Here is a 57,671-nt window from a genome sequence, read left to right as displayed (position 1 = left end):
ACAGCGCCGAAGGCGAAAGCCAGCGCGATGCCCTGAAGAAATACACGCTAGACCTGACCGAGCGCGCCCGCATGGGCAAGCTCGACCCCGTGATTGGCCGTGACGACGAAATTCGCCGCGCCATTCAGGTGCTGCAGCGCCGCAGCAAGAACAACCCCGTGCTCATCGGTGAACCCGGTGTGGGCAAGACCGCCATCGTGGAAGGTCTGGCACAGCGCATTGTGGAAGGCGAAGTGCCTGAAACCCTCAAGGACAAGCGCGTGCTGGTGCTGGACATGGCAGGCCTGCTGGCCGGTGCCAAGTACCGCGGTGAGTTTGAAGAGCGCCTCAAAGCCGTGCTCAATGACGTGGCCAAGGAAGAGGGCCGCATCATCTTGTTCATCGACGAAATCCACACCATGGTCGGCGCAGGCAAGGCCGAAGGTGCCATGGACGCGGGCAATATGCTCAAGCCTGCGCTGGCACGTGGCGAGCTGCACTGCATTGGCGCCACCACCCTGGACGAATACCGCAAGTACATCGAAAAAGACGCCGCACTGGAGCGCCGTTTCCAGAAGGTGCTGGTGGAAGAGCCTTCGGTGGAAGACACCATTGCCATTTTGCGCGGCCTGCAGGTGCGCTACGAAGCCCACCACGGCGTGGACATTACCGACCCTGCCATCGTGGCTGCGGCCGAACTCTCGCACCGCTACATCACCGACCGCTTCCTGCCTGACAAGGCCATTGACCTGATCGACGAGGCGGCGGCCAAGATCAAGATCGAGATCGACTCCAAGCCCGAGGAGATGGACAAGCTTGAGCGCCGCATGATTCAGCTCAAGATCGAGCGTGAGGCCATGAAGAAGGAAAAGGACGAGGCTTCGCAAAAGCGCCTGCAGCTCATCGAGGAAGAGCTCGAAAGCCTGGAGCGTGAGTACGCCGATCTGGAAGAAATCTGGAAGGCCGAAAAGGCCAGCGCCCTGGGCTCTGAGCAGATCCGCAAGGAAGTGGACGCCATACGCACGCAGATCGAAGATCTGAAGCGCAAGGGCGACTTCAACAAGGTGGCCGAGCTGCAGTACGGCAAGTTGCCTGCGCTGGAAAAACAGCTCAAGGAAGCGCAGGCCAATGAGGCCGATGGCGAGGCCCCCAAGCACCGCCTGCTGCGCACCCAGGTGGGCGCGGAAGAAATTGCCGAAGTGGTCAGCCGCGCGACCGGTATTCCGGTGGCCAAGATGATGCAGGGCGAAAAAGACAAGCTGCTGCACATGGAAGACAAGCTGCACGAGCGTGTGGTGGGGCAGGATGAAGCCATTTCCGCGGTCTCCAACGCCATCCGCCGTTCGCGCTCGGGTCTGGCAGATCCCAACAAGCCGCTGGGCAGCTTCCTGTTCCTGGGCCCCACTGGCGTCGGCAAGACCGAGCTGTGCAAGGCGCTGGCAGGTTTCCTGTTCGACAGCGAAGAGCATCTGGTGCGCATCGACATGTCGGAATTCATGGAAAAGCATAGCGTGGCACGCCTGATTGGTGCGCCTCCCGGCTATGTGGGCTATGAAGAAGGCGGCTATCTGACCGAAGCCGTGCGCCGCAAGCCCTACAGCGTGCTGCTGCTCGACGAGGTGGAAAAAGCCCACCCTGACGTCTTCAACGTGCTGCTGCAGGTGCTGGACGATGGCCGCCTGACCGATGGCCAGGGCCGCACCGTGGACTTCAAGAACACGGTGATCGTGATGACCAGCAACATTGGCTCGCAGCTCATCCAGGCGATGGTGGGTCAGGACAATGAGGAGATCAAGGAAGCAGTCTGGGGGGAACTAAAACTGAATTTCCGCCCCGAATTCCTGAACCGTATCGACGAAACCGTGGTCTTCCATGGGCTGGATGCCGCCAACATTGCGTCCATCGCCAAGATCCAGTTGCGCTTGTTGCAACAGCGTCTGGAAAAAATGGATCTGGAAATGGTTGTCACCGACGCTGCCTTGGCGGAATTGGCTAAAGTAGGGTTTGATCCGGTCTTTGGCGCACGTCCGCTCAAGCGGGCGATTCAGCAGCGCATCGAGAACCCGCTCTCGCGCCTGCTGCTGGAAGGCAAGTTCCCGCCCAAGAGCCGCATCGAGGTGTCCGTGGATCCTGTGCTGGAGCCCGGCGTCTTCAAATTTGGCTTGGCCAGCGCTGACAGCGCCAGCTAAGCTCACGGCATCCGGTGCTCCGGCACCGGGTGTGCATAGAAAGGCATAGCTTTGAACGACTTTTTGAATGCTGTAACCCGCTGGACCGTACGCCTTGTGCTGCTCGCGGTTGGTGTGGTGTTCTTCCTGAGTCTCTTGACCGTGGCTTGCATCTTGGCCGCCGTCTGGGCATTGCGTGCGCTGTGGGCCAAGCTCACAGGGCAGCCGGTGACTCCGTGGGTCATGCCCATGCGTGGCGCAGCCAGTTGGGCCAGCATGGCGCAGCGCGCTGGCGGATTTGGTGGCATGCGTGGTGCAGCTGCGGACAGCAGCGAAGAAGCCGGTGACGCAGCCCCCTTCACCCCCGCAGCAGGCAGCAAGCGCGGTGGCATCCTGCCCAAGATGGCCAACGATGTCAGCGATGTACAGCCACGCGAAGTTCGCTAAGCCTTGAGTTCCAGAGCAGGCCCTGTGCCTGCTTTTTTGTCGCTGTGTGCGCCTGAGCAGCTCGTGTGTGAACACATGGTGCGCCTGTCACGTGTTGTGCAACCATGGGTGGGAACCTATCGTGCTTCCCGCAGTCCCCCTCTACCATGCAAGTTATGAATCACACCGATCTCCGCGCCTTGTTTGATCAGCAGCACCAGGCCAGCCGCCGTCAGGTGGAAGTGCCTCTGGTGGTGCGTCGCGAGCGTTTGCTGCGCATCCAGAAGCTGCTTGAGGAGCATGGTGTGACGCTGGCCGCTGCCGTGCAGGCTGACTTTGGCGTGCGCTCACCCCAGCTCACGGAAATGGCCGATCTGATGGTGCTACGCACCATGCTGACCCATACCTTGCGACACTTGGCACGCTGGATGAAGCCGCGCCGGGTCTGGACACCACTGCACCTGCTGCCTGCCTCGGCGCGCATCGAGCGCCAGCCGCTGGGGGTGGTAGGCATCATCTCGCCCTGGAACTATCCGCTGCAGCTGGCTCTGGGCCCCGCCATTGCCGCCATGGCCGCTGGCAACCGCGTGATGCTCAAGCCCAGTGAGCTCACGCCGCACACTTCGGCCCAGCTGGCACATGTGATTGGCCAGTTTTTTGCACCCGATGAGTTTGCTGTGGTGCAGGGCGATGCACAGGTGGCCAGCCAGTTTTCTGGTCTGCCGTTTGACCATCTGGTGTTCACAGGCTCCACGGCGGTGGGGCGTAAAGTTGCCATCGCTGCGGCGCAGCAGCTCACCCCCACCACGCTGGAGCTGGGGGGAAAATCGCCCTGCATCGTTGCCAGTGATGCGGATCTGGAGCAGGCAGCGCTGCGCATTGCGCACGGCAAGCTGCTCAATGCGGGGCAGACCTGTATTGCTCCGGACTATCTGCTGCTGCCCAAGGGGCAGGAGCAGGCCTTTGGCGATGCCTATGCCAAGGCCGTGGCGCAGCTGTTCCCGTCTTTCATGGGCAACCCGGATTACGCCGCCATCATCAACCACAAGCACTACGCACGGCTGCGGGTGCTGGTGCAGCAGGCGGAAGCGCAGGGTGCCTATGTGCAGTGGCTCGATGATGGGCAGGGTGCACAGTTGGCCAGTGCTGCCACAGCGCCCAGCTGGGGTAAGGAAGCCGCACAGCGCCAGATGCCGCCTGCACTGGTGTGGAATGTGCACTCGGGCATGGACATCATGCGTGAAGAGATCTTTGGGCCGCTGCTGCCTGTGATCAGCTACGAGCATCTCGATGACGTGATTCATGCCATCAACGCCGGAGAGCGGCCGCTGGCGCTGTACTGGTTTGGCAATGACGAGAAGCTGCGAGACAGCGTGCTGCGCCGCACAGTCTCAGGCGGTGTGACGGTGAATGACACCCTCATGCATGTAGCACATGACAACCTGCCTTTTGGTGGTGTTGGTGCCAGCGGATGGGGGGCATATCACGGTGAGCATGGCTTTTTACGCTTTTCTCACCAAAAGTCGGTCTTTTTACAAGCAAAATGGAGCCCTGCATCCTGGCTCTATCCCCCTTACGGGGCGAAGTTTGAGCGCATCATGGCGCTCCTGCGACGCTTTTCCTAGACATGGAAACCGTCGATGGCTTCACTGCTGGCAATCAGCGGTGTGCGCCCCCTTTTGCTGAAAAAAGGGCTCTAGCACATCCTTTTTCTACGGGCAAGAGCCCGTAGACAGCCGTACTTTCCTAAATGGCTACAGCGACTAGGCATAAGCGAAATTCACGTTTTCACTGACAATTGCCGACTTTCGTTTCCAACACCTAGTTTTCGTTTCGGTTTTTCCATGTCTAACTACCAGGTTCGTCCTGCAACGCTTCGCGATGCGAAGGCGATTGCGCAAATCCACACTGCTTCTGCCTTGGAAGCCTACCGTGGCATCGTGCCTGACGACCAATTGAAAGCCATGTCTTCTGTCGAGAAGCGCCAAGCTTACTGGCGTGAGGCGATTGAATATTGTGAACCTCAAGTACAGGTCGCCATGGACGGTGACAAGATCGTCGGCTTCGTTGGCTTTGACCGTTCCCGCGACGAAAAATCCCGCCAGACCACCGGTGAGATCTGGGCTATCTACGCTGCCCCTTCGCACTGGAACAAGGGCGTGGGTGTGACGCTGTGGGATGCTGCCCGTGAGGGGCTGCTGGAAGAAGGCTGCACCAACGTGACCGTCTGGGTGCCTCTGCGCAATGAGCGCGCTCTGCGCTTCCATGAGCTGGCAGGCTTCAAACGTGAAATGTCAACGGCGAAGACCACGCCTGTGGGTAGTATCAAGATCGAGGAAATTCGCTTAAAGCGTTCCTTGAGCTAAACCGCTGCCTGCAACGGCCCACGCAAGTGGGCCGCTTTTTTTTGTGCGCAGCACAGGCATGAAGCACATGCTGAAAACCTGCTGCGCAGATGCCGCGATACTCGGCATTTACACCCACCGACTCTGAGAGGAATTTCTGCATGCTGCAATGGCAACACCAGGGCATCGATTACCAGGCTGCATGGCGCAGTGAAAACGGCCAGCAGGCCCCCAGGCGTGTGGAGGTGGTGGACGATACGGTGTCTGCCGACGCGGCCTATCGCATGGCATGTGAAGGCACAGGGCTGCTGTGGGTGGGAGACTTCCACAACGCGCGCCATCTGATGGAAGCGCTCAAGCGCCGTCTGGACAAGCCCGCGCGCAGCCACTCTGCCAAGGCACGCAAAGCCAAGGCGGCGGCCGCTGCACCAGTGACACCGGCACAGGCGTTTCACCTGCACCGCCAGGTCCAGGGCCAGCGTGCCCGTGTGCTCAGCAGTATTTTGATTGCCCTGCAGCCTGATTACGCCATCGCCCTGCGCCGTGCGCCGGACTGGCGCCAGGCCTGCGTGGAGGCCTGGGGTGAGCCTGCGGCGGATGCTGGTCTGCAGGTGGTGTCGCTGCGCGAGCTGCTGGGCGTGGTGGGTGCACATGAGTGGCGCAAGAAGGGCGTAGCCATGCCTGTGCTGGGCAAGGAAGCGCGCATTTATCCGCACTATGGGGTGTTTTCGCCCGTGCGTGGTGAGTATGTGCAGATGGTCAAAGATGCGCCTTTGCCTCAAGCAGGCAAGACGCTGGCCTTTGACATTGGCGTGGGCACTGGCGTGCTGTCTGCCGTGCTGGTCAAGCGCGGTGTGCAGCAAGTGATTGCCACCGACATGTCGCCACGTGCACTGGCCTGTGCGAAAGACAATCTGCAGCGCCTGGGCCTGCAGGAGCAGGTGCAGCTGCAGCAGACCGATCTGTTTCCAGAGGGGCAGGCCGGGCTGATTGTCTGCAACCCACCCTGGGTGCCTGCGCGTGCCGTGACCACGCTGGAGCAGGCGGTTTATGACGACAACAGTGCCATGCTGCGCGGTTTTCTGAATGGCTTGCGCGCGCATCTGCTGCCCGGAGGTGAAGGCTGGCTGATTCTGTCGGACCTGGCCGAGCACCTGGGACTGCGCAGCCGTGCAGAACTGGAAGCCTGGATTGCGGATGCAGGCCTGTATGTGGTCTATCGCATGGACACCCAACCTGTGCATGGCAAGGCGCAGGACGCGAGCGACCCCTTGCACGCTGCGCGTGCGGCGGAAGTGACTTCGCTGTGGCGACTGGCGGCAGCGCAATAGCGCGGTAGCGCCGTCATTCAGGCATTGTCCAGGCTGCGCTCGGGCAGCATGTCTGCCAGTTGCCTGCGCAGCGCTTCGGCGCGCTCTACACCGGCATACAGCTGCACCGCACGCAGCAAATGTTCACGAGCCTGCAGCATGCTGTCGACATCGCGCGCCTCACGCAGCATGTGCCGCAGCTGCTCTGCCGTGTCATGCAGCCGATTGGCAAACATGCGCTCGCACAGATCAAACAGGTGCATGCGCACGCCTGCCAGGCTCATGGGGGCGGGGCTGGTTCTGGAAGGGGCAGAGGATGCGCCATCCATCGTCTGCAGATACCCATTGGCGAGCAGCTGCTCCACAAGAAGCCTGGCCTGGCCGTGATACATCTGCTCCAGCACCTGGCGTGGTGTTCCTTCGGCAAGCAGCAGCAGGGAGCGCTCGCGCAGGCTGAGCTGGCGCTGACCGGGCGTCAGTTCCAGCAGGGCTTTGGAAGTGCGTTGCAAGAACATGCACTGATTGCACCCCATTGCTGTGACAGGAAGATGAACACCCCCGGCAGGAAAGCTGCGTGCTTGCGACAATACGCGGCTGCCTGCGAGGTAGATGGGCACTTTTTTGATAGCTGCCAGCGCTTGCTGCATCTGCCCTGGAACCATTTTTTCTTATAAATGTGCACTGCTGATAGCGGTGCAGACACCATCCCATGCGACTGTTTCTGGCCCCGATGGAGGGCTTGCTTGATTTTGTGCTGCGTGACGTGCTCACCCGTGTGGGGGGCGCGGACCGCTGCGTTTCGGAGTTCATTCGTGTCAGCGGCTCCATCCTGCCAGACCGCGTGTTTCTGAGCTTCATGCCCGAGCTGCTCAATGGCAGCAAGACTTTGGCCGGTGTGCCCGTGCGAGCACAGCTGCTGGGGTCTGATCCTGACTACATGGCCGTCAATGCCGCCAATCTGGCACGCCTGAATCCTGAAGGCATTGATCTGAATTTTGGTTGTCCGGCCAAGACGGTGAACCGCCACGGCGGTGGCGCCTCCATGCTGCAAGACCCTGAGTCGATCGCCAGGCTGGTGGCGGCGGTGCGCAAGGCTGTGCCTGCGCACCTGCCCGTGTCGGCCAAGATGCGCATGGGTTTTAATGACAAAAGTCTGATGCGTGAATGTGCGCTGGCCATGGTGGAAAACGGGGCCTGTGAACTGGTGGTGCATGCACGCACCAAGGTCGAGGGCTACCGTCCACCCGCGTACTGGGAGCTGATTCCGGAAATCAGGGCCGTGGTGAACGTGCCCGTGATTGCCAATGGCGAAATATGGACGGTGCAGGATGCGCTGCGCTGTCGGGAGCAGTCGGGCTGCAGTGATCTGATGCTGGGTCGTGGCAGTGTGGCAGACCCCGGGCTGGCGCTGGCCGTGCGTGCGGCTGTGGCGGACGGTGTTCCCCACTCAGAGGCCGTGCCTGCCGAATTGCCCCCCGCAGTGAGCTGGGCCCAGCTGCTGCCGCACCTGCAGCGCTTCTGGTTGATGGTGTGCCGAGACCTGACACCCAACCAGCGTGGAGGGCGCCTGAAGCAATGGCTGAACCTGATGCGCCGTCGTTACCCCGAAGCGGAAAACGCCTTTCAGAGCGTGCGTGTGCTGACCAAGCAGCATCTGGTGGCAGAGTGGCTGGAACAGGAGTGCGAGCGCTATGGTGTGGAGTTCGTGCTTCAGAAACAGGAGCTTGCAGCGTACGAAAATCGGGCACCTGAAGCTGCTTTGATTCTGGATTCGGCGCTGGCTGGGCGCTACTAGCTCTCTCAATTGGAGCGCTAGAGCAGGTGGTCAGGGGCCAGCGGCCCGATGATGCGAATCATCATGCGCAGCGGCAGGCTGGCATCAGGCTCACGGGTCTGATCGCCCCAGTCGCTGTCTTCTGGCGCACGCCAGACCAGGCCCTCGGGTGTGTCTTCCAGCAGCCAGGCTGCTTCGCGCAGGCTGGCTTCGATGTTTTCCGTTGCCTCACCAGCCAGCTGGCGCGAGGCAACGAGCAGTGCAATTTCCGTGTTCTGCAGCTGTGAGCGCTGGTCCAGATTCATGGAGCCAATGACGGTGAGCTTGTGGTCCAGCACCAGCATCTTGGAGTGCAGCATGGCTCGCGAATGGCCTTGCGAGCCGGTGATTTTGCGTGTGGCCGTGCGCAGGGTGTCCACACCGATCTTGCCGCCTTGCACGCTGCGCAGTTCATACAGTTGCACGCCCATCTGCAGCAGATCGCGCCGGTGGCGCGCGTAGCCTGCATGGGCCAGCGGCGCGTCGTTGGAAGCCAGTGAATTGGTCAGAATGCGCAGCCGCACGCCCCGCTCCAGCGCGCGCGCAAAGGCAGCTTTCATGTCTTTGCCCGGCACAAAGTAGGGCGAGACGATCAGCACATCGTGCTGTGCCTGGTCAATCAGAGCCAGCAGGCCGTTGATGACATTGTCCTGCTGCACCACAGGCTGCAGCACATTGCGCAGCGCCTGGCGGTTGGGGGAGCTGCTGTGCGTGCTCAGACTGTCTGGCAGGTGGGGAATCAACGCCTGCGTTGCTGTATCTGTGGTCTGTGCTTCGGCAGTGTCTTCAGGCGGTGCGGGAATCTTGCTGGGTGCATCGGCCAGCACCAGCGCAGGCGCCCAGATCCAGTCTATGGCTTGCAGATTCAGTGGCGGCAGGCTGGCAATACGGCGCTCGGCGGCGCTGGTGCCAGGCGTGCTAGCTTCCTGCAGGCTCTGGAGGTGCAGCAGCTCTTTTTCTGTAATCAGGGCACTGACCGGGTAGGCGCGCGCATCATTCCAGTAGCGGTCAAAGCTGGCAGACAGCTGGCGCACGACCAAGCCTGCAGCCATGATGTCCAGATCAATGAAGTTGTCGCTGTCCAGCGCATCAAAGTAGGCATCACCCAGATTGCGTCCGCCCGCAATGCCAATGCTGTTGTCTGCAATAAACAGCTTGTTGTGCATGCGCTGCTGGGCACGCTGAAAGTCGGTGAGCGTGGTCAGCGTGCGGATGACGGTGGAGCCACGCGGCCCCGTCAGCGGGTTGAACATGCGCATCTCAATGCCGGGCACAAAGGCCATGCGCATGATCTGTGCGTTCTTGCCTGCGCTGTGAAAGTCATCCAGCAGTATGCGCACCCGTACCCCGCGCTGGGCCGCCTGCACAATGGCGTGCAGCAGGCGTGCCGTGCTGGGGTCGGCATGGATGGCGTAGTACTGCAGGTCCAGCGTCTGCGTGGCCGCTTCCACCAGGGCCAGGCGGCTGGCAAATGCAGCATCGGCCCCGCCCAGCAGCACAAAGCCGGAGCCGTAGGGCGTGTCTGCTGCTGTGCGCTGTGCCTGCACCATCTGGCCCAAAGGTGTGCTCTGCGGCTGGGGTAGCGCATGGCTGGCTGTGCGCGCAGGCATGGAGGGCAGACTGCCACAGGCGGACAGCAGCAACGCCAGCATGCACAGCAGGGCGCGCACGGCAGTACGCAGTCCAGCAGGGTAGGGGGTGGGTGCTGTGGATGGCATGGCAGAGGCAGGCAACAGATGGGCTGGGCGAAGTCGTCCTAAAACTGATCGCGCCCGGCAACCCGGGCCACGATGCGGACATCATCGCCAATGCGCTGCACATCATGCCATTGCAGCGGCAAGGCCTGCGTCAGCGCATCCAGCGGCCCGAAGTTGGCCATGCCCATGCCGCCTGTGCCGAGCAGTTTAGGGGCCATATACAGCAGCAGTTCATCGACCAGGCCTTCGCGGATCAGGGAGCCGTTGAGCTTAAAGCCTGCTTCTACATGCAGCTCATTCGTGCCGCGCGCTGCCAGATCGCGCAGCATGGCGGCCAGATCCACTTTGCCTGCTGCATTGGGCATTACAACAACTGTAGCGCCTAGCGCTTGCAAAGCATGGGTTTTCGGTGCATTTGTGCTTGAAGTGTAGATAGTACAAGCGCCAGGTGCTTTTAAAACATGAGCATCCAGCGGCATGTCCAGCTTGCTGTCCACCACCACAATCCTGGGCTGGCGTGGTGTCTGCACCTCACGCACATTCAGGCGGGGGTTGTCTTGTAGCACGGTGCCAATCCCCGTCAGAATCGCGCAGGCCCGGGCACGCCAGGCATGACCATCCGCACGGGCTGCGGGCCCGGTGATCCACTGGCTCTGGCCATTGTGCAAAGCAGTCACCCCGTCCAGCGAGGTAGCGGCCTTCATGCGCACCCAGGGCGTGCCGCGCACCATGCGGCTGAAGAAGCCAATGTTCAGCTCGCGGCAGGCTTGGCCTGCTGCGTCATCCATTTCCACGTGCACGCCTGCTGCGCGCAGCTTGGCAAAGCCATTGCCTGCCACCTGCGGGTTGGGGTCTGTAATGGCGCAGACCACCTTGGCAATGCCCGCTTCGATCAGCGCATGGCAGCAAGGGCCGGTGCGCCCGGTGTGGGAGCAGGGCTCCAGCGTCACATAGGCCGTTGCCCCCCGGGTGGTATTGCCACGGGTCGCAGCATCACGCAGCGCCATGACCTCGGCATGCGGACCGCCGGCCTGCTGGGTAAAGCCCTGGCCGATGACCTGCCCTTGCGCAGACACCAGCACGCAGCCCACGCGCGGATTGGGGTTGGATAGAAAAAGCGCTTGACGGGCCAGGTCAAGCGCTTGTTGCATATAGATGGAGCTTTGCGTTACTTCAGTCATGGCGGCTGGATGGTAACGCAGGCGGCTCTATTTGGGACAGCTTAGCGGTTCCAGCAGTCAGCGGCGGTCATGGTGCTGCCTGAGGGCTGGTCTTTTATGTCTCGTTGTCCCGTGTGAGTAAGAGTGAGCGTGCCACATTTGTCCTTGGTTTGAGGGCTGTTTGGCTTGGGCGTTGCCGTCAGCGTAAATGCGGCATTGGTGTTGCCGTTGGCAAAACTAATGACGTAGCGCTTGCTGCTGTCGTTCGCCCAGGTGAGCGAAGCTGGCAGGGTGGTGGGATAAAGCCCGGTTGCTGTTGCTGCACGCTCCAGCCATTGCTGTGCTTGCAGCAGCCCCATACGGGCATCTGTACGATGGCTGCGCATGACATATTCGGTATAGCTGGGATAGGCAATAGCGCCAAGGATGCCGATGACTGCGACAACAATCATGAGTTCTATCAGCGTAAAGCCTCTGGATGAGTGGTGTAGTTTGCTTTTCATCGTAGAACCATCTTATTGCAGCTGACGCCAGCTGGGACGCATGGATTGTTCAGGCATGCGTGCCAATTCAAGCGTCCCACCATTGGTAGTCCCACCATTGCCAATATCGGTAACTTTATTTTTTCCGGTGACTTGAATATGTCCTCCCTTTGCTACTTGTGCGCGAGATACATAGTTGTCTAAGGCTAAATCGTAAGATCCATCGCCATTTTGATCGAGAAGCTGAACGCTTGGGCGCTCTCCATCCATGATATTAATAAGGGTCAAATATTGACGCTCTTCATCAACAGCAGTCTGCTCGCAGCTCTCGGCATCACTTTTCGTGCGTGATCCTTTGGCAGGAACTTGTGAATAAATTGCCAAAATATTGCTGCCATCGTAGGGGGTGATGTTTTTGAGCAAACGTTCACCTGTTTGAGGAAGGTCCATATACCATCCTTTTTGAGTCGACCAATCAACTTTTGTTGTGTCAGCCATTTTCCAGAAAACAAAGTCTTTGCTTGAGCTTTCGCCTTTATATTCGGTTGAATTGATTTGTTTTTTCGCAAGTTTGCTGACGCCAATTCCTGCTGGTTCTGGAGCTGGAATGGATAAGGCGCTATTACCATTATGGCTGACTACATAATTTGTTTTGGTGCTTGCATCATATTTGATGACATATCTTGTGTTGTCGAGCACTGAGTATATAGTCTGTACATTCGTATTCTCTGGGTCTACGGTGGTGATATTTTCCCCTGTTCCAAATGCGATCATCATGCCTCCCACCATCTTTGTGGTAGCTGAGGATCCACTCCCTACGATATAACTGCGATCGTTGGCCTTTACGCTGGGTGCTGCAGTAATCGGTTGACGGATTGTGCGAGTATCAGGAGATCCAGGAGTACCTCCTAAAGCGGTATAAAGAGGTTTTCCGTCAAAGGCAACCCTCCATTTGCTTGCATCTTTTTCACCTATTTCGAATTTCCAGATATTTCCTTTGAGGTCACCTGCATATACGAAATCAGGTTTGCCATCGCCATTAATGTCTACCAGTCGTGGTGCTGAAAGTCCATTTTCTGTGACGTTATGGCATGGATTTTCATGATTTTTCGCCTTTTCCTCTGCGGTACATGCGGTGAGAGTGGTATCAGTGGCAGGGATACGCAGAAGTTTCTTATCGCCGTCAAGATATTGAATTAATAAGACTGGGCGTTCATTTTTGCTATTGTATCCATTGCCCATAATTGCGGCCCATCTGCCATTATTCAAAAGGCTGATTTGTGTGGCTCGCAACGGGTTGGTGTCATCTAGAGTGGGTGTGGAAAAAATATGACCAATATCCGCTTCGTCAATATCCAGGCATGCTTTCCCTTGGCAGTTTATAGGCTCGTCTGCATGCATGGATTTATCCATGACAACAATATTTTTAGAATTATTTTCCTTAAAGGAACTGGGATCTGTAACATCTAAAACGAAATACCCTTTCCCGCCTGCACCAAGTGTACCAAGCAGCATGGTACGCCAGTTGGGTGTAGATGTTCCGATATCGATATCCCCCGTCATGGGGGAGCCATCAACGAAATATCGATGGTTATCGTCAAAGCTTGGCCATGTTAATCTGGCTAGATTGGGGTAAACAGCCCTTGGGACGTATGCAATTTTTTCCGTGCCATCATTTGCTGCGAAGCCGTGAAGCATGCCATCATTGCCTCCTACATAAATCATTGGAGGTCTTTTATCTACCGTATTTTCTCGCACAAATTTGGTGTATCCAGGCAGCGAGTAGTTGCTGACCGGTGTTCCCACATACCAGACATTGGAGTTAATGATGTCGCCCTGTCGGCTGGTTCGATTGCGGAAGCCGATAGTGCTGTTCTTGGATGCTTCGTTGGAGCGATCACCTCGGATATAAAGTAGCCTATTGCGTCCTTGGGTATCTGTAGATTCGTTAGATTTTTTATTAAGGTTTGCTTGTTGTGAGCTTCCTATATTGCCCCATTGGAATGCACTGCCTTTTTTCGTGCCATCATTCCAAGTCAATATATTTCGGCTTTCATGCGATGCAAGCGCATCTAGAAAATCTGCTGTAGTTTTTCCACCCCAAGCATCTTCATATGTATTGTCCTTTGTTAATTTTGAGCTCTTGATATAGCCTTTCCACATTTCTTTGGGATCGTAGAAAGTGCTGTAGGTGTTGACATCTTTGTCATAATTGGAGAAGCCATTGGCTGCTAATGAACCTACGCTGGATTCATTTTCTGCATTGATGGCACCAATAATATCAACAAAAGCTTTTTCAAGATCTTCTGCCTTTTCTACCGCATAAAAACGACCACGACCATTTAAAGCTGAGTGCCATAAATCTAGTGGATTTTTGGTCGATTCTGTATATGTGTGTAACTGTGGCCAGTAAATCTTTCCATTAATGAAGTCTGGCAAACTACCATTGTGGCCTGCATCATAACTAAATGGAACAATATGTGTATTTGGTGGTCTTTGAATGCTGGATGCACCGCGCCATGTGGTTGCAGCCTTGCTGAAACCAATCGTGTAAGTTGATAAATGCGGCCAATTTGCTGGGTCGTAACGAGGATTCCAGTATTTTTTCAAAATGGCATCTTTGCCATCTTTATCTTTGCCAAAGTTTTCTTCTGGAGGTGCTTTTCGATATTCGCTGGTCAGAGAAATTTGTTTTGTTTTGTCATCTTTGTTATATAAGCTTGGCTGAAGATTGGTTGCCCAGCTCTTAAATGCCCAGTCAGCAACCATGTCGTTATAGCTGTCAGCATATGGTTTGACCTTGTAGTAGGGGGTGCCATCTGGTAAGGTAAAAGAGGCACCGCCATCTACATTTCCTGGCTTTTGATTCTGTGTTGGATTGGTTTGCCAGCCACCATCAGACATTAAAATATGATAACTTCTGCGGCATCCTAAAAATGGCTCCGCTTGTTCTCCTGGTTTATATGCCCAAGGGCTGTATTTTTTATCGTTAAAACTTTCCGCACTTTTGCTCATGTAATGGTGAGCTTGTGCCATAACTTTATGCGTTGGTGTTCCACTATTAGCATATAATTTATCAATAAAGTCTAAAAAATTTTTTCTATGTGCTTCATCTAAGTATCGCATCGAATTTTTTTTAAAATCGGTACGATCTACAGTATCGGCCCCATCAGATCTCCCATTATTATGCATTGCTTGCCATGCAAAACGAATTGATCTGCCCTCACCATGGTTGGGTAGTAAAGTTTTATTGCTAAATACCTTGTTTACAGTATATTTCAGTACATTAATACGTTTTGCGGTTGATTCCCATGTTCCATCGGGTTTTGGTTCTGTATATCCTGGGCCGGTTCTAGGGCTGCCGTACTGAGCATTCCCATTTGCTCTCAATGCTATGGCATAATCCATGCTTCCGGAGTCATCAATAGTGATAATGACGTTGGGTGCAACATAGGGGTTTAATTTACCTGGTGGAGATTGGGCAAGATCAAGTGCTAATGCGCCGGTAGAGGTGAGCGCAGCGACGGCGGCTAAAGCGATGGAATGCTTGTGGAAAAGAGAGTGGGTGCTGTGCATAACAAGCTCCTTATACTAAATTATTGAATTCAGTAATAAAATAATGCAAGTAAATAGATCTAATCTTTAAGTCGATTTCGTGCGTAGGTCTGTTGCAGAACTACCTGTGTATTGGGTTTTATGCCATGTGCGACAGCTGTAATACGATAAACGATATTGATATCAAGCTGCAATGGAAGGTATTGGGTCGAAGACATTCCAGTTTCTGTGGCAATTAAATTGGATGAGCTTGCAGTCTGTGAGTCGTAACGCATGATCTCGATCCAGTACCAGCCTCCTCGTAAAGGGTCATCTCCACGATATGCCAATATGGGGTTGCTGGTGGCGCCGATAGTAGCTCCTGTGTATTGGCCATAACGAGCTCCAATCGGCGGCTTTGAAGCATCACTAGGAACACCGGCGTTTTCCATTTGCGCTAACGTAATGCCCTTGCTTTTATCTGTATTGTTCCAAAAATCCTGTTTTCCAACACGTTTTGCACAGACGGCATGACGGCATTGAGGGCCACTGCTAATGCTTTCCAAATTTGCGAGTAGGAGCGTAACATCTTGTTCCTCGCTGGGCATACCATATGGTGCAATTCCTTTTCTACATAAGTAAGGATTGCTGCCATCGGAGATGCAAATCGATCCATTGGAATTTTCACGACGAATATCTAGTTCTGCATCCTGCAATAATGCTTGTGCTGCTTCAAAGGCGCGTTGATAGTCAGCATCATTGCCTACTATCATTTCTCCAAATATAGATGTACGCGAAGCCCAAAGTGCCAGAAGCATCGATAGCATCACCAATACAATCACCACATACAATGTGGCCCCATGTTGCTTGGGGAGGGTGGGTTGACTTGAGTGGTGTTTAAGCATATTTATGAAAAATGGCTTTATAGGGTGCCAATTAATCCTTGGCTACGCAGTTGAAATACATTTCGAAAAACTTTATGCATCCTGCGTGCGCGATTGCCTGTCAATGTACTCATATCTACGTTTTTTCCCTGGCAGTTTGTGTAATTGCTGTCTTTGGGAAGGTTGATTATTTCATTGCCATATAAGACTATGCAAACTTCGACGGCATACACATTGTGCCAATGGCCTGTGCCAACACTATTAGCAGTGATGTATTGAAGCTGTGGTGAACCGGCTGCTGCAGATGATTGAATCAGATAGAGTACTTCAAATTCAGCAACATTGTTTGCAATGGGTTGAGGGGCGTTGTTGTTAACGCCAGCGCATACAAGATTGCTGTCTCTCAAGGTGAAATGATTTCTGATGACTGTATCTGTGCCATTTTCACCGAGGCAATCACGTTGTAAAGACTCTTTGTTATTGGAGCTGTAAATCAGCTCTCTGTAGTTGCTATAGGCGGTGGTTAATTTGAATTGATTGTCTTTAGGCTTTTCTATTCCACTGATAGTATCTGTTTTGGGGTTGAAGTCGGCGGTGGCTATTTCAAAAGCCACGGGATCATTGATGTCAGCATCGTCCTCATTTCCTTGTGTAGAAAGGCTGAGTTTGAGGGAGCCGGCTTGCCTTAATTGCTTTCCCATTACGCGAAAAATGTGCGAGGCTTGCTGTTGTAGTTGGCCGCTGTCATCAACGCTGCCAGTAATGCTGCGTGAGGCAACAATGGCGCCCAAAGCGACGGCAATGATTAATAAACTAATCGCTATGCCAACGAGAAGTTCAATAAGGGATAAGCCTCTTTGATTCTGTGGCGCAGGGTAGTTTTTTGATGTCTGATAAGTCATGAGCCTGGGCAAAAAACTTTAGTGGTATTGGATGCGTAATATGGAGCACATCTTGCAAGAAGAGGTATGTACTGCAAATGGCAGGTGTGATTATCTGGGCAGCTGACTGTGTTGCCACTATCAGTGGCGGCATTCAGTGGTTCAAGGTATTCTTGGCTATTATTGTTTTCATTCATTCGCCATGCGATCATTACGCCAAGTTGTCTTTTGTTGTCTGCTACGCTGGCCTCGTCATCAGAGATAAAAGTTCTGGCATCTCCAAGTGGTAGGGAGTTTTTAACACTATTTCTCCATTGGAGTAAATCATATTTTGCGAGATTTTCATTGCTACATTTTTCGGTTTTGCAGTTTTGTGAGAATTCTTGGTTATTACCCCAGTTTGTAGTTATATATTCTTTTATATTTAATAATGCATTGGGGTTTGCTGCAATTCTTTCGCTTAAGTCGTCAATGAGTCTGATGGCTTGGGTTCGATACAAGCTATTTTGGGTGTTGTTCAGTGTACGCATTTGTATTCCTAAAATCCCAAGAACTCCTAATGCGATGACAATTATGGCAATAAGTGACTCTAGCAGAGTGATGCCTTGCTGATATAAATTGCGAATTTTCATTTTTTGCAATCACTATAGTCTTTAATGATTCGAATTCTTCCCCCAGAACTCATGCAGAGAGTTTGTGCGTAGGAAGACTGAGTTCCTGTGCGCTCTGGGAGAAATTTAAATCCTTTGGCATTCAAACCGCTGGCCTTGCCATAGCGGTCAAATTTGATATTGACTCCGCCTGAGTTGTGCATTACGTTGACTGAGCCTGTCAGTCGCAACTCATGCAATATGCGGTCTTGGGTTTTATTCCATGACCCATTGCCATTTACATCTTCATAGATAAACCAGCCACACCCCCACTCTTGATTGGTGCCGGCGTTTTGACAGCCACCAGGTTCGTTACCGAACTTGCGCATGCCAATGCCGCCGCCACGTCTGATGGCTTCGGAGCGTGCGAGCATCAGTGAAGACTCCATGGCACGTACGGCTTGCGTGACCTGCCAGCGCTCATGGAGTTCGCGGAACTGGGGGAGGGCGATGGCCGCCAAGATGGAGAGAATGGCCAGGGCAGTGAGTGCTTCAACCAAAGTCAAGCCGCCCTGCTGGTGTGTGTAAGCAGTTGTCATGACTAAGAAAAGTTGCATGTCCAAGCCTCTTCTATAGCAAATGTGGTTACCGTTTTGTTCCGGAAATGGACTGGCGGTGGCGATCAGCAGCTTGAGGAGCCTTTGGTCTGTTGCAAACGGCCACCGGGGTAGATGCACAGCGTGCTGCCCTGGCTGATGTTCTTGCCTTTGGGCATGACCTGCAGGCTAAAGTTGGTGGATGTGTTGTTCAGTCTCAGAGCACCCCAGCGGTCCACTGCAATAAATCCTGCATTTCCGGAAGCTGTAGCTGTGGTGCTTCGCAGTGCTTCTACGATTTGGAGTGGCGCAGTGTTGGCGTCAGCGGTTCCGTCGGCATTGCTGTCCAGACTGACAGTCCAGCCACATTGCCATGCGTTGCTGGCCTGGCCGCCACAATCTTGCGTAGTGCTTCGAATGATGGAGATGCCTCCTCCGCGGCGAATGGCTTCCGAGCGTGCAAAAGCCAGGGTCGACTCAAAGGCTGAGATGGCCTGGCTGGTACGCCAGCGCTCAAACAGTGATGTAAAGCTGGGTGCTGCAATAGCGGCGAGCACAGCCAGTATGGCGAGGGTGGTCATGAGCTCAACCAAAGTCAGGCCTGTCTGGCGCAGGCGGTTCGTTTTCTTGATGGTTGGTAGGCAATGAGGCATGTAGGAGAAGTTAGCAAAGAGCAGTAGGTCTTTGTTGGTATGTCTGACCAGCGTGACCTTTGTAGGGGATGAGTGGCAAGCATGGCATGGTCATCTGGTGCGGGTATTGACCTTGCTCTAGGGCGTGTTCACATCAACATTGGGTTCGCTGCCCCTGATGATGGAGATCACAAATGGGGTTGAAGGCTTGGGGCGGTCTGCGTTGTTGCGGCGGCTTGCAAGGCGCTCGGCATTGCTGCGCCACCGCGCCTAGCATCCCATCCCCAAGCCTTCAACGCGAATTCCCAAGCTTTACGTGAACACGCCCTAGCCATCTGCAGACAGGGATGCGCCACAGTTTTCTGGTCAATAGGCGCATCAGGTACAATAGTCAGGTTTTGCATGGTGCAAGACGCACGCTGCGAGCCCTTCCAGCCCGTGGCGCAAGTAACCAAGGCTGGCTTGAAGAAGCCGGCTGCTAATGAAGGAAATCAAAATGATCGCTGCCGATAAGAAGGCTGAAGTTGTCAAGGCCAATGCTCGTTCCGAAAACGACACTGGTAGCCCAGAAGTGCAAGTGGCTCTGCTGACTGCTCGCATCAACGAACTGACTCCCCACTTCAAGCAACACGCCAAGGACCACCACGGTCGTCGTGGCCTGCTGCGTATGGTGAGCCGTCGTCGCAAGCTGCTGGACTACCTGAAGGCTAAGGACGCAGAGCGTTACACAGCGCTGATCGCCAAGCTGGGCCTGCGTAAGTAAGCACAGTGCAAGATCGGAACGCCTGAGTTAGATTGCCTAGCTCAGGCGTTTTTTACTTTGGAACAGGCAAACAGAGCGAAGCTGTGTCATTCCAATAACGTGTTGGCTCTTGTTTTGATAGCTGCTAGCGCGCTTCTGGAATGGCATCGTGTTCTGTTTTGCCTCCAAATCAAGGCTGGATGAGCGTATCCAGCTATATAAACAGGAGTAAATACATGACGATGTTCAACAAGGTCACCAAGACTTTCAAGTGGGGTCAGCACACGGTCACCATGGAAACGGGCGAAATTGCACGCCAGGCTTCCGGTGCTGTGCTGGTGAATATGGACGACACCGTGGTACTGGCTACCGTGGTGGGCTCCAAGCAGGCCAAGGCTGGTCAGGATTTCTTCCCTCTGACCGTGGACTACATCGAGAAGACCTACGCAGCCGGCAAGATCCCTGGCAGCTTCTTCAAGCGTGAAGCCAAGCCCTCGGAGCTGGAAACGCTGACTTCGCGTCTGATCGACCGTCCTATCCGTCCTCTGTTCCCCGAAGGTTTCTACAACGATGTGCACGTGGTGATCCACACCATCTCGTTGAACCCTGAAGTGGATGCCGACATCGCCGCCATGATTGCCACTTCCGCAGCGCTGGCTGTGTCTGGCATTCCTTTCAATGGTCCTATTGGTGCTGCCCGCGTGGGTTACATCAATGGCGAATACGTGCTGAACCCCGGTCAGACGCAGCGCAAGGATTCGCTGATGGATCTGGTGGTGGCAGGTACTGAAACCGCTGTGCTGATGGTGGAATCCGAAGCGCAGCAACTGCCTGAAGAAGTGATGCTGGGTGCTGTGGTCTATGGCCACGAGCAAGGCAAGATTGCAATTGACGCCATCCATGATCTGGTGCGTGAAGGTGGCAAGCCCGCTTGGGACTGGACGCCTCCAGCCAAGGATGAGGCGCTGATCGCCAAGGTGACCGAGCTGGGTGAAGAGCTGCTGCGCGCAGCCTATCAGCAGCGTAACAAGCAAGTGCGTACGCAAGCCTGCCGCGAGGCCTATGCCAAGGTCAAGGATGCGCTGGCCGCGCAAGGCGTGGAGTTCGATGCTGTCAAGGTCGAAGGCATGCTGTTTGACATCGAAGCACGCATCGTGCGCTCGCAGATTCTGGCAGGTGAGCCCCGTATCGACGGCCGTGACACACGTACTGTGCGCCCCATCGAAATCCGTACTTCCGTGCTGCCTCGCACCCACGGTTCGGCCCTGTTCACACGCGGCGAAACCCAGGCGCTGGTTGTGACCACGCTGGGTACAGAGCGTGATGCACAGAAGATCGACGCGTTGGCGGGTGAGTTTGATGATTCCTTCATCTTCCACTACAACATGCCTCCTTTTGCAACCGGTGAAGTCGGTCGCATGGGTTCGACCAAGCGCCGCGAAATCGGTCACGGTCGTCTGGCCAAGCGCGCACTGGTGGCTTGTCTGCCTTCCAAGGACGAATTCCCTTACACCGTTCGCGTGGTGTCGGAAATCACGGAATCCAACGGTTCTTCGTCCATGGCTTCGGTGTGCGGCGGCTGCCTGTCGCTGATGGATGCTGGTGTACCCATGAAGGCGCACGTGGCGGGTATCGCCATGGGCCTGATCAAGGAAGACAACCGCTTTGCCGTGCTGACCGACATTCTGGGTGACGAGGATCACCTGGGCGACATGGACTTCAAGGTGGCCGGTACGACCAACGGTATTACCGCCCTGCAGATGGACATCAAGATCCAGGGTATCACCAAGGAAATCATGCAAGTGGCACTGGCTCAGGCCAAGGAAGCGCGCATGCACATCCTGGGCAAGATGCAGGAAGCCATGGGTGAAGCCAAGGCGGAAATCTCTTCCTTCGCGCCCAAGCTGTTCACGATGAAGATCAACCCCGAGAAGATCCGTGATGTGATCGGCAAGGGTGGCGCCACTATCCGTGCGCTGACCGAAGAAACCGGTACCCAGATCAATATCGAGGAAGACGGCACCATCACCATCGCTGCAACCGACGGCGACAAGGCGGAGGCTGCCAAGAAGCGCATCGAAGAGATCACGGCTGAAGTGGAGATCGGCAAGATCTATGAAGGCCCCATCGTCAAGATTCTGGACTTCGGCGCACTGGTGAACCTGCTGCCCGGCAAGGATGGTCTGCTGCACATCAGCCAGATCGCCCACGAGCGCGTAGAGAAGGTGACTGACTACCTGAAGGAGGGTCAGGTTGTGAAGGTCAAGGTGCTGGAAACTGACGACAAGGGTCGCGTGAAGCTGTCCATGAAGGCGCTGCTGGAGCGTCCTGCACCTGCAGAGCGTGCAGAGCGTGCCGAGCGTCAGCCTCGTGGTGAACACCGCGCAGCACCTGAGGCTGGCGAGCAGCCTCAGCAGCAATAAAGCGTAAGCTTTGTGGCGGCATCACTGAATAGTGGTGCTGCTATCGAGATGTGAGCTTTTATCGCTTGCGACACAAGGGTTTAAGCCATATTTGGCTTAAATCCTTTTTGCGTAACCAGATAAGCCTGCTGCATCACGGTATGAGATCCATCTGTCTTGATGATGTTGTGACCCCATGAAGAAAAAACTGATTGTTGGCAACTGGAAGATGAATGGCAGCCTGCAAGCCAATGCAGAGTTGCTGTCTGCGCTGGTGCAGGGTATGCCTGCTGCGCTGACCTGCGGTGTCGGAGTAGCTGTTCCTTCACTGTATCTGTCGCAGGTGCAGGCGCTGGTGCAGGGTTCGTCCATTGCGCTGGCTGCACAGGATGTGTCGCAGCATGAAAAGGGTGCATACACCGGTGAAGTGTCTGCAGACATGCTCAAAGAGTTTGGTGTGCGTTACACCTTGGTCGGGCACTCCGAGCGACGTCAGTACCATGGTGAAACAGACGCTGTGGTGGCGGCCAAGGCGCAGGCTGCATTGGCCAAGGGCATCACTCCCATTGTTTGTGTGGGTGAGACTCTGGAAGAGCGAGAAGCTGGCAAGACTGAAGAAGTCGTCAAGCGCCAGCTGGCAGCTGTGATTCAGCAGCTGGGCCATTGCATCAGCGAAGTCGTTGTGGCCTATGAGCCTGTGTGGGCCATTGGTACCGGCAAGACGGCAACGCCTGAGCAGGCACAGGCTGTGCATGCAGTACTGCGTGCTCAGCTGGCAGCTGCAACAGAGCATGCGGCGCGCGTGCCGTTGCTCTATGGCGGCAGCATGAATGCGGCGAATGCTGCACAGCTGCTGGCGCAGCCTGATATCGATGGCGGTCTGGTGGGTGGCGCTTCGCTGAAGGCGGCAGACTTTTTGCAGATCATTGCAGCGGCCAACTGATGGCTGTTGCCTGAGTTTTAACGAAGGAGTAGGAATGAGCGCGTTTGCGACATTGATTTTGGCGGTGCAGATCCTGTCGGCACTGGCCATGATTGGTCTGATCTTGATGCAGCACGGTAAAGGTGCGGACATGGGTGCTGCGTTTGGCAGTGGCGCTTCGGGCAGCCTGTTTGGCGCCAGTGGCAGTGCCAACTTTTTGTCCCGCAGTACAGCGGTTTTGGCAACGGTATTTCTGGTGTCGACACTGGCGCTGGCATATCTGGGCAATCAGCGTCCAGCCAGCACGGGTAGTGTGCTCGAAAGCGTGCCAGTGACTGTGCCTGCAGCACCTGCTGCTGAGCCAGCGGTGGTGGATGACTCTGTGCCTGCAGCGCCTGTCAAGGGTGCGGATGCGATTCTCTCGAAATAATTGAATCAAACGCCTGAAAATTACTTTTGTACGGTGATTTTCAGGCTAGAATTCAGGGATTGCTCGGAGAGCTATAGCCCAGTTAGAGGGGGCGCCTCATGCGATCTGAGCATTTTGAGACTTCAAGCCGTCGTGGTGGAATTGGTAGACACGCTATCTTGAGGGGGTAGTGGCGAAAGCTGTGCGAGTTCGAGTCTCGCCGACGGCACCATCATAAATACAGCCTGCCCATGATCAGGCAGTGGTCGGGGCAAGGTCAACAAGCGGAAGACGCGACCTCACATGAACCTCGAGCAATATCTCCCGGTCCTGCTTTTCATCTTGGTGGGCATCGCTGTGGGAGTAGTTCCCCTCGTACTTGGCTATATCTTGGGTCCCAATCGCCCAGACGCTGCCAAGAATTCCCCTTACGAATGTGGCTTTGAAGCTTTCGAAGACGCTCGAATGAAGTTCGACGTTCGCTTCTATCTGATCGCCATTCTCTTCATCCTGTTTGACTTGGAAATCGCTTTCCTGCTGCCTTGGGCCGTTGCGCTGCAAGACGTAGGCATGACCGGTTTCGTCGCTGTTCTCATCTTTCTGACCGTCCTTGTCGTTGGCTTTGTCTACGAATGGAAAAAGGGCGCTCTGAACTGGGAATAAGTACACGCACTCCTCAAAAAAGGACACACGATGATTGAAGGCGTGATGAAGGAAGGCTTCGTCACTACGAGCTATGACGCCGTAGTGAACTGGGCCAAGACCGGCTCTATCTGGCCAATGACATTCGGTTTGGCGTGCTGCGCTGTGGAGATGATGCACGCTGCTGCTGCTCGCTATGACTTGGCGCGTTTCGGAGCGGAAGTGTTTCGTCCCTCGCCCCGTCAGTCAGACCTGATGATTGTGGCGGGTACGCTGTGCAACAAGATGGCGCCCGCTTTGCGCAAGGTGTATGACCAGATGTCAGAGCCTCGCTGGGTGCTCTCGATGGGCTCGTGCGCCAATGGTGGTGGCTACTACCACTACAGCTACTCGGTCGTGCGTGGCTGCGACCGTATTGTTCCAGTGGATGTTTATGTGCCGGGCTGCCCGCCCACAGCCGAAGCGCTGATCTACGGCATCATCCAGCTGCAGCAAAAAATTCGCCGCACGAACACCATCGCCCGCGTTTAAGGAGCCGAGAGGATGTCCGCTTTTGCTATTCAGCCCGAAGCACTTCGGGATCTGGTGGCTGCTGCATTGGGCGACCAAGTCCGCAGCGTTACCATTAAGCTCGGGGAAGTAACTGTCGAAGTTGCTTCCTCAAATTACCTTGAAGTCATGCGCAAGCTGCGCGACACACCAGGCTGTCAGTTTGAACAACTGATTGATCTGTGTGGTGTGGACTATTCGACTTACAAAGACATGGGAACCGAGGGTTCTCGCTTTGCAGTTGTGGTACACCTGCTGTCCGTCAGCTTGAATCAGCGTATCCGCGTGCGCACTTACTGCGCTGATGATGACTTCCCCATGGTTCCATCCGTGATGAACTTGTGGAGCAGCGCCAACTGGTTTGAGCGAGAAGCGTTTGACCTGTTTGGCATCGTGTTCGAAGGGCATACGGACCTGCGCCGCATCCTGACCGATTACGGCTTTATCGGTCATCCTTTCCGCAAGGACTTCCCGCTGTCTGGTCACGTCGAAATGGCGTACGACACTGAACAGCGTCGCGTGGTCTATCAACCTGTCACGATTGAGCCGCGCGAAAACACGCCACGCATCATCCGTGAAGAGAACTACGGAGGCCTGCACTGACAGGCACTTGAGCCTGCTGGTTGACGATCATGGCTGAAATCAAAAATTACTCTATCAACTTTGGTCCTCAGCACCCGGCAGCGCACGGTGTGCTGCGTCTGGTGCTGGAACTGGACGGTGAAGTGGTGCAGCGCGCTGACCCCCACGTGGGACTGCTGCACCGTGCTACAGAAAAGCTTGCTGAGCACAAGACCTATATCCAGTCGCTGCCCTATATGGACCGCCTGGACTATGTGTCCATGATGTGCAATGAGCACGCTTACTGTCTGGCGATCGAAAAGCTGCTGGGCATTGAGGTGCCCAAGCGTGCGCAGTACATCCGTGTGATGTACAGCGAAATCACACGCCTGCTCAATCACCTGATGTGGCTGGGCTCCAACGGCATGGACTGTGGCGCATCGACCGTGCTGATGTACACCTTCCGTGAGCGTGAAGACCTGTTTGACATGTACGAAGCCGTTTCTGGCGCGCGCATGCACGCAGCTTACTTCCGTCCCGGTGGCGTCTATCGTGATCTGCCTGACACCATGCCCCAGTTCAAGGCCAGCAAGGTGCGCAATGCCAAGGGTATTGAAAAGCTCAATGCCAACCGTCAGGGCTCGCTGCTGGACTTCATCGAAGACTTCACCAACCGCTTCCCCAAGTGTGTGGACGAGTATGAACATCTGCTGACGGACAACCGTATCTGGAAGCAGCGTATGGTGGGTATTGGCGTGGTGACGCCTGAGCGTGCACTGAACATGGGTTTTACCGGCCCCATGCTGCGTGGCTCTGGCATTGCGTGGGACTTGCGCAAGAAGCAGCCCTATGAAGTCTACGACGAGCTGGATTTCGACATCCCCGTAGGCAAGACGGGCGACTGCTATGACCGCTACCTGGTGCGTGTGGCTGAAATGCGCCAGTCCAATGAACTCATCAAGCAGTGCGTGAAATGGTTGCGTGCCAACCCCGGCCCCGTCATCACGGAAAACCACAAGGTGGCGCCACCTTCCCGCGAGGACATGAAGTCCAACATGGAGTCGCTGATCCACCACTTCAAGCTGTTTACCGAAGGCTTCCGTGTACCGGAAGGCGAGGCTTATGCAGCGGTGGAGCACCCCAAGGGCGAGTTTGGTATCTACATGGTGAGTGATGGCGCCAACAAGCCATATCGCCTGAAGATTCGTGCACCAGGTTTTGCGCACTTGGCAATGATGGACGAAGTGGTCAGCGGCCACATGTTGTCCGACGTGGTGGCAGTGATCGGCACCATGGATATCGTGTTCGGAGAGATTGACCGATGATTACTGAAGCGACCAAAGCGCGTTTTGCGCGCGAAGTGGCCAAGTACCCGGAAGACCAGAAGCAATCTGCAGTGATGGCATGTCTGTCCATCGTGCAGCAGGAGCTGGGCTGGGTAAGTCCTGAGAGCGAGGCAGTCATCGCTGAAGTGCTGGGCATGCCTGAGATTGCTGTCCACGAAGTCACGACGTTCTACAACATGTACAACCAGAAGCCCGTGGGCAAGTACAAGTTGAACGTCTGCACCAACCTGCCTTGCAAGCTGCGCAATGGCTACGACGCACTGCACCATCTGGAAGCAAAGCTGGGCATCAAGATGGGGGAAACCACGCCTGATGGACTGTTTACACTGCAGCAGTCTGAGTGCCTGGGTGCTTGTGCGGATGCCCCAGTGATGCTGGTGAACGATCGCTGCATGTGCAGCTTCATGAGCAACGAAAAGCTGGACGCGCTCGTCGATGGCCTCAAGGCTGCGGAGGGTAAGGCATGAGCACGATTTTGAACAATCCTGCTGCCAATGCTGTGCTGGCTAAGTTCGTTGCTTCGGGCAACGAGACCTGCTTTCACGGTCGCCACATCAACCCTCAGATCTACGAAGGTCTGGATGGCAGCAACTGGTCCATTAAGGACTACGAAGCGCGTGGTGGTTATCAGGCTCTGAAGAAGCTGCTGGGCAAGGACGGCGGCAATGGCATGACGCAGGATGAAGTCATTGCCACCGTGAAGGAATCTGGCCTGCGTGGCCGTGGTGGTGCGGGCTTCCCCACTGGCCTGAAGTGGAGCTTCATGCCACGTCAGTTCCCCGGTCAGAAGTATCTGGTTTGCAACTCTGACGAGGGTGAACCAGGCACTTGCAAGGACCGCGAGATCCTGATGCACAACCCCCACATCGTGATCGAAGGCATGATCATTGCCGCGTACGCGATGGGTATCTCCGTGGGCTATAACTACATCCACGGCGAAATCTTCCAGGCCTACGAACGCTTTGAAGCTGCGCTGGAAGAGGCGCGTGCCGCAGGTTATCTGGGCAACAACATTCTGGGCTCTGACTTCAGCTTCCAGCTGCATGCCCACCATGGTTTTGGCGCCTACATCTGCGGTGAAGAAACCGCATTGCTGGAATCGCTGGAAGGCAAGAAGGGACAGCCCCGCTTCAAGCCGCCATTCCCCGCCAGCTTTGGTCTGTATGGCAAGCCCACGACCATCAACAACACCGAGACTTTCGCGGCAGTGCCATGGATCATCCGCAACGGTGGTCAGGCCTATCTGGAGTGCGGCAAGCCCAACAACGGCGGCACCAAGATTTTCTCTGTCAGCGGTGATGTGAACCTGCCCGGTAACTATGAAGTGCCACTGGGTACGCCTTTCAGCAAGCTGCTGGAGCTGGCTGGTGGTGTACGCACGGGTCGCAAGCTCAAGGCTGTGATTCCTGGTGGTTCGTCTTCCCCAGTGCTGCCTGCCGACATCATCATGGAATGCACGATGGACTATGACTCCATCTCCAAGGCAGGTTCCATGCTGGGTTCTGGCGCTGTGATTGTGATGGACGACTCGCGTGACATGGTGGAAAGCCTGCTGCGCCTGTCCTACTTCTATTCGCACGAGTCCTGTGGCCAGTGCACACCATGCCGTGAAGGTACAGGCTGGTTGTGGCGTGTGGTCAAGCGCATCCACGAAGGTGAGGGCCGTCCGGAAGATATCGAGTTGCTGGACTCCGTGTCCGTCAACATCATGGGGCGCACCATTTGTGCGCTGGGCGATGCAGCGGCCATGCCGGTGCGCGCCATGATCAAGCATTTCCGCCACGAATTTGAAGCCAAGATTGCCGCGGCTGCCAAGTCTGGCTCCACTGCTGCCTGATCGCGAGAGGCGAGAGACATATGGTTGAAATTGAACTAGACGGCAAGAAGGTGGAGGTCGCTCCCGGCAGCATGGTCATGCATGCTGCTGAGAAGGCTGGCACCTACATTCCGCACTTTTGCTACCACAAGAAGCTGTCCATTGCTGCCAACTGCCGCATGTGCCTGGTTGATGTGGAAAAGGCGCCCAAGCCTTTGCCTGCATGCGCCACGCCTGTGACGCAAGGCATGATCGTTCGTACCAAGAGCGAGAAAGCCATCAAGGCGCAGCAATCGGTGATGGAGTTCCTGCTGATTAACCACCCCCTGGATTGCCCCATCTGCGATCAGGGCGGTGAGTGCCAGCTGCAAGACCTGGCCGTCGGTTACGGCGGTACAGGTTCGCGCTACGAAGAAGAAAAGCGTGTGGTGCCCCACAAGGACGTCGGTCCGCTGATCTCCATGGAAGAGATGAGCCGCTGCATCCATTGCACCCGCTGCGTGCGCTTCGGCCAGGAAATCGCTGGCGTCATGGAGCTGGGCATGGTAAACCGTGGTGAGCACTCTGAGATCACTACTGTGGCTGGCGATACCGTGGATTCGGAACTGTCCGGCAACATGATTGACCTGTGCCCCGTGGGTGCACTGACCAGCAAGCCTTTCCGTTACAGCGCCCGTACCTGGGAGCTGTCGCGTCGCAAGTCGGTATCACCCCATGACTCCACAGGTGCCAACCTGATCGTGCAGGTGAAGAACCACAAGGTGATGCGTGTCGTTCCTTTCGAGAACGAAGCTGTCAATGAATGCTGGATTGCCGACCGTGACCGTTTCTCTTATGAAGCGCTCAACGGCGAAGACCGTCTGACACAGCCCATGATCAAGCAGGGTGGCGAGTGGAAGGCTGTGGACTGGCAGACAGCGCTCGAATATGTAGCCAATGGTCTGAAACAGATCAAGGACCAGCACGGTGCCCAAAGCATTGGTGCGCTGGTCAGCCCGCACAGCACGCTGGAGGAGTTGTTCCTGACCGGCCAGCTGCTGCGTGGTATTGGCAGTGACAACATCGACTGGCGTCTGCGCCATGCTCAGTTCAATGCAGCCGAAGGCGTGCGCTGGCTAGGCACTTCGATCGCTGCACTGTCGGATCTGCAAGCGGCGCTGGTGGTAGGCTCTAACCTGCGCAAGGACCATCCGCTGTTCGCACAGCGCATTCGCCAGGCCACCAAGAAGGGTTGCCAGGTGTTTGCACTAAATGCCAAGGTCTATGACTGGGCCATGCCTGTGACAGCCTCGGTGGTTGCTGCACAGGACTGGGCGCAGGCACTGGCCGATGTGGCTGCTGCTGTGGCACAGGCCAAGGGCGTGCAGGCACCCGTGGCGGGTCAGGCCAATGTTGAAGCTGATGCGATTGCACAGGCGCTGATCGCTGGTGAGCGCAAGGCGATCTTGCTGGGCAATGCAGCCGCTCACCACGCCCATGCAGCTGAGCTGCTGGCACTGGCTAACTGGATTGGCGAGCAGACAGGCGCTACCGTGGGTTATCTGACGGAAGCTGCCAACACGGTGGGTGCACAGTGGGTCAAGGCGCAGCCTCAGGCCAATGGCTTGCATGCGGCGCAGATGATCGCAGGGGGTCTGAAGGCCACCATCTTGCTGAACAATGAACCAGCGCTGGATAGCGCTGCGGGTCAGCAGGCACTGCAGGGGCTGAACAAGTCCGAAATGGTGGTGACGCTCAGCCCATTCAAGACCAATCTGGACATCAGCGACGTGCTGCTGCCCATTGCTCCTTTCACGGAAACCTCTGGCAGCTTTGTGAATGCCGAAGGTCGCGTGCAGAGCTTTCACGCTGTGGTTAAGCCTCTGGGCGAAACCCGTCCTGCATGGAAGGTGCTACGTGTGCTGGCCAACCTGCTGGGTGTCCAGGGTGTGGACTATGAATCGTCGCAGGACGTGCTGCGTACCGCCATCGGTGCAGACACTACACAAGTGCCCGCACAGGTTCTGAGCAATGCCACAAAAACCGTCATTCAGGTGCCAGCAGGCCCAGTGGCTGAGCCCGTGGTTGCAAGCATCTATCAACTGGACAGCATTGTCCGTCGTGCGCCATCGCTGCAACTGACAGCGGATGCACGCCAGGCACAAGTGGGAGGTGCCGCATGATTGACGAACTCAAGATTGCAGGCGCCGGCCTGGTGGATGCCACCTGGTGGACTGACGCAGCCTGGCCAGTTATCTGGATTTTGCTCGGCATTGTGGCGGTCATTGTTCCGCTGATGCTGGCCATTGCCTATCTGACACTGTGGGAGCGCAAGTTCCTGGGCTGGATGCAGGTGCGTCCCGGCCCTAACCGTGTGGGTCCCTGGGGTCTGCTGCAGCCTATCGCTGACGGCTTGAAGCTGCTGACCAAAGAACTGATCATGCCCACCGTGGCCTCCAAGGGCCTGTTCTATGTAGGCCCTGTGATGTCCATCATGCCTGCGCTGGCTGCCTGGGCAGTGATTCCCTTTGGCCCAGACGTCGCGCTGGCCAATGTGAATGCAGGCCTGCTGCTGGTGATGGCCATTACCTCCATCGAGGTGTATGGTGTGATCATTGCGGGCTGGGCATCGAACTCCAAGTACGCCTTTCTGGGTGCGCTGCGTGCTTCGGCACAGATGGTGAGCTATGAAATCGCCATGGGCTTCTGTTTCCTGATCGTGATCATGGTGACAGGCAGCATGAACCTGTCGCAGATCGTGATGAGCCAAGGGCAGGGTACTTTTGCCGACATGGGCCTGAGCTTCCTGTCCTGGAACTGGCTGCCCCTGCTGCCAATCTTCTTCGTCTACATGATTTCCGGTGTGGCTGAAACCAACCGTCACCCCTTTGACGTGGTGGAAGGCGAGTCTGAAATTGTGGCTGGTCACATGGTCGAGTACTCGGGCATGGGCTTTGCGATCTTCTTCCTGGCGGAATATGCCTGCATGTGGCTGGTCTCCATCCTGACGGTGATCATGTTCCTGGGCGGCTGGCTGCCTCCTGTAGAAGCGTTGTCCTTCATCCCCGGCTGGATCTGGCTGGCGCTGAAGACGGCAATTGTGGTGAGTCTGTTTATCTGGATCCGCGCCACATTCCCTCGCTTCCGTTATGACCAGATCATGCGTCTGGGCTGGAAGATCTTTATCCCTGTCACGCTGGTGTGGCTGGTCATCGTGGGTGCATGGCTGCACTCGCCTTGGAATATTTGGAATTAAGCGGGGACACCAATGGCTGCTGTTGCTGCTACACCTTTCTCCATCAAGGATTTCTTCAAGAGCTTCATGCTCTGGGAACTGTTCAAGGGCATGGCTCTGACGGGCCGCAAGGCTTTGTCACCCCGTGTGACCATCCAGTTCCCTGAAGAGAAGACACCTCTGTCGCCACGCTTCCGTGGTCTGCACGCACTGCGTCGTTATGAAAACGGTGAAGAGCGCTGCATTGCCTGCAAGCTGTGCGAAGCCGTGTGCCCTGCCATGGCGATCACGATTGAGTCTGCGGTGCGTGACGACGGTTCGCGTCGCACCACGCGTTACGACATCGACCTGACCAAGTGCATCTTCTGCGGTTTCTGCGAAGAGAGCTGCCCGGTCGACTCGATCGTGGAAACGCAGATCTTTGAATACCACGGCGAAAAACGTGGCGACCTGTACTTCACCAAGGACATGTTGCTGGCTGTGGGTGACCGTTATGAAGCCGACATCGCTGCTGCCAAGGCAGCCGATGCCAAGTACCGCTAAAGCGGCTCCTGATCCAGAAAGATTCGAATCATGGACGCCAAAACTGGTTTCTTCTATCTCTTCTCGGCGGTGATGCTGTTTGCTGCCTTCCGAGTCATCACGGCGCGCAATCCTGTGCATGCCGTGCTGAATCTGATTCTTGCGTTCTCGCAGGCGGCAGGCATCTGGTTGTTGCTCAAGGCTGAATTCCTGGGCATTGCCCTGGTAGTGGTCTATCTGGGCGCGGTGATGGTGCTGTTTATGTTCGTGGTGATGATGCTGGACATCCGCATCGACCGCGTGCGTCAGGGCTTCTGGAAGCATTTCCCTGTGGCCGCCTTCATCGGCGCACTGGTTGCGCTGGAAATGGCACTGGTGCTGATGGCTGGCTTTGGCACCGTGGACGAGGCCAAGCCTGTTGCAGCACTGCTCAACAGCCAGGGTGATGTTCTGCCTTACTCCAACACACAGGCTCTGGGTCGTCTGCTGTACACCGAGTACCTGTACCCCGTCGAAATCGCAGCAGTCCTGCTGCTGGTTGCGATGATCACAGCCATTGCGCTGACGCTGCGCAAGCGCAACGACATCAATAAAGCCATCAACGCAGCCGTTCAGGTACGTGTGCGTGCAGAGGATCGTCTGACCATCGTGAAGATGGAAGCGACCAAGCCCGCGCCAGTTGCTGAGTCTGCGCCAGAGGCCGTGGAGGAGAAAAAATGACGCTCACACTTGGGCATTTTCTGACGCTGGGAGCGATGTTGTTCGCCATCTCGGTGATCGGGATCTTTCTGAACCGGAAGAACCTGATCGTCCTGCTGATGTGTATCGAACTCATGCTGCTGGCAGTCAACACCAACTTTGTGGCCTTCTCGCACTATCTGGGCGATATGCATGGCCAAGTGTTTGTGTTCTTCATCCTGACGGTTGCGGCTGCGGAATCGGCGATTGGCCTGGCCATCCTGGTGCTGCTGTTCCGTAACAAGTCCAGTATCAATGCGGAAGATCTCGACACCCTCAAGGGTTGAGTGGCCGGTATTAGCAAGGTTTTGAAGAATGAGTCAAACACTTTCTGCATCCATGCTCTTGGCAGTACCGCTGGCCCCGCTGGCGGGCTCTGTACTGGCAGGTATATTCGGTACCGCCTTTGGCGGTAACAAGTTCGGTCGTGGCGTCAGCCACTCGCTCACCATTTTGGGTGTGCTGCTTTCCTTCATCCTCTCGGCTCTGGTGTTCAAGGCTGTGGTGTTTGAAGGTGCCAGCTTCAACGCCACCATCTATGAGTGGATGACCGTGGGCGATCTGAAGATGGAAGTCGGTTTCATGATCGACTCCCTCACAGCCATGATGATGTGTGTGGTGACCTTTGTGTCGCTGATGGTGCACATCTACACCATGGGCTACATGGCTGAGGATGACGGCTACAACCGTTTCTTCTCCTACATCTCGCTCTTCACCTTCTCCATGCTGATGCTGGTGATGAGCAATAACCTGCTGCAGCTGTTCTTCGGCTGGGAAGCAGTGGGTCTGGTGTCCTACCTGCTGATCGGCTTCTACTACAAGAAGCCTACGGCGATTTTTGCCAACATGAAGGCCTTCCTGGTCAACCGTGTGGGTGACTTTGGCTTCATTCTGGGTATTGGCCTGATCGCGGCATACACCGGCAGCCTGAACTACAACGAGATCTTCGCCAAGCTGCCTGAGTTCTCGCTGCTGGCCATGCCTGGTACCGAGTGGTCGCTGGTGACCGTGACGGCGATCTGCCTGTTCATCGGTGCCATGGGCAAGTCGGCGCAGTTCCCGCTGCATGCCTGGCTGCCAGACTCCATGGAAGGTCCTACCCCCATCTCGGCGCTGATTCACGCTGCGACCATGGTGACGGCTGGTATCTTCATGGTCTCGCGCATGTCGCCGCTGTATGAGCTGTCGGATGTGGCACTGAACTTCATCCTGGTGATCGGTGCCATCACAGCCCTGTTCATGGGTATCCTGGGCATCATCCAGAACGACATCAAGCGCGTGATTGCGTACTCCACGCTGTCTCAGCTGGGCTACATGACTGTGGCGCTGGGCGCTTCTGCTTACTCCGTGGCTGTGTTCCACCTGATGACCCACGCCTTCTTCAAGGCACTGCTGTTCCTCGGGGCTGGTTCCGTGATCATGGGCATGCACCATAACCAGGACATCCGCTGGATGGGTGGCGTGCGCAAGTACATGCCAATCACCTGGATCACCTTCCTGCTGGGTAATCTGGCACTGATCGGTACACCGTTCTTCTCTGGCTTCTACTCCAAGGACGCCATCATTGAAGCGGTGCATGCCTCCAACCTGCCTGCCTCCGGCTTTGCAACCTTTGCCGTGCTGACTGGCGTGTTCATCACCGCGTTCTACTCCTTCCGTCTGTACTGGCTGGTATTCCACGGCAAGGAGCGCTATGACCAGAACCCCGATGCGCACCACGACGACCATCACGCGCACGATGACCACGGCCATGGCCACGATGCCAAGCCCCATGAGTCTCCATGGGTGGTGACAGGTCCTCTGCTGCTGCTGGCGATCCCTTCGGTGGTGATCGGTGCGATGGCGCTGATGCCTATGCTGTTCGGTGACTTCTTCAAGGGCGTGATCTACGTCGATGCGGCCAAGCACCCTGCAATGGCCTACCTGGCAGAAAACATCCACGGCTGGCTGGCCATGGCTCTGCACGGTTTCCAGACAGCTCCTTTCTGGCTGGCTCTGGCTGGTGTGGCTGTGTCCTATGTGTGCTACATGGTCAAGCCTGAGATTCCTGCCGCCGTCATGGCCGTGAGCAAGAAGATTGGTCTGTACCAGGTGCTGGAAGGCAAGTACGGTGTGGACTGGGTCTACGAAAACGTCTTTGCACGCGGCGCGCGCTGCTTCGGTACGGTGTTCTGGAAGGTTGGCGACCAGGCACTGATTGACGGCGCTGTCGTGAATGGTTCGTGGAAGCTGGTGGGCAAGATTGCTTCGGTGATCCGCTGGCTCCAGTCTGGTTACATCTACCACTACGCGTTGGTCATGATTCTGGGCATCTTTGCGCTCATGACCTACTTCGTGTGGCTCAACAAGTAAGGAAGAACAAAAATGGGTTTGTTGAGTCTTGCCATTTGGACGCCAATTGTCTTTGGTGTTCTGTTGCTGGCCTTCGGCAAAGATTCCTGCGCACGTGGTGTGCGCTGGGTCGCGCTGATCGGCTCCATCCTGGGCTTGCTGGTCACGATCCCGCTGTACACGGGCTTTGATACCTCTTCGGCGAACATGCAGTTCGTCGAAAAGATGCTGTGGATTGAACGCTTCAATATCCACTACCACCTGGGTCTCGATGGTCTGTCGTTCTGGTTCGTGCCTCTGACTGCCTTTATCACCGTCATCGTGGTGCTGACCTCCTGGGAAAGCATCACAGAGCGTGTGAACCAGTACATGGGCGCCTTCCTGATCCTGTCGGGTCTGATGATTGGCGTGTTCGCAGCACTGGACGGCCTGCTGTTCTACGTGTTCTTCGAAGCCACGCTGATCCCCATGTACCTCATCATTGGTATCTGGGGGGGGCCCAACCGTATCTACGCCGCGTTCAAGTTCTTCCTGTACACCTTGATGGGCTCGCTGCTCACACTGGTGGCCGTGATCTACCTGTACAACGTGTCGGGCGGCAGCTTTGACATCCAGACCTGGCACAAGCTGCCTCTGGGCATGCTGCCTCAGACGCTGGTGTTCTTTGCCTTCTTCGCTGCCTTTGCGGTGAAGGTGCCCATGTTCCCCGTACACACCTGGCTGCCAGACGTGCACGTGGAAGCGCCTACAGGTGGTTCTGCCGTGCTGGCAGCCATCATGCTCAAGCTCGGTGCCTACGGTTTCCTGCGTTTCTCGCTGCCCATCGCTCCTGACGCATCGCGTGAATGGGCGGGCCTGATCATTGCGCTGTCCCTGATTGCCGTGATCTACGTGGGTATGGTGGCGCTGGTGCAAAAGGACATGAAGAAGCTGGTGGCTTATTCGTCCGTGGCACACATGGGCTTTGTGACGCTGGGCTTTTTCATCTTCAACGAGATTGGCGTGGCCGGTGGCATCGTGCAGATGATTGCCCACGGCTTTGTGTCGGCTGCCATGTTCCTGTGTATCGGCGTGCTGTACGACCGTGTGCACTCGCGTGAAATCGCTTCCTACGGCGGTGTGGTCAACACCATGCCCAAGTTCGCTGCCTTTGCGCTGCTGTTTGCCATGGCCAACTGCGGTCTGCCAGCTACGGCCGGCTTCGTTGGCGAGTGGATGGTGATTCTGGGGGCTGTGCAGTATGACTTCTGGGTTGGTCTGATGGCAGCGACTGCGCTGATCTTCGGCGCTGCCTACACCCTGTGGATGTACAAGCGCGTGTACCTGGGTCCTGTGACCAACGACAACGTCAAGAATCTGCAGGACATCGGCTGCCGCGAGTTCCTGATCCTCGCGATCCTGGCTGTGGCCGTGCTGTACATGGGCTTGTATCCAAAGCCTTTCACTGATGTCATGGACCCCTCGGTGGCTGAGCTGCTCAAGCATGTCGCCCAATCCAAGCTTCCTTGACCAGACTGAACTGAGAGATTGAGATGATTGACAACATCAGCTGGCTTTCGATCTACCCCGAGATCGTGCTCTTCATCATGGGGTGCGTGATCACCTTGGTGGATCTGGGCGTAAAAAGCGCTCGCCGCACTGGCACCTACGCGCTGACCATGTTGACGCTGCTCGTAGTCGCCATCATGCAGGCCAACTACGCTTTGAGCGGCAACACCTTCTACGGCTGGGGCAACATGGTGGTCTCTGACGCCATGGGCAACTGGCTCAAGTGCTTTGCCACCGTTGCCATGATGGTGACCCTGGTCTACGCCCGTCCTTATTCCGCAGACCGCGGCATGCTGCGTGGCGGTGAACTGTTCAGCCTGTCGATTTTTGCGCTGCTGGGCATGTTCATCATGATCAGCGCCAACAACCTGCTGCTGATCTACCTGGGTCTGGAACTACTGACCCTGTCCAGCTACGCACTGGTGGCGCTGCGCCGTGACCACACTCTGGCTACCGAAGCGGCCATGAAGTACTTCGTGCTGGGTTCTCTGGCATCGGGCTTCCTGCTGTATGGCCTGTCCATGGTCTACGGTGCGACGGGTTCGCTGGACATCGGCGAAGTGTTCAAGGCCATCAGCTCCGGTGAACTCAAGCACCAGGTGCTGGTATTCGGTCTGGTCTTTGTGGTGGCAGGCCTGGCCTTCAAGCTGGGCGTGGCTCCCTTCCACATGTGGGTGCCTGATGTGTACCAGGGTGCACCTACAGCCATCACTGCGCTGATTGGTGGCGCTCCCAAGCTGGCTGCATTTGCCATCGTGATCCGCCTGCTGGTGGATGGCATGCTGCCGCTGGCTGTGGACTGGCAGCAGATGCTGACCGTGCTGGCCATTGCTTCGCTGGTGGTGGGTAACGTGGCAGCGATTGCCCAGACCAACCTCAAGCGTATGCTGGCTTACTCCACGATCGCACAGATGGGCTTTGTGCTGCTGGGTCTGCTGTCGGGCGTGATCGGTACGGAAATCGATCCTACCCGTGCAGCCAATGCCTACAGCTCCTCCATGTTCTACGTGGTGACCTATGTGCTGACCACGCTGGCGACCTTCGGCGTGATCATGCTGCTGTCGCGCGAAGGCTTTGAGAGCGAAGAGATTGCCGACCTGGCTGGTCTGAACCAGCGCAGCCCCCTGTACGCAGGCATCATGGCGGTGTGCCTGTTCTCCATGGCCGGTATTCCTCCGCTGGTGGGCTTCTATGCCAAGCTGTCCGTGCTGCAGGCACTGGTGGCTTCGGGTGAGAGCTTCTACATCGGTCTGGCCGTGTTCGCCGTGATCATGTCGCTGATTGGTGCCTTCTACTACCTGCGCGTGATCAAGGTCATGTACTTTGACAAGCCGCTGACTGCTGTGGCCGTGTCCGCTCCTCTGGATGTGCGTGCCGTGCTGACGGTGAACGGTGCACTGGTTTTGATCCTGGGCATTGTTCCTGGTGGTTTGATGTCGCTGTGCGCGGATGCGATTGTCCGAGCGCTGGCATCCTGACCCATAATGTGAAGCGTGACTCAAACTGCTTCCATCTGGCTCGTAATTCTGGCGGCCCTCGTGGCCGCCAATTTGCCTTTTCTGAATGAGCGCTGGCTGATTGCCGGGCCTGTGGCCAAGCCTGTCAAGCCCCTGTGGGGGCGCCTGCTGGAGCTGGTGCTGCTGTATTTCCTGGTAGGTGCTCTGGCTTTGCTGCTGGAGCGCCGTGCCGGGCAGATCTACCCGCAGGGCTGGGAGTTCTATGCCATCACAGCCACGCTGTTCCTGACACTGGCCTTTCCTGGCTTTGTCTGGCGCTACCTCACCAAACGTCGCAGCCGCTAAACTTGCGGCTTCTGTACGCCAAGGCAGAGCACTGACTCTGCCTTTTTCTTTGTTGGTTTCAAGCTTACGGATCTGCTGCTGCCATGAAGGTGTTTGACCTCCATTGCCCCCTGGACCATGTATTTGAAGGCTGGTTTGCTTCGGAAGAGGATTTCCGCAGTCAGCTCGATCGCGGCCTGGTGGAATGCCCCATGTGTGGCAGCAAGGAATTGCGCAAGGGCCTGAGTGCCCCGCGCCTGAACCTTGGGGCGCAGCCTGCCGCAGCTGCGCCAGCTCCTGTGCCCGATGAGGCAGACCGTCGCAAGCTGCATGCCCTGCAGGCAGCATGGCTGGAAGTCTCGCGCAAAATTGCAGCCAAGACCGAGGACGTGGGCGAGCGCTTTGCGGAAGAAGCTTTGCGCATGCACAAGGGCGAGGAGCCCGAGCGTCCCATCCGTGGCCAGGCCACGCCCCAGCAGGCCATGGAACTGCTGGAGGAGGGCGTGCCTGTCATGCCGCTGGCTCTGCCCAAGAGCAGCAAGGAAACGCTGCAGTAGCCCTGGAAACCTCTGCGTTGCATGCCGTTGATGCTGCCGTTGATCGGCTGTTGCAGGACATCCCAAAGCTGCAAATTCTAAAAAAGTGAGCTGCTTGCGCAGATGCTGTAAGGGATTGCGGGCAAATGTTTTCGCAAATCCTTATGAATCAAGCGCTGGCAGCTATTTTTTTAGCAAAAACCTGTAGAGCCAAGCGATTGCGGCTTCACATCCAGCCCGAGATACACCGTAAAAAAAGCCGTCCAAATTGGCTTTGGTTGACTCTTTGAACCTTGTGAATGTGTGCAATCACTCTTTGTTTTTGCATTGATATTTAAGGAAGTTGAAGGCTTTTTTTGTCGCTAGGGTAACTGCCTAAGTTGAAAAGCTTAGGCACAACTCCTAGTGCGTAGTCGGAAAGCGCGCCCATACGATGCACTGCAACATTTGACACGGTGCATGCCAGCCACAGGGCCAGAAGCCCCGGCCTGCAGCACTGCCAACACGGAGCAGCCTGGCCGCCATGAGCGACGTCATTCTTCAAACCACCCATCTCACCAAAGCGTTCAAAGGCTTTACCGCCGTGAGCGATGTGAATCTTTCGGTGCAGCGCGGCAGCATCCATGCGCTGATTGGCCCCAACGGTGCGGGCAAGACCACGTGCTTCAACCTGCTGACCAAGTTTCTGGAGCCGACTTCGGGCGAGATCCGCTTCAACGGCATCGACATCACCCGCGAAGCACCTGCACAGATTGCGCGTCGCGGTGTGATTCGCTCGTTCCAGATCTCGGCCGTGTTTCCGCACCTGACCTTGCTGGAGAACGTGCGCATTGGTCTGCAGCGCCAGCTCGGTACGGCTTTTCACTTCTGGAAGAGCGAAAAAACGCTGAGCCAGCTCAATGACCGCGCCATGCAGCTGCTGGACGAAGTAGGCCTGGCAGACATGGCGGATGAAGTCACCGTCAACCTGCCTTACGGCCGCAAGCGTGCGCTGGAGATTGCCACCACGCTGGCCATGGAGCCTGAGCTCATGCTGCTGGACGAACCCACGCAGGGCATGGGCCACGAAGACGTAGACCGCGTCACCCAGCTCATCAAGAAAGTCTCGGCGGGTCGCACCATCCTCATGGTGGAGCACAACATGAAGGTGATCTCCACGATCGCCGACCGCATCACCGTGCTGCAGCGCGGCGCCGTGCTGGCCGAGGGCAACTACAGCGAAGTCTCCCGCAACCCCCAGGTGATGGAAGCCTATATGGGCAGCACCGAAGGACAACTGCAAGGAGCGCACTGAACCATGGCCGCGACAGCACACAACAACACCACACCTGCCCTCGAAATCCGCAACCTCGAAGCCTGGTATGGCGAATCCCATGTTCTGCATGGCGTGGACATGGTGGTCTACCCCGGCGAAGTCGTCACCCTGCTGGGGCGCAATGGGGCAGGGCGCACGTCCACCATGCGCGCCGTCATGGGGTTGACCGGCGCGCGCAAGGGCTCGGTCAAGATTAATGGGCATGAAACCATTGGCCTGCCCACGCACAAGATTGCGCACTACGGCGTGGGTTACTGCCCTGAAGAGCGGGGCATTTTTGCCAGCCTCTCGTGCGAAGAAAACCTGCTGCTGCCCCCACAGCTCAAGACCGGCCATGAAGGCATGAGCGTGGAGGAAATCTACGACATGTTCCCCAACCTCGCCGAGCGCCGCCACAGCCAGGGCACGCGCCTGTCCGGTGGTGAGCAGCAGATGCTGGCCGTGGCGCGCATTCTGCGCACGGGGGCACGGCTGCTGCTGCTCGATGAAATTTCCGAAGGCCTGGCTCCCGTGATCGTGCAGGCACTGGCACGCATGATCACCACGCTGCGGGCCAAGGGCTACACCATCGTCATGGTGGAGCAGAACTTCCGCTTTGCCGCACCGCTGGCCGATCGCTTCTACGTCATGGAGCATGGCCGCATCGTCGAGACCTTTAATGCGCCGCAGCTGCAAGCCAAGATGCCCGTGCTCAATGAATTGCTGGGTGTCTGACCCCATCTGCATTGCACCAACACAGAAACATACCTATATCAACAAGGAGACAAACATGCACGCACTGCGTACCCCTTTGACTGCGCTCGCCCTCTCTCTGGCCATGGCTGGCATGGCCCACGCGCAAGCACCAGACAAGGTCAAGATCGGCTTTATCACCGACATGTCCAGCAACTATGCAGACGTAGACGGCAAGAACGGTGCAGTTGCCATTCAGATGGCGATTGACGACTTCGGCGGCAAGGTGCTGGGCAAGCCCATCGAGCTGCTGACGCTGGATCACCAGCACAAGCCCGACATTGCCGCCACCAAGGCGCGCGAGTGGATTGACACACAAGACCTGAGCATGCTGCTGGGCGGCACCAACTCTGGCGTGGCCCTGGCGCTGGCCAAGGTGGCGCAGGAGAAAAAGCGCGTCTACATCAACAATGGCGCAGGCACTTCGGCCCTGACCAATGAGCAGTGCTCGCCCTACACCATTCACTACGCCTATGACACGGTGGCGCTGGCCAAGGGCACAGGCGGCGCCGTGGTCGATAACGGCGGCAAGGAATGGTTCTTCCTGACAGCGGACTATGCCTTTGGCCATTCGCTGGAGAACGACACGGCTAACGTGGTCAAGGCCAAGGGCGGTAACGTCAAGGGCAGTGTGCGCCATCCGCTGAACGCTTCGGACTTCTCCAGCTTCCTGCTGCAGGCACAGAACTCCAAGGCCCAGATTCTGGGACTGGCCAACGCCGGTGGTGACACCATCAACACCATCAAGGCAGCCAAGGAGTTCGGCATCAACAAGAACATGAAGCTTGCTGGCCTGCTGGTGTTCCTGACCGATGTGCACTCGCTGGGCCTGCGCAATACCGAAGGCCTGCTGCTGACCACCAGCTGGGACTGGAACCTGAACGACGAAACCCGCGCCTTTGGCAAGAAGTTCCAGGACAAGACCAAGCGCATGCCTACTGACGTGCAGGCCGCCAACTACTCGGCCACCATGAACTATCTGAAGGCTGTAGAAAAGGCCGGCACGCTGGATGCGGACAAGGTGATGGAAGTGCTCAAGAGCGAGCCGCTCAAGGACTTCTATGCCGAAGGCATGATCCGCCCTGATGGCCGCTACGCACACGACATGTACCTGATGCAGGTGAAGTCGCCTGCCGAATCCAAAGGCCCATGGGACTACTACAAGGTCGTGACCAAGCTCACTCCTGATCAGGTCTGGACCACCAAGGAAGAAAGCAAGTGCGCTCTGTGGAAGTAAGCGCTGTGCGCACCACTGCAGATCACCGATTTGCCGCGTGGTGCCAGCTACTTTGATGTGAGCCCCCGCTGCACGCCGTACCTGGCGTGCAGCGTTCCCGCCCATGCACAGACTTGTACGGCAGCAGGCCACCAGCGTGCTGCCGCGCTGTGCGGAAGGTCCTTTGTTTACCCAACCGCGTCTTTCTCATGGAAATCTTCGGTGTCTCATTGCCGGGCCTGCTGAGCCAGCTGCTGCTGGGGCTGGTCAATGGCTCGTTTTATGCGATCTTGAGCCTTGGGCTGGCCGTGATCTTTGGTCTGCTGAACGTCATCAACTTTGCGCACGGCGCACTGTTCATGATGGGGGCCATGGTCACCTGGATGGCCATGAACTACTTCGGCATCAACTACTGGGTGATGCTGATTCTGGCTCCCATCATCGTGGGGCTGTTTGGCGTGCTGATCGAGCGCTTTCTGCTGCGCTGGATCTACAAGCTCGACCACCTGTACGGCCTGCTGCTGACGCTGGGCCTGTCGCTGCTGATCGAAGGCGTGTTCCGCTCGGTCTACGGTGTCTCGGGCCTGGGCTATGACACGCCCGAGCTGCTCGAAGGGGCCTCCGATCTTGGCTTCATGATGCTGCCCAACTACCGCGTCTGGGTGGTGGTGGCATCCGTGGTCGTCTGTATGGCCACCTGGTATGTGATTGAGAAAACCCGCCTTGGTGCCTACCTGCGCGCTGGTACGGAAAACCCGCGTCTGGTGGAAGCCTTTGGCATCAACGTGCCCCTCATGGTCACGCTGACCTATGCCTTTGGCGTGGGTCTGGCGGCCTTTGCCGGTGTGCTGGCTGCACCCGTCTACCAGGTCACGCCGCTGATGGGGCAGAACCTCATCATCGTGGTGTTCGCCGTGGTGGTGATCGGGGGCATGGGCTCCATCATGGGCTCCATCCTCACCGGGCTGGGCCTGGGTGTGGTGGAAGGCCTGACCAAGGTGTTCTACCCCGAAGCATCGTCCACCGTGGTGTTCGTCATCATGGTCATTGTTTTGCTGATTCGCCCCGCAGGCCTGTTTGGCAAAGAGAAATAAAGAGGGGCACACACCATGACTACCAAGAAACTTGCATTCCTTGGCTACGGCGTGCTGCTGCTGGCCCTGATTCTGGCTCCCTTCTTCGGCGCGTATCCCGTGTTTGTGATGAAGCTCATGTGCTTCGCGCTGTTTGCCTCGGCCTTTAACCTGCTGCTGGGCTACACGGGACTGCTGTCCTTCGGTCACGCGGCCTTTCTGGGTGGCGCAGCCTATATGGCAGGTCACACCATCAAGGTCTGGGGTGTGACGCCTGAGATTGGCATCATCCTCGGCACGCTGGGTGGTGCTGCCATTGGTCTGGTGGCTGGCTGGCTGGCCATTCGCCGTCAGGGCATCTACTTTTCCATGATCACGCTGGCGCTGGCGCAGATGCTGTTCTTCGTCTGCCTGCAGATGCCGTTTACCGGCGGTGAAGACGGCCTGCAGGGCGTGCCACGCGGCAAGCTGTTTGGCCTGATTGACCTGAGCAATGACCTGACCATGTACTACGTGGCACTGGTCATCGTGGTGCTGGGCTTCTTGCTCATTGTGCGCACCGTGCATTCGCCCTTCGGGCAGGTGCTCAAGGCCATCAAGGAAAACGAGCCCCGTGCTATTTCGCTGGGCTATGACGTGAACCGCTTCAAGCTGCTGGTGTTTGTACTCTCGGCTGGATTGACCGGTCTGGCTGGTGCGCTCAAGACCGTGGTGCTGGGCTTTGCCACGCTGTCGGATGTGCACTGGACCACCTCGGGCCATGTGATTCTGATGACGCTGATCGGCGGCCTGGGCACGCTGTCTGGCCCCATCGTGGGTTCGGCCATTGTGGTGGCGCTGGAAAACAAGATTGGCGACTTTGGCACCTGGCTGTCCAAGGCCACCGGGGTGGAATGGTTCAGCACTCTGGGCGAGTCCGTGACCATTGTCACTGGCTTGATCTTTGTGATCTGCGTGCTGGCCTTCCGCCGTGGCGTCATGGGCGAAATCATCGCCTGGCTGGCACGCCGCAGGGGCAGCGGCAAGCTGCTCTGAGTGGGCGCTGCACCAGCAAAAAACCGCCGGGGACTCCGGCGGTTTTTTTATGCTGCGCAGGCTTTAGCGCACGGTGTCGAACTGCTCGACAGGCACATCGTTAGGGTTGGCAATCATCTTCTTCAGCGTGTCACCCATGGGCAGGTTCAGATTCATGTGCTTGGGTGGAATCGGCTGGGTGTAGTACTTGTTGTAGAGCTTTTCCAGCTCGCCATTGGCCATCATCTGGCGGATCACATCGTCCACCGCCTGCTTGATGGCGGGGTCGTCCTTGCTGAACTGAATGGCAATGGGCTCAGCACCGATCACTTCACCCACGATCTTGAAACCCTCGGGGTGCTTGCTCTGTGCAATCACGCCAGCGAGCATGTTGTCGTCCAGCACAAAGGCATCCACACGGCCTGACTCCAGCAGCAGGAAGGCTTCGTACTGGTCCTTGGCCATGACGGTCTGGATCTTGATGTCATGCTCCGCAGCAAAGCGGCGCAGAATTTGCACAGCCGTGGTGCCGGTCAGTGCCACGGCCTTCTTGCCATCGAGCTGCTTGAAGCTGGTGATAGGCTGGTCCTTGGCCACAGCCATGCGCACTTCGCTCACATAGGTGGTCAGGCCAAAAGCGACCTGGTCCTGGCGCTTGAGGCTGTTGGTCATGCTGGCGCAGTTGAAGTCGGCCGTGCCGTTCTGGATCAGAGGCATGGTGTTCTGGGGTGTCAGCACCATGTATTTGAGTTGCGCCTTGGGCGCAATGGTCTGCACCACTTTTTCGCACAGTTCGGTGTGGTAGCCCACAAACTTTTCGTTGGCACCCAGCGCGTAGGACATGGGGGTGGCGCTCTCACGCACACCAATCACCACCGTGCCACCCTCCTGCCAGCGCTTGAGGGTGGGGGAATCCACCGCAGGCGCAGCTGCGCAGGCAATGTTCGAGAAAAAAGCTGCAGTCAATGCAGCAGAGGCCAGGGACAACTTCACAACAGACTTCATGGGGCACTTTGCAATTCAGGGTGCAGCAACCACGGTGGTGCTGCGATTGCAGGCATTGTCCCACTGGCTTAAGACAAGTTAGTGTTATGCAAATTATTGTCTAAGGCTTGGCCGCCAACGCCTTTGGCGATGGCTGAGTCAGCCGCACTGGCCAGTTGCAAGGCAGCCTGCAATTGCTGGTGCTCGCTGCTGTCCCACTGCACGGGCATCTGGTTCTTGGCCTGCAGATAGTGGTGGGTATAGACGGCCAGATACTGCTCCAGCACCTGTCCTGCACGCTGGTCCTGGGGCTGGGCACACAGCTCCAGGCACAGTGCGGCCACCTCGCTGGTGCAGAAGTGGTCGTCACGCTTGGAGCGGCGCAGCTGGTAGCGCGAGATCTGCTCGGGCTGCAGACCCAGTACCGGAAAGCTGTCCAGATACGGGCTCTTGCGGAACATCTTGCGCGCCTCGGCCCAGGTGGCATCCAGCAGGATGAACAACGGCCGCTTACCGCTGTGTGCCTGCCCGGCTGGCAGCGTGTGAATGGCGCGCTCGGGAGGCTCTACGTATTCGCTGGGAAAGACCACATAGGGCTGCCACTGCGGGTCCTGCAGCAGTGCGGTCAGGGCTGGGTCTACCTCGGTGCGGCTCCAGCCAAAGGCAAAAGTGTCCTGCACCACATCGGCAATCAGCCAGCCCGTGTTGCTGGGCTTGAGTGGCTCGGCATCGTGCATCAGCAGGCAGATGCCTGCCTGCGTTGGCAGGTGTGGGCGCAGCGCACACATGCAGTGCGTGGGGCGCAGGCGGCAGCCCTCGCAGCGTTCCCCTTTGGGGCCACCACGGGCCAGAAACGGGCGCGTGCTGCGCAGCAGACGCTGGGCGCGCAGACGCGCGACGGCATGGGGGAAGGCGGGGGGCGTAGAGGCAGCAGACATGATGTAAGGCGACGATTGTCGTTGCCACGCAGCGTCAATACCCGCCGCCGGGGCATTCCAGCTCGAACACCGGCACGCTGCACTGGCGGCTCAGCCACAGGCCGCCACCCAGTGCGCTGAAGTGCTGGCTCAGGCCCTGGCGGTACAGCGCCGCACGGTGGCGGAACAGGCGCGGGTCGGTCAGCTCTTCGTCAATGATGTCGCGCTCATAGTCCTCGCGCGTGACGGCTTCCAGATACAGCGCACCGCGCGAGAGCTGGCCCAGATTACGCAGGGCTTTTTTCAGGTCGGCAGGGCTTAGATAGGGCAGCACACCCTGGCAGATCACCAGATCAAACGGCGCACTGCTCTGGTAGTCCACCACCGAGCCTTGCGTCCAGCCAAAGCGCTCGCACAGATATTCGCTGAACTCCACGCCCTGGTAGCTGCAGCCGGGAAACTGCTGCTGCACCACATCCTTCCACAGACCGATGCCGCAGCCCACATCCAGCACCCTTGTTACGGGAACGCGCAGGTATTTCAGATAACTGCAGACAAATGTGCCCAGCCGCTCAATGTGTTCCTGGTCCACCACGCTGGTTTTCTTGTCGAAATAAAAGCGCTGGTAGTACGCCTCGTCAAACCATTGGTCGCTTGCTGATTGCACACACGCTCCTTGATGCTGGGCATGGTTCATGCCGGGGAAAAGGCCAAGTATCGGCCACAGTGCTTTTCGGCGTCAGCCAGTGCGTTATCTAAAACCATAGCTGCCAGCGCTTGCTGGATGGGCGTTAGAGCCTGTTTTGCTTATTAATTAATCATGATAAGGCGCAATAATCGACCACACGTGAGGCCTATTGCCGCTGTTTGCGCAATATTTTTGCGTGAAATGGGGCGCGACTGTTTCGCAGATCACAAGCACTAGGCTGCGCTTTTGCGAAGTTTTATTGAGTGTGTTTGTTTTCTGCGCATGAAACTGCAGTGCTATACGAATTGACAGCCCTGTGCAAACAAAAAAATTGCGTCTGCTTGGGTGTGTGTTTGGCTGTGAATGCTGCTGTGTGCTTCCTAGAATCTCCCACCATTGCTACCAGCGGCGCACCACAGAAGGGCAGGGAGGAGAGCGTGCACATCTCGGCCAGACGCTGACTGGAAAGCCCCTTTTGTCTGTTTTGTCGAGAAAGCCTTGATCCCCATGATCTCCCGCCGTCACTTTCTGGCTGCTTCGGCAGCCTCGCTTGCTGTATCTCCCATGGCTGCCTGGAGCAACCAGCCCATACGTCTGGTGGTGGGTTTTACCGCCGGCGGCTCCGCAGACTTTGTGGCACGCCAGCTGGCCCTGTATCTGGCTGAAGAACTGAACACCCCTGTGGTCGTGGACAACCGCCCCGGTGCAGGCGGCCGCATTGCCGTGGATGTGGTCAAAAACGCCAAACCCGATGGCAATACCCTGCTGGTGTCACCCGGCGCCATTCTGACCATCTACCCCCATGTCTATCGCCAGCTCAGCTACAACCCGCTGACTGATCTGATGCCCATTTCCTCGCTGTGCGCGCTGCAGTACAGCGCCAACATCGGCCCCATGGTGCCTGACAGCGTCACCAGCCTGGAGCAGCTGGTGCAGTGGTTCAAGGCCAATCCAGACAAAGCCTCGTTTGGCTCTGCCGGTGCAGGCACGGCCATGCACTTTCTGGGCGAAATGTTTGCCGCGCAAATGGGCCTCAACTATGTGCATGTGCCCTACAAGGGTGGTGCCATGGCGCTGCAGGACGTCATGGCCGGGCAGATTGCCTCCAGCTTCAACGTCATCAGCGAACCCATTGCACAGCTGAGCAGTGGCAAGGTGCGCATGCTGGGCGTGAGCAGCGCCGAGCGCCTGAGCCAGCTGCCCCAGGTTCCTACCTTTGCCGAGCAAGGCCTGCCTGCGTTGACTTCGCAGGAATGGATGGGCCTGCTGGCCCCCAAGGGCACCAGTCCTGAACTGGTGGCACGCCTGCACGCCGCAGCAGCCAAGAGCCTGTCTGGGGCCAAGGTGCAGGCCGCGTTGGCTGAGATGGCCTTCAGCATGACGCCCATGAGCCAGGCCGACTTTGCCCGCATGATGGAGCAGGACATTGCCAAGTGGGCACCTGTGGTGGAGCGCACCGGCTTCAAGGCTGATGCCTGAGCGTATGGAGGCTCTGCAGGCGTTTTATATAAGCACTTGCATATTTGATAGCAATCTTTTATAATCAGTCGGTTGTTTGCGCAAACAATGCTGATCTCACGCCAGTACGTCGAGCACTTCGACGAGAAAAATACAAGTGACAGCTGCAGAGACGTTCTGCCGTAACACGGTGATCGCGTAAGAGTCGCCGTCCAATTCAAAAAAAAGCCCACTGACAAGAACTGTCAGTGGGCTTTTTGCTTGGTGGCAGCTGCTTCAGGTCTTGAAGCGGCGCGCGTACATGTGCACCAGCGCGATCAGGAAGCTGATCACCACAACCAGCATCACCAGCATCACCAGCAGCACGGGCAGCGCCGTCAGCATACCCAGACTGTCGGATTCAGGCAGCGCCGTCACTGGCGTGGTGCAGACCACCTCGGCCGCCGCCATGCCGGTGTAGTGCATGGCGCAGACCGCGCCGCCCATCAGCGCCGCAGCCAGCCAGCGTGCGGCGTTGGAAGACGTGGCAAACGCCAGCCAAAGGCCTGCCGTGGCCGCCACAAAGGCAATCAGGCAGGACAGGGCCACCAGCGGCCAGTCCCACAGGAAAAAGCCATCAAACTCCATGCTGTACATGCCCAGGTAGTGCATGGCACTGACGCCCACACCCAGAATGGCACCGGCACACACCAGCCGTGGCAGGCTGTACGGGTTGGCCGCCACAATGCCCAGACCGCAGATGGAAGCCAGCACCGCCGCCACCAGCGACAGCAGCGTGGTATCGAGCGAGTAATGCACGGCCACCGGCAGCTGCAGCGCCAGCGTGCCAATAAAGTGCATGCACCACACCCCCAGCCCACCAAGAGCCAGCCCCGCTACACACAGCGTGCCGTAATACATCTGCGAGCTGGGCAGCATGGATGTGCGTGGGCGCTTGCCCGTGAGCTTGTCCAGACTGTGGTTGATATGCGCCTTGCGATAGGCCAGCAGCTTGTAGACGCAGGCCAGGGCGCTGTAGGCCCCATAAATGCACAGACAAAAGACAAGGCAACGTACAGGGGGTTATAGCTTGTCGTGATGACTTCATTCATGCATGTGTCTCCGTGTCATGGGGCGGGCTGATGACACCATCGTTGTTGTGAGTGTGGTTAAAGCTCAAAACATTTTGCAATAAAAGCCACGTTCTGCAATTCGTAAATACTTACAAAAATAACGAAGGGATAGATGGAAGCATTTATTTATCCCTGTTTTACTTAATCCGCTGAATCATTATCTATTTCAAATAAATAATCAAAAATCTGGTGCCTTTGTAGACGAAAAGCTTGTGATGCATCTGGTCGCCTGCAACTGCTGCCGTTTATCCATATTCTGTATAGGTGATTAATATTTTTTCATAGCTGCAAGCGCTTTCTGGATAAGGCCTGGATGCGGTTTTTATGGTTATTTTTGGAAGCCGTGTGAGGTTGTGACAAAGCGTCAGGGGGAAATTGGGGGGCATGGCTTCTTGCCGCTTGTTGGGTATCTGTGGTGAGTTTGATTTCCGAGGCCGGGTCTCGGCCCGGCAGGCGAGTCACTTTTTGTAGCGACAAAAAGTGACCTTCACGCTTGCGTGTGGCGGAACTCATATTGCGAAGCAATGTGAGTGGAGACCAAAAAACGCGTCTGCGACGCTGGCCGACGAAACTCACTTCGCTCCTGCGTCGCTCCGTTCAAACAGCCGCCGGAAATCAGAATTTTTATGTCGAGGCACGCCAGTCCTGCAGCTGGCGTGCGGGGTTGCACAAGCACTGCGCCCTGAACTCCCTCTCCCGCTGGCGGGAGAGGGTCGGGGTGAGGGGGTATTGAACTCCTTCCCCCGCTGGGGGAAGGCGGGGATGGGGGCCTTTGTTGTTGCCTGTTGGGGCGGTGTGCTTGTGGTGAGGAAGGAAGTCGGGTCTCGGCCCGACAGCCGACTTACTTTCTTTTGCTTCGCCAAAAGAAAGTAAGCCAAGAAAAGGCGACCCTGCTACCTGCGTCCCTGCGCTTTCGCTCCGGGCAGCCTGCGGTGCTCGCCTGTGGGGTGCGCCGCAGAACTCGCTACGCGCTTGGTAAGCGCTTCGCTCAGACAGCTGCGGCGAGTCAGATGGACGAAGCATGTGCGGCATGGGCCGCACATGCCACCCCACAGGCTGCGCGCCTCGGCGCAGGTAGAAGGGAGTTGGGGGTGCATCAGTCGCAGGATTTCTGAATGGAATATGCCTCCAGCACCCATGCAGCAAGCGCTGAAAGCTATGAATTTTTATGCAGCACGATCGATCAGGCAGAGCTTGTGCCCCGCAGGGTCGCGCACATAGGCGGAGTACATGCGCATGCCGCCGCGCTCGCGCCAGCCGGTGGGGTCTTCGATCTGGGTGCCGCCGTGGGCCAGGGCTGCTGCCACTGCGGCATCTATCTGCTCGGGGGAGAGCGCCGTCAGCCCCAGCGTAAAGCCGTTGTAGTGGGTGGAAGGCTGCCCGTCGCGCGGATGCGCCACCATCAGCCGCATGCCGTGGTGTGTCAGGTCCCGGATGATTACCAAATTTTGCCAACCGTGCTAACGGTTTACGGGAAAAATTTGACATTTCGGGGTTTTTTGTTGCAGTACACCATGCGCGGCGGGTAAGCGCTTGCTTCCAGCCACGCCGTGACGCGGCCTGAAGGTGTGCTGTGGCGGTGTGGCAGGCAGGAATTACTGCAGGCCATCGTTCGCCAGTTGGCGTTGCAGCTTGGGGGTGATGCCCAGTGCGCACTGCTTGGGCGAGATGCCGGTGTGGGTGCGGAACAACCGGCTGAAGTGGCTGAGGTTGGCAAAGCCGCAGCTGATGGCGGTTTCGGTGACGCTGGTGCCGCGTTGCAGCATGGTGATGGCAACGTCGAGCCGGATGCGGGTCAGGCAGGCATAGACCGAGCAGCCATACATGGCATGGAAGCCCGACTGGAGGCGTTTTTCGTTCAGGCCCACGGCGCGGGCCAGGGTTTGCACGGTCCAGTCCTGGTCATAGCTCTTCTCCAGAAGCGCGCGAGCGTCGATCAGGTGGGGTCTGTCAGCAGGCACCGGCAGTACAACCTGTTGCGCTGCAAGGTTTTCACGCAGGAAGCAGGCGATGGCCTCGAACGCCTTGGCACGCAGGTACAGGTCGCGTGAGATGCAGGGACCGGGATAAGTGCAGCCAAAGCCCAGCAGGTCGCACGCGATACGCTGCAGGCCGCTGGAGGCCGGCATGACACCGAGGAAGGCGTCGATGTGCGATTGATCGCCAGCCACGGTGCAGATGCGGCTGCGCAAGTCGTCCATCTGCAGGCCGGTCAGGCCAGCCATGGCGGTTTGCGGCATGTGGATGCTGACCATGCGGAAGGCACCTTCAGACTGGCCGTCGAGCACGTCCCAGCCTTTGGCGTATGAGCCTGTCGCCATCATGATGGCTGATCCCGCCTTGGCATCGAGCGCGGCACCATCATCGAAGGCGGCCTGCATGCGGCCTTCGAGCAAGATGTTCACACTGAAGGCCGATGGCCCTTCTGCCTGAAATGCCCATTTGCTGCCTGGGCGGCCATTGATGCAGCTGATGCACAACCCTTCGCACGGTTGATACATGTGCACCGCGTGCCGCCAATCTTCGGGTACGTGGTCCAGCCCTTCTTCTGGCAGTTTGCCTGGATCAAGGGCTGGTTGGCCGGACACTATCTCTGCGTTCCCCGCCATAAAAATTTCCTGAAAACATCAAATTTTTTCCGTAAACCGTTAGCGCTATTTTTCAGCTGTCGTAATGATACTCAATATCACTATTACCTATCTTATCGCTAAATATACAAGATAGACATTGGCAATTGTGATTTACCCGCATCTAGCCCATGACAAAAGCCTTAATCAGGCCACGGACTTTTTCAGTATGTCGATTTCTTCCCTAGTTCCGTCGCGCCTGAGTGCGCGGCAGGTTTTACCTGCTATTGCAGGCATCTATATCAGCCAGACGATTATTACGGCCTTAACTACCCAGGCACTGCCTTCGCTGTTGCGCGATGCCGGAGCTTCGTTGCAAGTGGCGGGGTTAACTGCTCTGCTATGGATACCTTGGGGGCTGCGTTTTCTGTGGGCGCCAGCGGTGGAACGCTGGCGTTTGCCTGCCGGCCAACTGACGCGGCATTCACGGACACTGGTCTTGACAGGCCAATGGTTGATTGCGGCGGTATTGCTGCTGTTGGGGTTGGCGGCGCTGGGTGGGGTTCTCTCGCTGTCTGGGCATGCCGGATGGATTCTGGGCGGCTTGTTGCTGGCGGCCTTGGTGGCCGCAACCACGGACGTGGCCAGCGACGGCTTTACGGTTGAGCAGCTTGCCAGCCAGCAGCGCGGCTGGGGCAATGTTGCCCAGGTGGGTGGCAGCTATGTCGGGGCGATGCTGGGGGCTGGGGGATTCCTGTTGGTGGCCGGATCTGCAGGATGGCCATGGGCACTCATGGCCGCCAGCCTGGCGGTATTGCTGCTGAGCATACCGATGCTGCTCTTGCGTGAGCCGCCCCGTGATAGAGCCTTGGCTGTCGGTCACCGTCCTGGGCTGATGCATGCGCTGCGCCGGCCGGAGATACGCATCGGTCTGGTGTTGATGCTGCTCTCCAGCGTAGGGGTGCGCTTGACGCTGGGGATGTTCGGCCCATTCCTGCTCGATAAGGGCTTGAGCCTGGAGCAATTGGGCTGGTTGTTTGGCTCCCTGCATATTGGTGCTGGGCTGACCGGGGCTTTTCTGGGCGGCATTCTGGTACGCACCGCGCCAGGCTGGCGAGCGGTGTGGATTGCGGTGGGCTTGAAAGCACTGGTTCTAGCTGCTTTGACTCTCGCGGCCCCCACGGCTTCCCTGACGGTGTTGATGGTGCTGGTGGGACTGATGTTCGCGGTGCTGGGCTTTGTCTGGGTCGCGCTTTACTCAGCGTTGATGGGGCTGACTTCGCCCTTGCAGTCGGGTGTGGATTTCACCCTGTTCCAGAGTGCTGATGCCTTGCTGGCGGTGGCAGGCGGTGTGGCCGGAGGCTGGCTGTCCCAACATCTTGGATACGAAGTGTGCTTCGGACTGGCGGCGGCTTCAGCCGTGGTCGCGGTACTGGTAGTCAGGCGCAAGGCTCCTTCCCTGGATGACAAAGCGAGGGGGCTTACGGCATATGAGTGAGGGTAATTTCCGAGCGGTTCCGGGTGTCTGGTCCATCATGCGGCCTGTGCAGGGCCAGATCCGTCTGGCCATGACCTTGGCGGGACTTGCAGCCGCCTGTGCCCTGGGGGCCTTGTGCGCGCTGGCGTGGGGCGTGCATGCCTTGTTGACTGCCCCCGGCCAGTGGCCTTGGACAGCCTTGTCGCTGGCGGTCGTGCTGACGGTGCTGGCGTACGTTCTGCGGCTGACGGCATTCAACCGCTCGCATTTCGCCGCGTTTGAGCTGGAAACCCGCTTGCGTACCGATCTTTCCGAGCATCTGGCGCGGGTGCCGTTGGGCTATGTGCAGCAAACCGGCTCCGGTGCCTTGACCAAGGTGATGATGGATGATGTCAAGGCGCTGCATGTGTTTGTGGCCGACAGCACGCCTTTGTATGCGCGGGCTTATGTCTCGCCGCTACTGACCTTCGCGCTGCTGTGGTGGCTGGATTGGCGGCTGGCCCTGGCGGCTACAGCGGTGCTGGCGGTCGGCATGGCGGTGGTGTCGCTGGCCATGCGCGGCAGCGGCGAGATGATGCAGCGTTACCACGCCGCCAGCGAGAACGTGAGCAAGGCTGTGGTGGAGTATGTGCAGGCCATGCCAGTGGTGCGTACCTTCGACACTGGCACGACCACGTTCCAGCGTTACCAGCAGGCACTCAATGCCTTCGTCGAGGTGGTGTTGCAGTGGTACCGGATGGCCGGTGTGTCGTCGCGCCTGTCGATGGCCATCCTCAATCCGCTGCCCACCCTGGCGGTGCTGGTGTGGCTGGGCGGCTGGCTGATCAGCCGTGACGCGCTGGCGGTTTCGACCTGGTTGGCAGTGCTGCTGGTGGGCACGGGCATGGCCGAATCGCTGCTGCCGCTGATGTCGCTCAAGCACCTGGTCGCCAAGACGCAGATGAGCATCCACCGCATCCACGAAGTCATGGCCGAGCCGGAGCTGCCGGTGGTGGACATTGCCCAGGCCAAGGTGCCTCGGGATGCCAGTGTGCGTTTCGAGCACGTGGATTTTCGCTATACGGCTGATGGCGAGCGGGTTCTGCACGGTGTGAGCTTCGAGGCACCTCAAGGCAGTGTCACGGCATTGGTCGGCCCTTCGGGTGCGGGAAAGACGACGGTGGCGCGGCTGATTCCGCGCTTCTGGGACGTGAGTTCTGGCTGTATTCGGGTGGGGGGCGTGGATGTGCGCGAGATGCTGCCCGAGGTCTTGATGCAGCAGGTGGCTTTCGTGTTTCAGGACACGTTTCTGTTTGCCGACTCCATCGCCAACAACATCCGCCTGGGTCTGGGGGCCGCGACCATGGATGAAGTCATTACCGCCGCCAAGGCGGCCCAGGCCCATGAGTTCATCATGGCCTTGCCGCAAGGCTATGACACTCCCGCAGGCGAGCGGGGTGTATTTCTCTCTGGCGGGCAACGCCAGCGCATCACCATCGCCCGCGCTATTTTGCAGAACCGGCCCATTCTGGTGCTGGACGAGGCCACGGCCTTTGCCGACCCAGAAAACGAGGCGGCACTGGTGGCGGCACTGTCGAACCTGATGCACGGCAAGACGGTGCTGATGGTGGCGCACCGGCTATCGACCATCCGGGATGCCGACCAGATTCTGGTATTCGACCAGGGGCGGCTGGCCGAACAAGGCAGGCACGATGCGCTGGTGGCACAGGGCGGCGTGTATGAGCGGCTATGGCACAACTATGAAACAGCGCAGAACTGGTCGCTGGCAGGAGTCATGGCATGAGTACACAGCAACCTACGCCGAAGACCGCGCCCAGGATCACGCCACTGCGCGAGACCTGGCAGCAACTGATGAGCAGTGCCCGCAGCCGCGCCCCCCAATTGCGGGCCAGCCTGATCGGGCTGGGCCTGGCTGCTGCCCTGCAAGGCCTGGCACTGGCATGCCTGATGCCCTTGTTCCAGGCACTGATTCCGCAGGCGGATTGGACTGCCGCTTGGCCCTGGCTGCTCGCGATGACGGCATTGATGCTGGCAAGCACGGCAGTGCGTTGGTGGGCCCAGGGCTTCGATTACCGGGGCGACATGGTGCACAACACCCATGAACTGCGCACCGAGCTGGGCGAGCAATTGCGGCGGATTCCGCTGGAGGTCTTGCAGGACAAACGCACTGGCGCGGTGAATGCCACGTTGCTGGGCAATGTGGACGAGACGCTGAGCTATATCCTGACCGTTGCCAATATGATGACCACCGCCCTGGTCACGCCGGTGGTGGTGGCTCTGGCAGCCCTGTGGTTCGACTGGCGCATGGGGCTGATTCTACTGCTGGTGTTTCCGCTGCTGATTCCACTGTACCGCTGGCGGCGTCCGGCCTTCGGGCGCGGCATGCGCATGCTGGCCGATGCCAACGAGCGCACCAGCAGCGATATTCTGGAGTACACCCAGGGTCTGCCGGTACTGCGGTCGGCGTGTTGTGTCGGTGAGCATGCCGTGAGCCTGCAAGCCAGTTTCAAGCACCTGGAAATGATCCAGACCATCGGCCAGAAGAAAGGCGCCAAGCCGAACCTGATCCTGGCAACCGTCATGGAGTTGGCCATCCTGCTGGTGGTGTTCGCCGGCACCCTGCTGGTCGTGCAAGGTTCGCTGGATGTCGCCATTCTGGCGGCCTTGATGGTGATTGTGGTTCGTTTTGCCGAGCCGCTGGCGACCTTTGTGCTGTACGCCAAGGTGATCGACCTGATCGAGGCCGCGCTGGGCAAGATCAATGCCCTGCTGGCCGTCGCGCCCTTGCCCCAGCAATCGCCCGAGCAGATGCCAAAGACTTTTGAGGTGGCCTTCGAGGGAGTGCGTTTTGGTTATGCCAGTGCCGAGCAGCCCACGCTGCGCGATCTAGATGCCCACTTGCCCGCCCGCAGCCTGACGGCCTTGGTTGGCCCTTCAGGCAGTGGCAAGACCACGGTGACGCGTTTGCTGATGCGCCATGCCGACCCGCAGGCTGGGGCCATCACCATCGGTGGCGTGGATATCCGCGCCATCGCGCCGGAGCAGCTCAATGCGCTGATTTCCGTGGTGTTCCAGGACGTGTACCTGTTCGATGACACCATCCTGGCCAACATCCGCATGGCCCGGCCCGACGCCAGCGATGCAGAGGTCGAGGCCGCTGCCCGTGCGGCCCATTGCCATGAGTTCGTCACGCGCTTGCCCGAGGGCTACACCACACGCGTGGGCGACATCGGTGGGCGGCTCTCGGGCGGCGAGCGTCAGCGCATCAGCATTGCGCGGGCCATGCTCAAGAACGCCCCCATCGTCATCCTCGACGAGCCTACCGCCGCGCTGGATACCGAGAGCGAAGTGGCGGTGCAGACCGCCATTGATGCGCTGGTGCGTGAGCGCACGGTGATCGTGATTGCCCACCGTCTATCAACCATTGCCGCTGCCGACCAGATTCTGGTGATCGACGATGGACAAGTGGTCGAGGCCGGCAGGCATGCCGATCTGCTGTCCTGTAAGGGCCGTTACGCCCGCATGTGGCAGGCCCAGCAGAGTGCCAAGAACTGGCATGCCAGCCGCGATACGCGGTCAAATTTTGACTTAGCAGGAGATTGAACCATGCCCCCCTTCAAATTGCATCTTCTCAGCCTGGCGCTGATTTCGCTCCATTCCCTGGCAGGAATGGCTACTGCACAAGCGCAAGACGTGGCGACAGACGCCGGGGATGTTCAGTCGCTTGCTCCTGTGGTGGTGTCGGCCAGCAAACGCGGCGAAACCCTGGATCAGCTCAACGGTGCCGCCAGTGTGGCCGACCGCCTGGCCCTGGACGATGCCCAGGTGAGTTCGACTCTGGAGCTGGACCGGGTCTTTCCCGAGTTGTACATGTCGCACAGCGCGACATTCCTATTCCCCATCATCACGCTGCGCGGGGTGACATCTGCCCAGGACTTCTACAACCCGGCCTTGACGGTTTATGTGGATGGCGTGCCGCAACTGCCGACCTTTGCCGCCCAGTCGTTGCTGGGGGTTGAGCAGGTGGAACTGCTCAAGGGGCCACAGGGCACGTTGTATGGCAAAAGCGCCCAGGGCGGCGTGCTCAATATTGTTTCTCACAAGCCGGACAACACACCGCAGTTCGCCGCCCGCGCCGGAGTGTCGAGTCGCGATGGCTATCAGGTGCAGACAGAGGGTTCCGGGCCACTGGTCGAGGATCTGCTGTACGGCTCGGTGTCGCTACTGGGCAATGATGTCAATGGGGATATTCGCAGTGACGTGATCGGCAGTGACAAGCTGGGTGGCGTGCGTTCGCGGGCTGGCAACGTGAAACTGCGCCTGGCACCGACCGGCAGCCCATGGGAGTTGGGCCTGAGTGGCGGGCGCGATTGTGCGACGGGTGATCAGGAGGTCTATACCCTGTTCGACGACTACAAATCACGTAGAGCCTATGTGTCGCCCCATCTGCCAGAGGCCTACCGGGATTACCGCCAGAAGCGCTGCGCCAACAGTTTCGCCGCCAACGGACAGTACGACTTCGACCAATGGCGTGTGAATGTGATCGCCAGCAGCCAGCGTGT

53 protein-coding genes and 1 tRNA gene (2 of these 54 running past the window's edge) are annotated in these 57,671 nt (G+C 57.5%); 37 read left to right on the top strand and 17 right to left on the bottom strand.

What is annotated here, in order from left to right; all coding sequences use genetic code 11:
* From clpB to B5M06_RS01810, 5 genes are all read left to right on the top strand, one after another.
* On the top strand, positions 1-2,168 hold the 3' portion of the coding sequence (clpB, locus tag B5M06_RS01830; protein ID WP_054066786.1) for an ATP-dependent chaperone ClpB. 442 nt of this gene lie to the left of the window's left edge; 2,168 of the gene's 2,610 nt are visible here — the last part of the coding sequence; its start codon lies beyond the left edge, outside the window; the stop codon is at positions 2,166-2,168.
* Between the two features lie 51 nt (positions 2,169-2,219).
* A complete protein-coding gene (locus B5M06_RS01825) occupies positions 2,220-2,594 on the top strand; it encodes a hypothetical protein (RefSeq protein ID WP_080025144.1) in 375 nt (124 codons plus the stop codon).
* 155 nt (positions 2,595-2,749) lie between these two features.
* Positions 2,750-4,198: a coniferyl aldehyde dehydrogenase gene (locus B5M06_RS01820; RefSeq protein ID WP_054066784.1), complete on the top strand. Its 1,449-nt coding sequence runs from the start codon at positions 2,750-2,752 to the stop codon at positions 4,196-4,198.
* A gap of 219 nt (positions 4,199-4,417) precedes the next feature.
* Entirely contained in the window at positions 4,418-4,939 is a 522-nt protein-coding gene (locus tag B5M06_RS01815; RefSeq protein ID WP_077345190.1) for a GNAT family N-acetyltransferase, read from the top strand.
* A 140-nt stretch (positions 4,940-5,079) separates the two neighbouring features.
* Positions 5,080-6,249, top strand: a complete 1,170-nt coding sequence (locus B5M06_RS01810; RefSeq protein WP_054066783.1) for a methyltransferase — start codon at positions 5,080-5,082, stop codon at positions 6,247-6,249.
* Between the two features lie 17 nt (positions 6,250-6,266).
* On the opposite strand, the gene B5M06_RS01805 is transcribed toward B5M06_RS01810, so the two are convergent.
* Positions 6,267-6,743, bottom strand: a complete 477-nt coding sequence (locus tag B5M06_RS01805) for a hypothetical protein (protein ID WP_054066816.1) — start codon at positions 6,741-6,743, stop codon at positions 6,267-6,269.
* 194 nt (positions 6,744-6,937) lie between these two features.
* Here B5M06_RS01805 and B5M06_RS01800 point away from each other — a divergent pair, with 194 nt between their 5' ends.
* On the top strand, positions 6,938-8,023 hold the full coding sequence (locus B5M06_RS01800) for a tRNA dihydrouridine synthase (protein WP_080025143.1): 1,086 nt from the start codon (positions 6,938-6,940) through the stop codon (positions 8,021-8,023).
* 17 nt (positions 8,024-8,040) lie between these two features.
* Here the strand turns inward: B5M06_RS01800 and B5M06_RS01795 are convergent, their stop codons facing one another.
* The 9 genes from B5M06_RS01795 to B5M06_RS01755 form a co-directional block, all read right to left on the bottom strand.
* Positions 8,041-9,759 (bottom strand): phospholipase D-like domain-containing protein, encoded by a 1,719-nt coding sequence (locus B5M06_RS01795; protein ID WP_054066815.1) that lies wholly within the window; start codon positions 9,757-9,759, stop codon positions 8,041-8,043.
* A 38-nt stretch (positions 9,760-9,797) separates the two neighbouring features.
* Positions 9,798-10,919, bottom strand: a complete 1,122-nt coding sequence (gene ribD / locus B5M06_RS01790; protein WP_054066782.1) for a bifunctional diaminohydroxyphosphoribosylaminopyrimidine deaminase/5-amino-6-(5-phosphoribosylamino)uracil reductase RibD — start codon at positions 10,917-10,919, stop codon at positions 9,798-9,800.
* A 41-nt stretch (positions 10,920-10,960) separates the two neighbouring features.
* The gene (locus B5M06_RS01785) at positions 10,961-11,401 is read right to left on the bottom strand and encodes a type IV pilin protein (RefSeq protein WP_054066781.1); all 441 of its coding nucleotides are present in this window, start codon (positions 11,399-11,401) and stop codon (positions 10,961-10,963) included.
* Positions 11,402-11,413: 12 nt separating this feature from the next.
* A complete protein-coding gene (locus B5M06_RS01780) occupies positions 11,414-14,956 on the bottom strand; it encodes a pilus assembly protein (RefSeq protein WP_080025142.1) in 3,543 nt (1,180 codons plus the stop codon).
* Positions 14,957-15,015: 59 nt separating this feature from the next.
* Entirely contained in the window at positions 15,016-15,819 is an 804-nt protein-coding gene (locus tag B5M06_RS01775; RefSeq protein WP_240183979.1) for a pilus assembly PilX family protein, read from the bottom strand.
* Between the two features lie 17 nt (positions 15,820-15,836).
* Positions 15,837-16,700, bottom strand: a complete 864-nt coding sequence (locus tag B5M06_RS01770; protein ID WP_054066780.1) for a PilW family protein — start codon at positions 16,698-16,700, stop codon at positions 15,837-15,839.
* A complete protein-coding gene (pilV, locus tag B5M06_RS01765) occupies positions 16,697-17,311 on the bottom strand; it encodes a type IV pilus modification protein PilV (protein WP_080025141.1) in 615 nt (204 codons plus the stop codon). Before pilV ends, B5M06_RS01770 begins: the two co-directional genes overlap by 4 nt.
* Positions 17,308-17,886 carry a GspH/FimT family pseudopilin gene (locus tag B5M06_RS01760; RefSeq protein WP_058880130.1) on the bottom strand — a complete coding sequence of 193 codons (579 nt, stop codon included), beginning with the start codon at positions 17,884-17,886 and terminating at the stop codon, positions 17,308-17,310. Before B5M06_RS01760 ends, pilV begins: the two co-directional genes overlap by 4 nt.
* Before the next feature lie 65 nt (positions 17,887-17,951).
* Complete coding sequence (locus B5M06_RS01755) at positions 17,952-18,518, bottom strand: GspH/FimT family pseudopilin (protein WP_080025140.1); 567 nt, start codon at positions 18,516-18,518, stop codon at positions 17,952-17,954.
* Positions 18,519-18,993: 475 nt separating this feature from the next.
* On the opposite strand from B5M06_RS01755, the gene rpsO reads away from it, so the two are divergent.
* The 26 genes from rpsO (at position 18,994) to B5M06_RS01625 (ending at position 43,927) form a co-directional block, all read left to right on the top strand.
* Complete coding sequence (rpsO, locus tag B5M06_RS01750) at positions 18,994-19,260, top strand: 30S ribosomal protein S15 (protein ID WP_054066814.1); 267 nt, start codon at positions 18,994-18,996, stop codon at positions 19,258-19,260.
* 215 nt (positions 19,261-19,475) lie between these two features.
* Positions 19,476-21,662, top strand: a complete 2,187-nt coding sequence (gene pnp, locus B5M06_RS01745) for a polyribonucleotide nucleotidyltransferase (protein WP_054066777.1) — start codon at positions 19,476-19,478, stop codon at positions 21,660-21,662.
* Positions 21,663-21,837: 175 nt separating this feature from the next.
* A complete protein-coding gene (gene tpiA / locus B5M06_RS01740) occupies positions 21,838-22,584 on the top strand; it encodes a triose-phosphate isomerase (protein WP_054066776.1) in 747 nt (248 codons plus the stop codon).
* Between the two features lie 34 nt (positions 22,585-22,618).
* The gene (gene secG / locus B5M06_RS01735; protein ID WP_054066775.1) at positions 22,619-22,993 is read left to right on the top strand and encodes a preprotein translocase subunit SecG; all 375 of its coding nucleotides are present in this window, start codon (positions 22,619-22,621) and stop codon (positions 22,991-22,993) included.
* Positions 22,994-23,119: 126 nt separating this feature from the next.
* Positions 23,120-23,204: transfer RNA gene (locus B5M06_RS01730), tRNA-Leu, on the top strand.
* Between the two features lie 71 nt (positions 23,205-23,275).
* Entirely contained in the window at positions 23,276-23,635 is a 360-nt protein-coding gene (locus B5M06_RS01725; RefSeq protein WP_077345199.1) for an NADH-quinone oxidoreductase subunit A, read from the top strand.
* A gap of 30 nt (positions 23,636-23,665) precedes the next feature.
* Positions 23,666-24,145 (top strand): NuoB/complex I 20 kDa subunit family protein, encoded by a 480-nt coding sequence (locus B5M06_RS01720; RefSeq protein ID WP_042418791.1) that lies wholly within the window; start codon positions 23,666-23,668, stop codon positions 24,143-24,145.
* Between the two features lie 12 nt (positions 24,146-24,157).
* Positions 24,158-24,766: an NADH-quinone oxidoreductase subunit C gene (locus B5M06_RS01715; RefSeq protein ID WP_054066773.1), complete on the top strand. Its 609-nt coding sequence runs from the start codon at positions 24,158-24,160 to the stop codon at positions 24,764-24,766.
* Positions 24,767-24,795: 29 nt separating this feature from the next.
* Positions 24,796-26,049, top strand: a complete 1,254-nt coding sequence (locus B5M06_RS01710; protein WP_054066772.1) for an NADH-quinone oxidoreductase subunit D — start codon at positions 24,796-24,798, stop codon at positions 26,047-26,049.
* The gene (gene nuoE, locus B5M06_RS01705; RefSeq protein WP_054066771.1) at positions 26,046-26,537 is read left to right on the top strand and encodes an NADH-quinone oxidoreductase subunit NuoE; all 492 of its coding nucleotides are present in this window, start codon (positions 26,046-26,048) and stop codon (positions 26,535-26,537) included. Before B5M06_RS01710 ends, nuoE begins: the two co-directional genes overlap by 4 nt.
* Entirely contained in the window at positions 26,534-27,907 is a 1,374-nt protein-coding gene (gene nuoF / locus B5M06_RS01700) for an NADH-quinone oxidoreductase subunit NuoF (protein WP_054066770.1), read from the top strand. The genes nuoE and nuoF overlap by 4 nt, the downstream gene beginning before the upstream one ends.
* Positions 27,908-27,927: 20 nt before the next feature.
* The gene (gene nuoG / locus B5M06_RS01695) at positions 27,928-30,048 is read left to right on the top strand and encodes an NADH-quinone oxidoreductase subunit NuoG (RefSeq protein ID WP_054066769.1); all 2,121 of its coding nucleotides are present in this window, start codon (positions 27,928-27,930) and stop codon (positions 30,046-30,048) included.
* Positions 30,045-31,121, top strand: a complete 1,077-nt coding sequence (gene nuoH, locus B5M06_RS01690) for an NADH-quinone oxidoreductase subunit NuoH (RefSeq protein ID WP_054066768.1) — start codon at positions 30,045-30,047, stop codon at positions 31,119-31,121. Before nuoG ends, nuoH begins: the two co-directional genes overlap by 4 nt.
* 12 nt (positions 31,122-31,133) lie before the next feature.
* The gene (gene nuoI / locus B5M06_RS01685; protein WP_054066767.1) at positions 31,134-31,643 is read left to right on the top strand and encodes an NADH-quinone oxidoreductase subunit NuoI; all 510 of its coding nucleotides are present in this window, start codon (positions 31,134-31,136) and stop codon (positions 31,641-31,643) included.
* Between the two features lie 30 nt (positions 31,644-31,673).
* Positions 31,674-32,342 carry an NADH-quinone oxidoreductase subunit J gene (locus tag B5M06_RS01680; protein ID WP_054066766.1) on the top strand — a complete coding sequence of 223 codons (669 nt, stop codon included), beginning with the start codon at positions 31,674-31,676 and terminating at the stop codon, positions 32,340-32,342.
* The gene (gene nuoK, locus B5M06_RS01675) at positions 32,339-32,647 is read left to right on the top strand and encodes an NADH-quinone oxidoreductase subunit NuoK (RefSeq protein WP_042418761.1); all 309 of its coding nucleotides are present in this window, start codon (positions 32,339-32,341) and stop codon (positions 32,645-32,647) included. The genes B5M06_RS01680 and nuoK overlap by 4 nt, the downstream gene beginning before the upstream one ends.
* A 52-nt stretch (positions 32,648-32,699) precedes the next feature.
* Positions 32,700-34,712, top strand: a complete 2,013-nt coding sequence (gene nuoL, locus B5M06_RS01670; protein WP_054066765.1) for an NADH-quinone oxidoreductase subunit L — start codon at positions 32,700-32,702, stop codon at positions 34,710-34,712.
* A 12-nt stretch (positions 34,713-34,724) separates the two neighbouring features.
* Positions 34,725-36,200 carry an NADH-quinone oxidoreductase subunit M gene (locus B5M06_RS01665; RefSeq protein WP_054066764.1) on the top strand — a complete coding sequence of 492 codons (1,476 nt, stop codon included), beginning with the start codon at positions 34,725-34,727 and terminating at the stop codon, positions 36,198-36,200.
* Between the two features lie 23 nt (positions 36,201-36,223).
* Positions 36,224-37,717 (top strand): NADH-quinone oxidoreductase subunit NuoN, encoded by a 1,494-nt coding sequence (gene nuoN, locus B5M06_RS01660; protein WP_054066763.1) that lies wholly within the window; start codon positions 36,224-36,226, stop codon positions 37,715-37,717.
* Between the two features lie 15 nt (positions 37,718-37,732).
* Positions 37,733-38,041: a DUF2818 family protein gene (locus B5M06_RS01655; RefSeq protein WP_054066762.1), complete on the top strand. Its 309-nt coding sequence runs from the start codon at positions 37,733-37,735 to the stop codon at positions 38,039-38,041.
* Positions 38,042-38,124: 83 nt separating this feature from the next.
* Positions 38,125-38,577 carry a DUF1178 family protein gene (locus B5M06_RS01650; RefSeq protein WP_054066761.1) on the top strand — a complete coding sequence of 151 codons (453 nt, stop codon included), beginning with the start codon at positions 38,125-38,127 and terminating at the stop codon, positions 38,575-38,577.
* A gap of 502 nt (positions 38,578-39,079) precedes the next feature.
* The gene (locus B5M06_RS01645) at positions 39,080-39,850 is read left to right on the top strand and encodes an ABC transporter ATP-binding protein (protein WP_054066760.1); all 771 of its coding nucleotides are present in this window, start codon (positions 39,080-39,082) and stop codon (positions 39,848-39,850) included.
* A 3-nt stretch (positions 39,851-39,853) separates the two neighbouring features.
* Positions 39,854-40,585, top strand: a complete 732-nt coding sequence (locus tag B5M06_RS01640) for an ABC transporter ATP-binding protein (protein ID WP_054066759.1) — start codon at positions 39,854-39,856, stop codon at positions 40,583-40,585.
* A 55-nt stretch (positions 40,586-40,640) separates the two neighbouring features.
* Entirely contained in the window at positions 40,641-41,840 is a 1,200-nt protein-coding gene (locus B5M06_RS01635) for an ABC transporter substrate-binding protein (protein WP_077345226.1), read from the top strand.
* A 188-nt stretch (positions 41,841-42,028) separates the two neighbouring features.
* Positions 42,029-42,913 carry a branched-chain amino acid ABC transporter permease gene (locus tag B5M06_RS01630; protein WP_054066758.1) on the top strand — a complete coding sequence of 295 codons (885 nt, stop codon included), beginning with the start codon at positions 42,029-42,031 and terminating at the stop codon, positions 42,911-42,913.
* 15 nt (positions 42,914-42,928) lie between these two features.
* Positions 42,929-43,927 (top strand): branched-chain amino acid ABC transporter permease, encoded by a 999-nt coding sequence (locus tag B5M06_RS01625; RefSeq protein WP_054066757.1) that lies wholly within the window; start codon positions 42,929-42,931, stop codon positions 43,925-43,927.
* Between the two features lie 63 nt (positions 43,928-43,990).
* Here the strand turns inward: B5M06_RS01625 and B5M06_RS01620 are convergent, their stop codons facing one another.
* The 3 genes from B5M06_RS01620 to B5M06_RS01610 all read right to left on the bottom strand — a co-directional run bounded on the left by B5M06_RS01620 (position 43,991) and on the right by B5M06_RS01610 (position 46,474).
* A complete protein-coding gene (locus B5M06_RS01620; RefSeq protein WP_080025139.1) occupies positions 43,991-44,911 on the bottom strand; it encodes a transporter substrate-binding domain-containing protein in 921 nt (306 codons plus the stop codon).
* A 68-nt stretch (positions 44,912-44,979) separates the two neighbouring features.
* Entirely contained in the window at positions 44,980-45,828 is an 849-nt protein-coding gene (locus tag B5M06_RS01615) for a tRNA-uridine aminocarboxypropyltransferase (RefSeq protein ID WP_080025138.1), read from the bottom strand.
* 34 nt (positions 45,829-45,862) lie between these two features.
* The gene (locus B5M06_RS01610) at positions 45,863-46,474 is read right to left on the bottom strand and encodes a class I SAM-dependent methyltransferase (RefSeq protein ID WP_054066811.1); all 612 of its coding nucleotides are present in this window, start codon (positions 46,472-46,474) and stop codon (positions 45,863-45,865) included.
* A gap of 528 nt (positions 46,475-47,002) precedes the next feature.
* Here B5M06_RS01610 and B5M06_RS01605 point away from each other — a divergent pair.
* Positions 47,003-47,974 (top strand): Bug family tripartite tricarboxylate transporter substrate binding protein, encoded by a 972-nt coding sequence (locus B5M06_RS01605; protein WP_054066756.1) that lies wholly within the window; start codon positions 47,003-47,005, stop codon positions 47,972-47,974.
* Between the two features lie 255 nt (positions 47,975-48,229).
* Here B5M06_RS01605 and B5M06_RS01600 read toward each other — a convergent pair whose 3' ends face one another.
* The 4 genes from B5M06_RS01600 to B5M06_RS01590 all read right to left on the bottom strand — a co-directional run bounded on the left by B5M06_RS01600 (position 48,230) and on the right by B5M06_RS01590 (position 51,566).
* Entirely contained in the window at positions 48,230-48,871 is a 642-nt protein-coding gene (locus B5M06_RS01600) for an MHYT domain-containing protein (protein ID WP_054066755.1), read from the bottom strand.
* Positions 48,872-49,344: 473 nt separating this feature from the next.
* Positions 49,345-49,578: a hypothetical protein gene (locus tag B5M06_RS16935; protein WP_162781721.1), complete on the bottom strand. Its 234-nt coding sequence runs from the start codon at positions 49,576-49,578 to the stop codon at positions 49,345-49,347.
* A gap of 653 nt (positions 49,579-50,231) precedes the next feature.
* Complete coding sequence (locus B5M06_RS01595; protein ID WP_054066754.1) at positions 50,232-50,510, bottom strand: VOC family protein; 279 nt, start codon at positions 50,508-50,510, stop codon at positions 50,232-50,234.
* Between the two features lie 150 nt (positions 50,511-50,660).
* Positions 50,661-51,566, bottom strand: coding sequence for a helix-turn-helix domain-containing protein (locus B5M06_RS01590; protein ID WP_162777432.1), 906 nt, complete (start codon positions 51,564-51,566; stop codon positions 50,661-50,663).
* 235 nt (positions 51,567-51,801) lie between these two features.
* Between B5M06_RS01590 and B5M06_RS01585 the strand changes: the two genes are divergently transcribed.
* From B5M06_RS01585 to B5M06_RS01570, 4 genes are all read left to right on the top strand, one after another.
* Positions 51,802-53,130, top strand: coding sequence for an MFS transporter (locus tag B5M06_RS01585; RefSeq protein WP_240184025.1), 1,329 nt, complete (start codon positions 51,802-51,804; stop codon positions 53,128-53,130).
* A gap of 37 nt (positions 53,131-53,167) precedes the next feature.
* Complete coding sequence (locus B5M06_RS01580; protein ID WP_054066751.1) at positions 53,168-54,892, top strand: ABC transporter ATP-binding protein; 1,725 nt, start codon at positions 53,168-53,170, stop codon at positions 54,890-54,892.
* The gene (locus tag B5M06_RS01575) at positions 54,889-56,712 is read left to right on the top strand and encodes an ABC transporter ATP-binding protein (RefSeq protein WP_054066750.1); all 1,824 of its coding nucleotides are present in this window, start codon (positions 54,889-54,891) and stop codon (positions 56,710-56,712) included. The genes B5M06_RS01580 and B5M06_RS01575 overlap by 4 nt, the downstream gene beginning before the upstream one ends.
* A 66-nt stretch (positions 56,713-56,778) precedes the next feature.
* Positions 56,779-57,671, top strand: partial view of a TonB-dependent receptor gene (locus B5M06_RS01570; protein WP_114070935.1) — the start only. 1,153 nt of this gene lie beyond the right edge of the window; the window shows 893 of its 2,046 coding nt (coding positions 1-893); it begins with the start codon at positions 56,779-56,781; the stop codon falls past the right edge of the window.

It is taken from the genome of Comamonas kerstersii, from assembly GCF_002056725.1.
GTDB lineage: Bacteria > Pseudomonadota > Gammaproteobacteria > Burkholderiales > Burkholderiaceae_C > Comamonas > Comamonas kerstersii.
This window is presented reverse-complemented; position numbering and strand designations above follow the sequence as displayed.

Coding starts and splice junctions, on each gene's coding strand:
- tpiA (WP_054066776.1), top strand. CDS start 21,838: ATGAAGAAAAAACTGATTGTTGGCAACTGGAAGATGAATGGCAGCCTG.
- rpsO (WP_054066814.1), top strand. CDS start 18,994: ATGATCGCTGCCGATAAGAAGGCTGAAGTTGTCAAGGCCAATGCTCGT.
- nuoH (WP_054066768.1), top strand. CDS start 30,045: ATGATTGACGAACTCAAGATTGCAGGCGCCGGCCTGGTGGATGCCACC.
- B5M06_RS01600 (WP_054066755.1), bottom strand. CDS start 48,871: ATGCTGCCCAGCTCGCAGATGTATTACGGCACGCTGTGTGTAGCGGGG.
- B5M06_RS01805 (WP_054066816.1), bottom strand. CDS start 6,743: ATGTTCTTGCAACGCACTTCCAAAGCCCTGCTGGAACTGACGCCCGGT.
- B5M06_RS01575 (WP_054066750.1), top strand. CDS start 54,889: ATGAGTACACAGCAACCTACGCCGAAGACCGCGCCCAGGATCACGCCA.
- B5M06_RS01640 (WP_054066759.1), top strand. CDS start 39,854: ATGGCCGCGACAGCACACAACAACACCACACCTGCCCTCGAAATCCGC.
- B5M06_RS01780 (WP_080025142.1), bottom strand. CDS start 14,956: ATGCACAGCACCCACTCTCTTTTCCACAAGCATTCCATCGCTTTAGCC.
- B5M06_RS01615 (WP_080025138.1), bottom strand. CDS start 45,828: ATGTCTGCTGCCTCTACGCCCCCCGCCTTCCCCCATGCCGTCGCGCGT.
- B5M06_RS01665 (WP_054066764.1), top strand. CDS start 34,725: ATGGGTTTGTTGAGTCTTGCCATTTGGACGCCAATTGTCTTTGGTGTT.
- B5M06_RS01715 (WP_054066773.1), top strand. CDS start 24,158: ATGTCCGCTTTTGCTATTCAGCCCGAAGCACTTCGGGATCTGGTGGCT.
- B5M06_RS01630 (WP_054066758.1), top strand. CDS start 42,029: ATGGAAATCTTCGGTGTCTCATTGCCGGGCCTGCTGAGCCAGCTGCTG.
- B5M06_RS16935 (WP_162781721.1), bottom strand. CDS start 49,578: ATGAGTTCCGCCACACGCAAGCGTGAAGGTCACTTTTTGTCGCTACAA.
- B5M06_RS01760 (WP_058880130.1), bottom strand. CDS start 17,886: ATGCAACTTTTCTTAGTCATGACAACTGCTTACACACACCAGCAGGGC.
- B5M06_RS01820 (WP_054066784.1), top strand. CDS start 2,750: ATGAATCACACCGATCTCCGCGCCTTGTTTGATCAGCAGCACCAGGCC.
- B5M06_RS01755 (WP_080025140.1), bottom strand. CDS start 18,518: ATGCCTCATTGCCTACCAACCATCAAGAAAACGAACCGCCTGCGCCAG.
- B5M06_RS01800 (WP_080025143.1), top strand. CDS start 6,938: ATGCGACTGTTTCTGGCCCCGATGGAGGGCTTGCTTGATTTTGTGCTG.
- B5M06_RS01815 (WP_077345190.1), top strand. CDS start 4,418: ATGTCTAACTACCAGGTTCGTCCTGCAACGCTTCGCGATGCGAAGGCG.
- B5M06_RS01580 (WP_054066751.1), top strand. CDS start 53,168: ATGCGGCCTGTGCAGGGCCAGATCCGTCTGGCCATGACCTTGGCGGGA.
- B5M06_RS01650 (WP_054066761.1), top strand. CDS start 38,125: ATGAAGGTGTTTGACCTCCATTGCCCCCTGGACCATGTATTTGAAGGC.
- nuoI (WP_054066767.1), top strand. CDS start 31,134: ATGGCTGCTGTTGCTGCTACACCTTTCTCCATCAAGGATTTCTTCAAG.
- nuoL (WP_054066765.1), top strand. CDS start 32,700: ATGCTCTTGGCAGTACCGCTGGCCCCGCTGGCGGGCTCTGTACTGGCA.
- B5M06_RS01720 (WP_042418791.1), top strand. CDS start 23,666: ATGATTGAAGGCGTGATGAAGGAAGGCTTCGTCACTACGAGCTATGAC.
- B5M06_RS01605 (WP_054066756.1), top strand. CDS start 47,003: ATGATCTCCCGCCGTCACTTTCTGGCTGCTTCGGCAGCCTCGCTTGCT.
- secG (WP_054066775.1), top strand. CDS start 22,619: ATGAGCGCGTTTGCGACATTGATTTTGGCGGTGCAGATCCTGTCGGCA.
- B5M06_RS01770 (WP_054066780.1), bottom strand. CDS start 16,700: ATGACTTATCAGACATCAAAAAACTACCCTGCGCCACAGAATCAAAGA.
- pnp (WP_054066777.1), top strand. CDS start 19,476: ATGACGATGTTCAACAAGGTCACCAAGACTTTCAAGTGGGGTCAGCAC.
- B5M06_RS01785 (WP_054066781.1), bottom strand. CDS start 11,401: ATGAAAAGCAAACTACACCACTCATCCAGAGGCTTTACGCTGATAGAA.
- B5M06_RS01645 (WP_054066760.1), top strand. CDS start 39,080: ATGAGCGACGTCATTCTTCAAACCACCCATCTCACCAAAGCGTTCAAA.
- B5M06_RS01590 (WP_162777432.1), bottom strand. CDS start 51,566: ATGTATCAACCGTGCGAAGGGTTGTGCATCAGCTGCATCAATGGCCGC.
- nuoG (WP_054066769.1), top strand. CDS start 27,928: ATGGTTGAAATTGAACTAGACGGCAAGAAGGTGGAGGTCGCTCCCGGC.
- ribD (WP_054066782.1), bottom strand. CDS start 10,919: ATGACTGAAGTAACGCAAAGCTCCATCTATATGCAACAAGCGCTTGAC.
- nuoK (WP_042418761.1), top strand. CDS start 32,339: ATGACGCTCACACTTGGGCATTTTCTGACGCTGGGAGCGATGTTGTTC.
- B5M06_RS01680 (WP_054066766.1), top strand. CDS start 31,674: ATGGACGCCAAAACTGGTTTCTTCTATCTCTTCTCGGCGGTGATGCTG.
- nuoN (WP_054066763.1), top strand. CDS start 36,224: ATGATTGACAACATCAGCTGGCTTTCGATCTACCCCGAGATCGTGCTC.
- B5M06_RS01620 (WP_080025139.1), bottom strand. CDS start 44,911: ATGAAGTCTGTTGTGAAGTTGTCCCTGGCCTCTGCTGCATTGACTGCA.
- nuoF (WP_054066770.1), top strand. CDS start 26,534: ATGAGCACGATTTTGAACAATCCTGCTGCCAATGCTGTGCTGGCTAAG.
- B5M06_RS01795 (WP_054066815.1), bottom strand. CDS start 9,759: ATGCCATCCACAGCACCCACCCCCTACCCTGCTGGACTGCGTACTGCC.
- nuoE (WP_054066771.1), top strand. CDS start 26,046: ATGATTACTGAAGCGACCAAAGCGCGTTTTGCGCGCGAAGTGGCCAAG.
- B5M06_RS01710 (WP_054066772.1), top strand. CDS start 24,796: ATGGCTGAAATCAAAAATTACTCTATCAACTTTGGTCCTCAGCACCCG.
- B5M06_RS01635 (WP_077345226.1), top strand. CDS start 40,641: ATGCACGCACTGCGTACCCCTTTGACTGCGCTCGCCCTCTCTCTGGCC.
- B5M06_RS01725 (WP_077345199.1), top strand. CDS start 23,276: ATGAACCTCGAGCAATATCTCCCGGTCCTGCTTTTCATCTTGGTGGGC.
- B5M06_RS01810 (WP_054066783.1), top strand. CDS start 5,080: ATGCTGCAATGGCAACACCAGGGCATCGATTACCAGGCTGCATGGCGC.
- B5M06_RS01625 (WP_054066757.1), top strand. CDS start 42,929: ATGACTACCAAGAAACTTGCATTCCTTGGCTACGGCGTGCTGCTGCTG.
- pilV (WP_080025141.1), bottom strand. CDS start 17,311: ATGAAAATTCGCAATTTATATCAGCAAGGCATCACTCTGCTAGAGTCA.
- B5M06_RS01775 (WP_240183979.1), bottom strand. CDS start 15,819: ATGCTTAAACACCACTCAAGTCAACCCACCCTCCCCAAGCAACATGGG.